The sequence below is a fragment of the Nocardia sp. NPDC052316 genome (genome assembly GCF_044547795.1).
Classification (GTDB): domain Bacteria; phylum Actinomycetota; class Actinomycetes; order Mycobacteriales; family Mycobacteriaceae; genus Nocardia.
Map to the genome: position 1 here is coordinate 691,626 of NZ_JBIUBB010000002.1, position 55,875 is coordinate 747,500.

At 67.8% G+C, this 55,875-nt stretch carries 54 protein-coding genes (2 of these 54 running past the window's edge); 31 read left to right on the forward strand and 23 right to left on the reverse strand.

The annotated features are described in order from the left end of the window. Positions 1-591, forward strand: partial view of a TetR/AcrR family transcriptional regulator gene (locus ACIHA7_RS09875; RefSeq protein ID WP_397287606.1) — the 3' portion only. 24 nt of this gene lie to the left of the window's left edge; only the last 591 of its 615 coding nucleotides appear in the window; its start codon lies off the left edge, out of view; its stop codon occupies positions 589-591. Between the two features lie 31 nt (positions 592-622). Here ACIHA7_RS09875 and ACIHA7_RS09880 read toward each other — a convergent pair whose 3' ends face one another. Together ACIHA7_RS09880 and ACIHA7_RS09885 are read right to left on the reverse strand one after the other, a co-directional pair. Further along, positions 623-1,510 (reverse strand): helix-turn-helix domain-containing protein, encoded by an 888-nt coding sequence (locus ACIHA7_RS09880; RefSeq protein ID WP_397288707.1) that lies wholly within the window; start codon positions 1,508-1,510, stop codon positions 623-625. A gap of 181 nt (positions 1,511-1,691) precedes the next feature. Then, a complete protein-coding gene (locus ACIHA7_RS09885) occupies positions 1,692-2,033 on the reverse strand; it encodes a putative quinol monooxygenase (RefSeq protein WP_397287608.1) in 342 nt (113 codons plus the stop codon). A 63-nt stretch (positions 2,034-2,096) separates the two neighbouring features. Here ACIHA7_RS09885 and ACIHA7_RS09890 point away from each other — a divergent pair, with 63 nt between their 5' ends. Together ACIHA7_RS09890 and ACIHA7_RS09895 are read left to right on the forward strand one after the other, a co-directional pair. After that, positions 2,097-2,435, forward strand: coding sequence for an ArsR/SmtB family transcription factor (locus tag ACIHA7_RS09890; RefSeq protein WP_397287610.1), 339 nt, complete (start codon positions 2,097-2,099; stop codon positions 2,433-2,435). Between the two features lie 192 nt (positions 2,436-2,627). Further along, positions 2,628-3,467: a S1/P1 nuclease gene (locus ACIHA7_RS09895; RefSeq protein ID WP_397287612.1), complete on the forward strand. Its 840-nt coding sequence runs from the start codon at positions 2,628-2,630 to the stop codon at positions 3,465-3,467. A gap of 60 nt (positions 3,468-3,527) precedes the next feature. On the opposite strand, the gene ACIHA7_RS09900 is transcribed toward ACIHA7_RS09895, so the two are convergent. From ACIHA7_RS09900 to ACIHA7_RS09910, 3 genes are all read right to left on the reverse strand, one after another. Further along, complete coding sequence (locus ACIHA7_RS09900) at positions 3,528-5,066, reverse strand: M1 family metallopeptidase (protein WP_397287614.1); 1,539 nt, start codon at positions 5,064-5,066, stop codon at positions 3,528-3,530. A gap of 324 nt (positions 5,067-5,390) precedes the next feature. Beyond that, the gene (locus tag ACIHA7_RS09905) at positions 5,391-5,930 is read right to left on the reverse strand and encodes a hypothetical protein (RefSeq protein ID WP_397287616.1); all 540 of its coding nucleotides are present in this window, start codon (positions 5,928-5,930) and stop codon (positions 5,391-5,393) included. Between the two features lie 170 nt (positions 5,931-6,100). After that, positions 6,101-7,024 (reverse strand): DUF1206 domain-containing protein, encoded by a 924-nt coding sequence (locus ACIHA7_RS09910; protein ID WP_397287618.1) that lies wholly within the window; start codon positions 7,022-7,024, stop codon positions 6,101-6,103. A 467-nt stretch (positions 7,025-7,491) separates the two neighbouring features. On the opposite strand from ACIHA7_RS09910, the gene ACIHA7_RS09915 reads away from it, so the two are divergent. From ACIHA7_RS09915 to ACIHA7_RS09930, 4 genes are all read left to right on the forward strand, one after another. Next, positions 7,492-8,769, forward strand: coding sequence for a dicarboxylate/amino acid:cation symporter (locus ACIHA7_RS09915; protein ID WP_397287620.1), 1,278 nt, complete (start codon positions 7,492-7,494; stop codon positions 8,767-8,769). Between the two features lie 51 nt (positions 8,770-8,820). Then, positions 8,821-8,973 carry a hypothetical protein gene (locus ACIHA7_RS09920; protein ID WP_186818197.1) on the forward strand — a complete coding sequence of 51 codons (153 nt, stop codon included), beginning with the start codon at positions 8,821-8,823 and terminating at the stop codon, positions 8,971-8,973. Positions 8,974-9,105: 132 nt separating this feature from the next. Then, positions 9,106-9,321: a hypothetical protein gene (locus tag ACIHA7_RS09925; RefSeq protein ID WP_397287622.1), complete on the forward strand. Its 216-nt coding sequence runs from the start codon at positions 9,106-9,108 to the stop codon at positions 9,319-9,321. 163 nt (positions 9,322-9,484) lie between these two features. Then, complete coding sequence (locus ACIHA7_RS09930) at positions 9,485-11,152, forward strand: heme peroxidase family protein (protein WP_397287624.1); 1,668 nt, start codon at positions 9,485-9,487, stop codon at positions 11,150-11,152. Here ACIHA7_RS09930 and ACIHA7_RS09935 read toward each other — a convergent pair. Further along, on the reverse strand, positions 11,133-12,377 hold the full coding sequence (locus ACIHA7_RS09935) for a CdaR family transcriptional regulator (RefSeq protein ID WP_107656799.1): 1,245 nt from the start codon (positions 12,375-12,377) through the stop codon (positions 11,133-11,135). The two genes, ACIHA7_RS09930 and ACIHA7_RS09935, sit on opposite strands and share 20 nt — an antisense overlap. Before the next feature lie 198 nt (positions 12,378-12,575). Between ACIHA7_RS09935 and ACIHA7_RS09940 the strand changes: the two genes are divergently transcribed. Both ACIHA7_RS09940 and ACIHA7_RS09945 read left to right on the forward strand, forming a co-directional pair. Next, on the forward strand, positions 12,576-13,232 hold the full coding sequence (locus ACIHA7_RS09940; protein WP_397287626.1) for an SRPBCC family protein: 657 nt from the start codon (positions 12,576-12,578) through the stop codon (positions 13,230-13,232). Continuing rightward, the gene (locus ACIHA7_RS09945) at positions 13,232-13,630 is read left to right on the forward strand and encodes an ArsR/SmtB family transcription factor (protein ID WP_397287628.1); all 399 of its coding nucleotides are present in this window, start codon (positions 13,232-13,234) and stop codon (positions 13,628-13,630) included. The genes ACIHA7_RS09940 and ACIHA7_RS09945 overlap by 1 nt, the downstream gene beginning before the upstream one ends. Here the strand turns inward: ACIHA7_RS09945 and ACIHA7_RS09950 are convergent, their stop codons facing one another. Then, a complete protein-coding gene (locus ACIHA7_RS09950; protein WP_397287630.1) occupies positions 13,631-15,550 on the reverse strand; it encodes an ABC transporter ATP-binding protein in 1,920 nt (639 codons plus the stop codon). Between the two features lie 427 nt (positions 15,551-15,977). Here ACIHA7_RS09950 and ACIHA7_RS09955 point away from each other — a divergent pair, with 427 nt between their 5' ends. The 6 genes from ACIHA7_RS09955 to ACIHA7_RS09980 all read left to right on the forward strand — a co-directional run bounded on the left by ACIHA7_RS09955 (position 15,978) and on the right by ACIHA7_RS09980 (position 23,129). Beyond that, complete coding sequence (locus ACIHA7_RS09955; protein WP_397287632.1) at positions 15,978-16,139, forward strand: hypothetical protein; 162 nt, start codon at positions 15,978-15,980, stop codon at positions 16,137-16,139. A gap of 12 nt (positions 16,140-16,151) precedes the next feature. After that, complete coding sequence (locus ACIHA7_RS09960) at positions 16,152-16,337, forward strand: hypothetical protein (protein WP_397287634.1); 186 nt, start codon at positions 16,152-16,154, stop codon at positions 16,335-16,337. A gap of 8 nt (positions 16,338-16,345) precedes the next feature. Continuing rightward, positions 16,346-17,638 (forward strand): lanthionine synthetase C family protein, encoded by a 1,293-nt coding sequence (locus ACIHA7_RS09965; protein WP_397287636.1) that lies wholly within the window; start codon positions 16,346-16,348, stop codon positions 17,636-17,638. A 15-nt stretch (positions 17,639-17,653) separates the two neighbouring features. After that, positions 17,654-20,770, forward strand: coding sequence for a lantibiotic dehydratase (locus tag ACIHA7_RS09970; protein ID WP_397287638.1), 3,117 nt, complete (start codon positions 17,654-17,656; stop codon positions 20,768-20,770). Positions 20,771-20,861: 91 nt separating this feature from the next. Further along, positions 20,862-22,094 (forward strand): MFS transporter, encoded by a 1,233-nt coding sequence (locus ACIHA7_RS09975; protein WP_397287640.1) that lies wholly within the window; start codon positions 20,862-20,864, stop codon positions 22,092-22,094. Positions 22,095-22,160: 66 nt separating this feature from the next. Continuing rightward, a complete protein-coding gene (locus ACIHA7_RS09980) occupies positions 22,161-23,129 on the forward strand; it encodes an endonuclease/exonuclease/phosphatase family protein (protein ID WP_397287642.1) in 969 nt (322 codons plus the stop codon). Here ACIHA7_RS09980 and ACIHA7_RS09985 read toward each other — a convergent pair. Then, the gene (locus ACIHA7_RS09985) at positions 23,099-24,094 is read right to left on the reverse strand and encodes an EamA family transporter (protein WP_397287644.1); all 996 of its coding nucleotides are present in this window, start codon (positions 24,092-24,094) and stop codon (positions 23,099-23,101) included. The two genes, ACIHA7_RS09980 and ACIHA7_RS09985, sit on opposite strands and share 31 nt — an antisense overlap. Before the next feature lie 38 nt (positions 24,095-24,132). Between ACIHA7_RS09985 and ACIHA7_RS09990 the strand changes: the two genes are divergently transcribed. Beyond that, positions 24,133-24,663: a CGNR zinc finger domain-containing protein gene (locus ACIHA7_RS09990; protein ID WP_397287646.1), complete on the forward strand. Its 531-nt coding sequence runs from the start codon at positions 24,133-24,135 to the stop codon at positions 24,661-24,663. Between the two features lie 190 nt (positions 24,664-24,853). Next, complete coding sequence (locus ACIHA7_RS09995; RefSeq protein WP_397287647.1) at positions 24,854-26,065, forward strand: diguanylate cyclase domain-containing protein; 1,212 nt, start codon at positions 24,854-24,856, stop codon at positions 26,063-26,065. A gap of 13 nt (positions 26,066-26,078) precedes the next feature. Here ACIHA7_RS09995 and ACIHA7_RS10000 read toward each other — a convergent pair whose 3' ends face one another. Then, complete coding sequence (locus ACIHA7_RS10000; protein ID WP_397287648.1) at positions 26,079-26,684, reverse strand: TetR/AcrR family transcriptional regulator; 606 nt, start codon at positions 26,682-26,684, stop codon at positions 26,079-26,081. A gap of 52 nt (positions 26,685-26,736) precedes the next feature. On the opposite strand from ACIHA7_RS10000, the gene ACIHA7_RS10005 reads away from it, so the two are divergent. The 3 genes from ACIHA7_RS10005 (at position 26,737) to ACIHA7_RS10015 (ending at position 29,609) form a co-directional block, all read left to right on the forward strand. Next, complete coding sequence (locus ACIHA7_RS10005; protein WP_397287650.1) at positions 26,737-28,182, forward strand: M14 family zinc carboxypeptidase; 1,446 nt, start codon at positions 26,737-26,739, stop codon at positions 28,180-28,182. A gap of 93 nt (positions 28,183-28,275) precedes the next feature. Further along, positions 28,276-28,575 carry an ArsR/SmtB family transcription factor gene (locus tag ACIHA7_RS10010; protein WP_397287652.1) on the forward strand — a complete coding sequence of 100 codons (300 nt, stop codon included), beginning with the start codon at positions 28,276-28,278 and terminating at the stop codon, positions 28,573-28,575. A 20-nt stretch (positions 28,576-28,595) separates the two neighbouring features. Then, a complete protein-coding gene (locus ACIHA7_RS10015; protein WP_397287654.1) occupies positions 28,596-29,609 on the forward strand; it encodes an LLM class flavin-dependent oxidoreductase in 1,014 nt (337 codons plus the stop codon). Positions 29,610-29,740: 131 nt separating this feature from the next. Here ACIHA7_RS10015 and ACIHA7_RS10020 read toward each other — a convergent pair whose 3' ends face one another. From ACIHA7_RS10020 to ACIHA7_RS10035, 4 genes are all read right to left on the reverse strand, one after another. Next, on the reverse strand, positions 29,741-30,271 hold the full coding sequence (locus ACIHA7_RS10020; protein ID WP_397287656.1) for a hypothetical protein: 531 nt from the start codon (positions 30,269-30,271) through the stop codon (positions 29,741-29,743). Between the two features lie 641 nt (positions 30,272-30,912). Beyond that, positions 30,913-31,698: a DUF4239 domain-containing protein gene (locus ACIHA7_RS10025; protein WP_397287658.1), complete on the reverse strand. Its 786-nt coding sequence runs from the start codon at positions 31,696-31,698 to the stop codon at positions 30,913-30,915. Between the two features lie 262 nt (positions 31,699-31,960). Beyond that, entirely contained in the window at positions 31,961-32,734 is a 774-nt protein-coding gene (locus ACIHA7_RS10030; RefSeq protein WP_397287660.1) for a PP2C family protein-serine/threonine phosphatase, read from the reverse strand. Between the two features lie 112 nt (positions 32,735-32,846). Continuing rightward, positions 32,847-33,341, reverse strand: coding sequence for an Lrp/AsnC family transcriptional regulator (locus ACIHA7_RS10035; RefSeq protein WP_397287662.1), 495 nt, complete (start codon positions 33,339-33,341; stop codon positions 32,847-32,849). 70 nt (positions 33,342-33,411) lie between these two features. On the opposite strand from ACIHA7_RS10035, the gene ACIHA7_RS10040 reads away from it, so the two are divergent. The 4 genes from ACIHA7_RS10040 (at position 33,412) to ACIHA7_RS10055 (ending at position 37,353) form a co-directional block, all read left to right on the forward strand. Next, complete coding sequence (locus ACIHA7_RS10040; protein ID WP_397287664.1) at positions 33,412-34,575, forward strand: MalY/PatB family protein; 1,164 nt, start codon at positions 33,412-33,414, stop codon at positions 34,573-34,575. 54 nt (positions 34,576-34,629) lie between these two features. Further along, positions 34,630-35,271 carry a LysE family translocator gene (locus ACIHA7_RS10045; protein ID WP_397287666.1) on the forward strand — a complete coding sequence of 214 codons (642 nt, stop codon included), beginning with the start codon at positions 34,630-34,632 and terminating at the stop codon, positions 35,269-35,271. 161 nt (positions 35,272-35,432) lie between these two features. Next, the gene (locus ACIHA7_RS10050) at positions 35,433-36,794 is read left to right on the forward strand and encodes a M20/M25/M40 family metallo-hydrolase (protein ID WP_397287668.1); all 1,362 of its coding nucleotides are present in this window, start codon (positions 35,433-35,435) and stop codon (positions 36,792-36,794) included. Between the two features lie 16 nt (positions 36,795-36,810). Continuing rightward, a complete protein-coding gene (locus tag ACIHA7_RS10055; protein ID WP_397287670.1) occupies positions 36,811-37,353 on the forward strand; it encodes a YbhB/YbcL family Raf kinase inhibitor-like protein in 543 nt (180 codons plus the stop codon). A 65-nt stretch (positions 37,354-37,418) separates the two neighbouring features. Here ACIHA7_RS10055 and ACIHA7_RS10060 read toward each other — a convergent pair whose 3' ends face one another. From ACIHA7_RS10060 to ACIHA7_RS10070, 3 genes are all read right to left on the reverse strand, one after another. Then, positions 37,419-39,248: an AMP-dependent synthetase/ligase gene (locus ACIHA7_RS10060; protein ID WP_397287672.1), complete on the reverse strand. Its 1,830-nt coding sequence runs from the start codon at positions 39,246-39,248 to the stop codon at positions 37,419-37,421. A gap of 201 nt (positions 39,249-39,449) precedes the next feature. Then, entirely contained in the window at positions 39,450-40,382 is a 933-nt protein-coding gene (locus ACIHA7_RS10065) for a GTP cyclohydrolase II (protein ID WP_397287674.1), read from the reverse strand. 364 nt (positions 40,383-40,746) lie between these two features. Next, complete coding sequence (locus ACIHA7_RS10070) at positions 40,747-42,252, reverse strand: carbohydrate kinase family protein (protein ID WP_397287676.1); 1,506 nt, start codon at positions 42,250-42,252, stop codon at positions 40,747-40,749. Between the two features lie 661 nt (positions 42,253-42,913). Between ACIHA7_RS10070 and ACIHA7_RS10075 the strand changes: the two genes are divergently transcribed. Beyond that, positions 42,914-43,249: a hypothetical protein gene (locus ACIHA7_RS10075; RefSeq protein WP_397287678.1), complete on the forward strand. Its 336-nt coding sequence runs from the start codon at positions 42,914-42,916 to the stop codon at positions 43,247-43,249. 465 nt (positions 43,250-43,714) lie between these two features. Beyond that, positions 43,715-44,083 carry a hypothetical protein gene (locus tag ACIHA7_RS10080; RefSeq protein WP_397287680.1) on the forward strand — a complete coding sequence of 123 codons (369 nt, stop codon included), beginning with the start codon at positions 43,715-43,717 and terminating at the stop codon, positions 44,081-44,083. A 159-nt stretch (positions 44,084-44,242) separates the two neighbouring features. Here the strand turns inward: ACIHA7_RS10080 and ACIHA7_RS10085 are convergent, their stop codons facing one another. The 3 genes from ACIHA7_RS10085 to ACIHA7_RS10095 are packed head-to-tail and all read right to left on the reverse strand — an operon-like array spanning position 44,243 to position 46,600. Further along, positions 44,243-45,319, reverse strand: coding sequence for a quinone-dependent dihydroorotate dehydrogenase (locus ACIHA7_RS10085; protein WP_397287682.1), 1,077 nt, complete (start codon positions 45,317-45,319; stop codon positions 44,243-44,245). Between the two features lie 4 nt (positions 45,320-45,323). Then, complete coding sequence (locus ACIHA7_RS10090; RefSeq protein ID WP_228540747.1) at positions 45,324-45,611, reverse strand: DUF5703 family protein; 288 nt, start codon at positions 45,609-45,611, stop codon at positions 45,324-45,326. Further along, positions 45,611-46,600, reverse strand: coding sequence for a YncE family protein (locus ACIHA7_RS10095; RefSeq protein ID WP_397287684.1), 990 nt, complete (start codon positions 46,598-46,600; stop codon positions 45,611-45,613). Before ACIHA7_RS10095 ends, ACIHA7_RS10090 begins: the two co-directional genes overlap by 1 nt. A 285-nt stretch (positions 46,601-46,885) precedes the next feature. Between ACIHA7_RS10095 and ACIHA7_RS10100 the strand changes: the two genes are divergently transcribed. Genes ACIHA7_RS10100 through ACIHA7_RS10115 form a run of 4 tightly spaced genes read left to right on the forward strand, consistent with a single transcriptional unit; the run spans position 46,886 to position 50,298 of the window. Beyond that, on the forward strand, positions 46,886-47,242 hold the full coding sequence (locus tag ACIHA7_RS10100) for a hypothetical protein (protein WP_397287686.1): 357 nt from the start codon (positions 46,886-46,888) through the stop codon (positions 47,240-47,242). Further along, on the forward strand, positions 47,243-47,782 hold the full coding sequence (locus tag ACIHA7_RS10105) for a hypothetical protein (RefSeq protein WP_397287688.1): 540 nt from the start codon (positions 47,243-47,245) through the stop codon (positions 47,780-47,782). Positions 47,783-47,793: 11 nt separating this feature from the next. Continuing rightward, positions 47,794-49,926: an MMPL family transporter gene (locus ACIHA7_RS10110; protein ID WP_397287690.1), complete on the forward strand. Its 2,133-nt coding sequence runs from the start codon at positions 47,794-47,796 to the stop codon at positions 49,924-49,926. Between the two features lie 12 nt (positions 49,927-49,938). Next, positions 49,939-50,298 (forward strand): YrdB family protein, encoded by a 360-nt coding sequence (locus ACIHA7_RS10115; protein WP_397287692.1) that lies wholly within the window; start codon positions 49,939-49,941, stop codon positions 50,296-50,298. 339 nt (positions 50,299-50,637) lie between these two features. Here the strand turns inward: ACIHA7_RS10115 and ACIHA7_RS10120 are convergent, their stop codons facing one another. From ACIHA7_RS10120 to ACIHA7_RS10135, 4 genes are all read right to left on the reverse strand, one after another. Next, a complete protein-coding gene (locus ACIHA7_RS10120) occupies positions 50,638-51,486 on the reverse strand; it encodes a heme ABC transporter ATP-binding protein (RefSeq protein WP_397287694.1) in 849 nt (282 codons plus the stop codon). Positions 51,487-51,523: 37 nt separating this feature from the next. Continuing rightward, positions 51,524-52,630, reverse strand: coding sequence for a FecCD family ABC transporter permease (locus ACIHA7_RS10125; protein ID WP_397287696.1), 1,107 nt, complete (start codon positions 52,628-52,630; stop codon positions 51,524-51,526). After that, the gene (locus tag ACIHA7_RS10130) at positions 52,627-53,691 is read right to left on the reverse strand and encodes a hemin ABC transporter substrate-binding protein (RefSeq protein WP_397287698.1); all 1,065 of its coding nucleotides are present in this window, start codon (positions 53,689-53,691) and stop codon (positions 52,627-52,629) included. The genes ACIHA7_RS10125 and ACIHA7_RS10130 overlap by 4 nt, the downstream gene beginning before the upstream one ends. 117 nt (positions 53,692-53,808) lie before the next feature. Continuing rightward, positions 53,809-54,780: an aldo/keto reductase gene (locus tag ACIHA7_RS10135; protein WP_397287700.1), complete on the reverse strand. Its 972-nt coding sequence runs from the start codon at positions 54,778-54,780 to the stop codon at positions 53,809-53,811. A 332-nt stretch (positions 54,781-55,112) separates the two neighbouring features. Between ACIHA7_RS10135 and ACIHA7_RS10140 the strand changes: the two genes are divergently transcribed. Further along, positions 55,113-55,875, forward strand: the 5' portion of a protein-coding gene (locus ACIHA7_RS10140) for an undecaprenyl-diphosphate phosphatase (RefSeq protein ID WP_397288709.1). The gene runs 164 nt beyond the window's last position; the window shows 763 of its 927 coding nt (coding positions 1-763); the start codon lies at positions 55,113-55,115; its stop codon lies off the right edge, out of view.

The following is a 55,875-nucleotide window of genomic DNA, read 5'->3' on the forward strand; positions in this document are numbered from 1 at the left end:
GAATCGGGCCTGCTCGACGCCGCTACCGAGCTGTTCTGGTCACAGGGTTTCGACGAGACGTCCGTCGAAGACATCTCCCGCGCGACCGGCGTCGGCAACGGCAGTGTCTACGCCGCCTACGGCAACAAGCAGGGCTTGTTCCTCGCCGCGTTCGAACGCTACTGCGAGCGGCGCGCCCGGTTCGTGCGCGAGGTCGTCGGCTCGGCCCCCGGCTCCGCGCGGGCCGCGGTGCGTGCCCTGTTCCAGGCGATCATCGAAGACTGTGCCGCGCAGCCGAATCGGCGCGGGTGTCTGATGATCAACAGCATCGCCCAGCTGAGCGGCCGGATCCCCGAGGTCGCCGCCATCGGCGCCAAGACCACCGCCGCGATGGAGCAGGGCGTCGCCGAACGGCTCTCTCCCGCAATGCGCCTCGGTGACGGCGAGGTGGACGACGCCGCGCTGTCGGCGCACAGTGCGAACATCATCGTCGTGGCGCAGGGCCTGATTCAGTTGAGTCGCTTGGGGACTCCGCGGGCACGCCTGAGGGAAATCGCCGATGTCTCCAGCGACGCATTGCCATCGGCGTGGGCCGATCGGGAAGCCAGCTGATCTATCGCACCTAGGTCCCGCGTGCCCGGGGCTACAGCTCAGCGGCGGCGGCCAGCAGCAGCTCCCGCGACCGTTGCGGCGTTTCGGCTTGCACCGCGAGTTGATCCATCACCTCACGGTAGAGGTGCAGATCCTCCCGGCGATCCAGATAGAGCGCACTGGTCAGCTGCTCGAGGTAGACGATGTCGGGCAGCTCGCTCTCGGCGAAGCGCAGCATGGTGAACGAGCTGCCCGCCGCCGCATGGCCGCCGGCGTGGTACGGCAGCACCTGGACGGTCACCTTGCGGCTTTCCGACATCGCCACCAAGTGTTCGATCTGTTCGCGCAGCACTCGTTTGCCGCCGATCGGGCGGTGCAGCACGGCCTCGTCCAGCACCGCCCACAGCGCGGGCCCGTGCTCGCTGCGCAGAATCTCCTGGCGCTTCCTGCGTAACTCCACGCGCCGGGCGGCCTCGCCGTTCTGGTGGCTGCCCGCGATGACGGCGTGGGTGTAGTCCTCGGTCTGCAACAAACCCGGAACCAGCTGGCCCTCAAAGGTTCTGATCGTCTGCGCGGCGCCTTCCAGTCCGAGATAGGTCTCGAACCAGGACGGCAGCAGGTCGTTGTAGCGATGCCACCAGCCCGGCTCGTTGGCCTTGCGCGCCAGGTCGAGGAACATCTCGCGCTGGTCTTCCTCGGTGACGCCGTAGAGGGTCAGCAGATCGAGGATGTCGCGGTCCTTGTATCCGGTCCGGCCAAGCTCGAGTCGGCTGATCTTGGCATGCGAGCCACGGATGTGCTCGCCCGCGGCTTCGCGGGTGATGCCACACCCCTCGCGCAACTTGCGCAGCTGTCCACCGACCGCGATGCGGAGCGCCGTTGGGCCGCGCTCCGCGACCCGCGAGTCGATACCCTTGATCCGGACCGGTTCCGCGACCATGACCTCTACTCCGATTCTCGAATCCATCGGCGAAATCCACGCACGGCTTCGTGACGGACTGCACCGCGCCACCCCTGATGGTATCGCCCTGGAACGTACTTTCAACCGAACTTGCAGCTGCCTGTGCAGATGGGTTGCAGGTCGGGTGACCAGCCGCCGCGAATCGTCCCGGGGTGGCGGCTCAGGCGTCGATCGGCCGGGGGTACGCGCTGCGCATCGACAGCCACCTGATGTCGAGGTCTTGCTCGAGGTAGTCCATGCGGTGCTCCCAGAACTCCTTCATGTGCGGCAGCTCGAGATGGCGATCGAGATCCGCCTTGGACCGCCACACCTCGTAGAAGACGAAGCTGCCCGGGTCGTCGGTGTCCTCGTGGAAGTGATACTCGAGCGCGCCCGCTTCGGCGCGGGTCGGCGCGACGAACGACAGTAGCAGCTCGCGCAACTCCGCTGCGCGTTCGGGTTTGGGGCGGGCGAACCCGACGAGTGCGAAGGGGACAGCCGGGGTAGGTACGATCTCAGTCATACCTATGGACCATAGAGTGACGGGAGGTACGATGCAATTCGTACCTGACGCGAGAGGTGAGCGGTGCCCGACCACGACGACCAGCCCAGCCCGGCCGAGATGGACCTCGGCGCGATCTTCGCCGCCCTCGCCGACCGGCACCGCCGCGCCGTCGTCCTGGCCCTGCTCGCCGAGCCGGACGGGACCGAGCGCCACTGCAGCTCGTTCGAGCTGCCGGTGTCCAAAGCCACACTCACCCACCACTTCCGGACGCTGCGCCAAGCGGGGCTGATCCGGCAGGTCAATCGGGGTAACAGCAATATGGCCCAGTTGCGGCGGGTCGAACTCGAGCAGCGTTTCCCTGGGTTGATGGAGCTGCTGCGTGCCGAAGTAACGGCTGATCGCGCTGCTGGCACCGCCTAGGCTGTCCGGTTCTGCGGTAGGAGACAGCGGTTGGCCGCGAAGTGTTGGCCCGGAGTTGGTGCGGCGGATACGTCCCGTCGCGGACACTCGAATCGGTAAGCGAGTCAACAGGACTCGGTTCATGGTGCGCAGCGGCGCGGGTGCGCGCCGGGCAGGGTGAACTGCCCGAGGCTACTCGGAAGGATTCGTGTGATGTTCGGTAGAGCAGCGGTGGCGAGCGCGTGTGCGCTGGCCGCGATCTTGCTATCGGTGCCACCCGCCGCCAACGCCTGGGGCGTGCAGGGGCACAACACCACCGGGGCGATCGCCGACCTGCGGTTGACCGCGACGGCGCGGGCGGAGGTCACGCGCCTGCTCGCGGGCGAGCCCGAGCCCACCCTCGCGGGCGTGGCCAACTGGGCCGACGAGGTGCGCGCCAACGATCCCGAGCTCGGGAAGCTCTCGGCGCCGTGGCATTACGTCAACATCGGCGAGAACGGCTGCGTCTACGACCCGGCGGTGAACGGCAACAACGGCCAGAACGTCATCGAGGCATTGCGCAGGCAGACCGCCACCCTCGCCGACCGGAGCCGTCCCGTCGCCGACCGCGGCCAGGCGCTGAAGTTCATCGTCCATTTCGTCGGCGATATCCACCAGCCGATGCACGCGGGATACGCCCGCGACCGCGGCGGAAACGAGGTCAAGGTGCAGTATCTCGGCCACAGCACCAATCTGCACTCGGTGTGGGACAGCCGGATGCTCGACACCCGGCACGCGAGCGACGCCGAAGAGCTGCAGCGACTGCTGGCGCTGCCTGCTCCCGATCTGCCGCCGACGCAACCGGATACCGACCCGATCCGCTGGGCGGAGGACAGCTGCCGGGTCCTGGAAACCCCCGGCGTCTATCCGGCCTCGTCCACCATCGGCGACGAGTACACCCGCCAATTCCTGCCGATCGCCGAGACTCGCCTGCGCCGTGCGGGGGAGTTGCTGGGACGTCTGGTCAACGCGGTGCTCGACCCACTGGCGGGCACGGGCTCGGCGGCAGGCTAGCCGATGCACGACTGAGCCGGGCCCGTGTCTGCACGAGCCCGGCTCTTTCTTTGCGGTCGATTACTGCTTCTCGGTCACGACTGCGAAGAGATCGTCATAGACCTTCGGCTTGGCCGGGGGCGGCGTGGCCGAACGCGGTGCCCGCTTCGAGTTGGCGTCGAAGGTCGCGTCGGTCGGCTTGTACGCGGGCTTGCCCTTGTCGGTCAGCCAGGTCTTGAACAACGCGTTCGTGCTGCGGCCGGTGACGGCGTTCGCCAGGTCGATGAAGTCCGAGACCTTGGCATTGCTGTACTGGTACTTGGTCAGCCACTCGCGGACCAACCGGAAGAAGACCTCGTCGTTGTTGATCGCGCTGCGCAGGGCCTGAATGGCCAACGCACCACGGCTGTACAACTCCGCGGGCAGCACATTGGCCGGCCCCGGATCGGTCAGTACGACATTCCAATCGATCCTGGTCGACGTGGCGTAGGCGTAGTCGGCGATCTCCGCCGCGGTGCCGGTGCCGTTCTTCTCCGACCACAGGTACTCCATGTAGCTGGCCCAGCCTTCGTTCAGCCAGCCGTCCTTCCAGGTGGCGACGGAGATCGAGTCGCCGAACCACTGATGGGCCATCTCGTGCACGACAACCGAATCATTCTTGCCGCGCCGGAAGAATCCGTCGGTGTAGGTGGGCATCGTCTGGGTTTCCAGCGCGAAGCCACCCATCTTCGCGTCCACCAGGCCGCCGGTGGACTCGAACGGGTACGGCGTGAGCGCGCTGGCAAGCCAGTCGGTGATCTCCGGTGTCCGCTCGATGCTCGCCTTGGCGTTGGCGCGGATCGTCGGGTTCAGGTCGGTCGCGTACGCGGTGAGGTTCGGCCTGGCCGGGGTGCCGCTGTTCTGGCCGCCGCGCTCGTACTTGCCCACCGCGAGGAAGGTGGCGTAGGTCATCTGCGGGTGCTTGCTGAGCCAGTTGTGCCGCTTCCAGCCCGGAATGTTCTGGGTGACACTGGTTTCCACGCCGTTGGAGAACACGTCCATGTCGGCTGGTGCGAGCACCGACACCGCGTAGGTCGCCTTGTCGGTGGGGTGGTCGTTGCTCGGATACCACCACTCGGCCGAGAACGGCTCGTTGGAAATCAGTGCGCCGTTGGCATTCTCGACCCAGTTGCGGGCACCGGCCTGATTCTGTACGCGCGACGGGATGTCGTTGTACGCGACGACAGTGGTGAACTCGGTGCCGGTCGGCAGGTTCACCGGCACGGTCACGGCGAGTTTGTCCTTGCCGAGATTGTATTTGGCTGGCTTGTTCTCGACGAGCACCGACTGGGTCTGCAAGAGGAAATCGAAACCGATAGCGGTGCCGGCTTTCAAGTCCTGCTTGGCTTTCGCGGTGATCGTTGTCGTCCCGGACAATCGGCCCGAGGACGGCTCGAACTTCAGGTCGATACTGTAATTGGAGACATCGTATGCGGCACTGCCGATATTAGGGAAAACGGGGTCGCCGATTCCGGGCACTGTCGCCGCGGATGCGGTTCCCGCGCTGGCCGCGAGCGCGGCCACCACCAGCAGCGGAACCGCTCTGGCCGAGGCAGTATGCACCAAGGGATAACGTCTCATAAAGCGAACTCCAATGTGTCGGGCACGAGGATTGTTTCGAGCAAACGCCGATATCCCTCCGCGTCCTCGGCCGGGGCATTTCGCTACACAGCGAAGCACATCGGAGTGGCCATCACCACCCGCTGATCAACTGGGGAATTCGAGGAGAAGTGCGTCGAATCCGTAATGGCGCAGAAGATTCTGAGCATTATGACTAGTTGTCGAGGCGATACCTCTTTCCCATTGAGCAACGGAGTCGAGGCATGGCGCAGCATCAAGTGTCGACAATGGGTTACGGTCCCGGTGACCGGCGCGGAAACTGGTGCCGCGCCGGTCGTTCCGCGCTCAGGCGAAGCTGACCTGAGCGGTGACGGCGAGGGTCGACAGGCCGTTGGTGCGGCACCCCTGGTTCGGTTGCGCGCTGCGCGGAGCCACCGTGATCGCGTCACCGTTCAACTGGCCGGCGGTCACGTTGGCGCTGAACGCGAATCCGGTGAACGGGTCCGGGCTGATCCGCCAGTCGAGGGCGCTGTCGCCCCCCGAGACCCAGGCGATCGTGCCATTTCCCTTGGCGGTGACCAGCAACCCGCACGGATTGAAACCGCCTGCGGTGGCCGTCGCATCGCCTGCGGCGGTCAGCTTGCCGGACCGGAGCGCGGTGTACTTGCCGTTGCGGGACGTGCAGTTGGTGAGGTCGCCGGTGATCGACACTTTCGCGCTGCCGCCGGCCCGCAACGGCGGTTCGAGGGTGAGATTCAAAGTCGCCGAGCAACTCAGGTCGCCGTCGGCGGCCTGCGCGGGTGCCGCCGGCAGCATGGCGAGCGCCGCCGCGAGCGGCGCTGCCGCGGCCAGCATGGACATGGTTCGGATGCGTCGTCGTACCATTTTCGTACTCCTACTACTGTGCTGTTGGCACGCTGTTCTGGGGACGATCCAGCCGCCCCGATGCAATCCGCTGCACCGAGGGCAGATTCACGATACGATCCCCGCCGCCCCGGCACCCGAAACCGACTGCGCCCCAATGCCTGACGTGCGGCAACGCGCAACTGGGGAGATCAGACCGGTACACCGCCGTAGGTCCTGCGGTATTTGGCCTCCAGGAAGGACAGCACGCCGAACGCGATCAGGCCCAGCGAGATCAGGATGAGAAGCCATGGGCCGAAGGGCTTTCCGACGAAATCGCGCAGCACCGCGTCGATACCCTTGGCCGCGGCCGGATCGTAGTTCAGGGCGGCCACCACGGCGGCGAGGCCGATGCTGACGACGATCGCGCCGCGCGCGAGGTAGCCGATGCGGCCCAGCCAGATCGCCGCCTCGCGCGAACCCCGCGTCATCCAGCCCATGCGCAGGTCGTCCACGAACTCGAGGGTCAGGCCGCGGGCCGTCTGCCAGATGCCGAAGGCGATGACGGCGAGGCCGATCAGCAGCACGACCACCGTTCCGCCGTCCCAGCTCAGGATGCGCGCGGTCAGATCGCGGGCGATGGCGTCGCTCGGCTTGGGCGTGCGTCCGTGCACCACGTAGCGGAAGGTGCCCAAAAAGGCCAGGGCGTAGACGATTCCGGAGATCACGGCGTAGAAGCGGTGTCCGCCGGAGTAGGTCCGGCGGGCGCCGGCCACCTGAGTTATCCGCCAGATGACCAGGGCGGCGAAACCGAACACCAGGATCCACAGCAGCAGATAGCCGAAGGGTTTGGCCGCGATCGCGGCGAGCGCCCCGCCCCCGTCCGGCTCGTGCTCGGCCGTACCGATCGCCAGCATGAAGCCGATGAGACCGATGGTGATGTAGGCGATGCCGCGCGCGATGAACCCGAAGCGTGCCGCCGTTTCCAACCCGCCCGAACTCGTGGATCGGCTGCGCCGCCAGTTGCCGGAACGCCGGCCCCAGTTGGATCGGCCCCACCCGGACCGCCTGCCGCTGCGCACCGTGCCGACCCGATCGCGGCGCCGATATCTGTTCGCACTTCGGAAGAAGCTCATGGTTACCTCATTTCTTCACCGCCCGTAATGCCCACTTCGTCACGATTGACACGGTGCACGAGATTTCTTCGGGAGCCGAGATATGCTGCGGCCCGCCCGGAGTCGGCGTGCCTGGTCGAACGGGGTTGGTGCGCAATGAAGTCCGGGGGTCGACTGGCGGCGCGACAGCTCGACTGGGGAAGGTGGCGCGTCGTTCGAGCGGCCCTGGTCGGAACCGATTGTGACGCAGGACATAAGGCGTCGGACCGACCGGAGGGAAAATTGGTCGGACGAATCGCTTACCGTTTAGGGCGTTATGAACTTTTTCGCGACAGTCGTGCACCTGGTCGCCAGGTTGCATGTGGATCTGGGCCGGTTGGCCGCGCAGCTGTGTCGCTGACGCGTGCGCACACCTCTCCAGATCCCCTGATTTGTCTTGGATGGTTCTCTTGTCTTCACCTAGTTCGCGCAGCCGTACCCTCAACCCGGTGCGCTGGTCGTTCGGCGTCCAGATCCTGCTCGGCCTGCTGGTCGGTATCGCCGCGGGCTTCCTCGCCCGCGCGACCGGCTCCGCCTGGCTCACCAGCACGCTCACCCAGGTCGGCAGCGTCTTCGTGCAGCTGCTCAAGCTCGCGGTGCCGCCGCTGGTGTTCACCGCGGTGCTGGTGAGCGTGGCCGGATTGCGGCACGTCACCAATGCCGCCCGGCTCGCCGGTCGCACCCTGCTGTGGTTCCTCGGGACGGCGCTGATCGCGGTTGCGGTCGGCATCGTGCTCGGCCTGGTCACCAACCCCGGTCGCGGCGTCGACCTGTCGCTGGTCGGTGCGAAGGAGCCCACCTCGAGGGGCGGCTGGACCGACTTCCTCACCGGCATCATCCCGACGAACGTCGTCGGCGCGTTCACCAACGGCAATGTGCTGCAACTGGTCTTCCTCGGTGCGGTGCTCGGGTTCGCCGCGCTGAAACTCGGCGACGCCGCCAAACCCTTTCTGACACTGGCCGAGTCGGTGCTGGAGCTGGTGCAGAAGGCGCTGTGGTGGGTGATCCGGCTCGCGCCGATCGGCACCGCGGGGCTGATCGGTAAGGCCATCGCCAGCTACGGCTGGGACCTGCTGCGACCGCTGGCCACGTTCACGGTCGCGGTGTACGCGGGCTGCCTCATCGTGCTCGTCGTGGTCTACCCGATCCTGCTGCGTACCGTCGGCGGGGTCAGCCCGGTTCGGTTCTACGCCAAGGCTTGGCCCGCACTGGAATTGGCGTTCGTGTCCCGTTCGTCGATCGGCACCATGCCGCTGACCCAGCGGATGGTCACCGAACGGCTCGGTGTGCCCAACGAATACGCGTCGTTCGCGGTGCCGTTCGGCGCGACCACGAAGATGGACGGTTGCGCGGCGGTGTACCCGGCGCTGGCGGCGATCTTCGTCGCACAGCTCACCGGGACGCAGCTCGACCTGCGCGACTACCTGCTGATCGCCTTCGTCTCGGTGGTCGGTTCGGCGGCGACCGCCGGCCTCACCGGCGCCATCGTGATGCTCACCCTTACGCTGTCCACGCTCGGCCTGCCGCTGGCCGGCGCGGGCTTGCTGCTGGCGATCGACCCGATCCTGGACATGATCCGGACCGCGACGAACGTGGCCGGGCAGATGGTGGTGCCGGTGCTGGTGGCGAAGCGGGAGGGCATTCTCGATCACGAGGTCTTCGATCAGCCGTCGACATCGTTGACCGCTCCCGCGCCGAAACCGGAGCCCGTGCCCGCGGCGGCTTGATTGAACGTAGTCGCGGCGGGTAGTTCGCAGCGACGACGAAAGGGGTCTCTCATGACACGTGCGAAAGATACCGACGACGAGCGCGACGAGCCGAAGGGTGGCCGTCCGGGGCCGAGCGACGAGGGCGGCGAGGGTGGAATGGCGACCCGCGAGGTCGCTCCGGACCTGGCCACTCCGGACGACACTCAGGAACCACCCGACTGATCGGTGCGCTTTTACCGGACTGCCCCAACAATTGACGGCTGAGCCAGGAATGGCCGCTCGGATAACATTGGGGCAGTCCGGGACTCTTGTTCCGGTATTCGATCTAGTTCGGTCTCCGGGGGTGATCCATTCATGCGTAGGACGGTGTATCGAATCGGGGTCGGTGCGGTCGTCGTCGCGTCGTTGTTCGGTGGCGCGATGCCGGCCTCGGCCGACGCCGGTCCGGCCGCGGCGCAGGTCGGCGGTAATCCGACGACCTGGTCGGCGGAGTGCGCGGCGGGCCTGCTCGCCGGGCTCGTCGCGGCGCTGACCACCGGTTCTTCGGCGGCGGTCGGCTGCCCTAGCTGACCGTGCCACCAGCTCGGAGGCAAGCGCACTCGACCGGTCGGCACGACCGGTCGACGCTCGGGGGAGCGCGCTGCTCAGCACTGCATAAATAAAGAAAAACGGGGGGCGGCTGTCATGCGGACATTCGTCCGAAATCATTTTTCGAACCATTCGGAGGGTTCGCATGAAACAGCACGGTATCGACAGCTTCTTCGTGGTGGGCGAAGGAGTGCTCGAATTCGACTGGCAGGGACGCCCGGTCACCCGGCAGCCGTTGACCATCGAGGAATTGCGCAGGTTCCGCTTCTCTCGGCTCGGACCCGTCGGCGCGCCGACCGACGAGCCGACCAGGGCGGCGTTGGCCGCCGCGATCACCGCGCGGGTGCCCCAACCGGATTCGGCTGATCCGCCGATCCCCGCCGGGTTCACCTACCTCGGGCAGTTCGTCGACCACGACCTCACCATGGACCGGACCTCGGCCCAGCTCGGCGAGGACGTGACCGTCGACGAGTTGATGCAGGGGCGTTCGCCCGCACTGGATTTGGACTCCGTGTACGGCCGAGGACCCACGGACCCGAACGATCGGGTCTGCTACACCGGGGACGGCGTAACACTGAAGGTCGGCACCACCTCCCCGGCGGACTTCCCCGACGAGCGGGTGAAAGTCGAGCTGCCGGGCTTCGACCTGCCGCGCTTCGGCGGCGCGGGCGGGACGGCCGCGGACCGGCGGCGCCCGCTGATCCCGGACTCGCGCAACGACGAGAACCTCGCGGTCGCGCAGACGCACCTGGCGTTCATCCGCTTTCACAACCGGGTGGTCGAGGAGCTGGCGCTCAAGGGCCTGGCCAGGCGGCGGTTGTTCAGCGCGGCCCGTGAGCTGGTGGTCCGGCACTACCAGTGGATGCTGGTGCACGACTTCCTGCCGCGCATCGTCGACCCGGCGATCATCGCCGACGTGTTCCGGCAGGGCAGGCGGTTCTTCGAGGCACCGGCCGACGGTTACGCGGGACGCGGTCTGCGCCCGACCATGCCGATCGAGTTCTCCGTCGCGGCATATCGGATCGGCCACAGCATGATTCGCGACACCTACCAGTGGAATCGCGTGTTCAACAGCGCGGGTCCGGGTGAGATCGCCAGCCTGCTGCAGTTGTTCACGTTCAGCGGCGTCAGCGGTAATTTCCAAGCCGGCTCGCAGATTCCTGATCTGGACAACCCCAACTCGGGCACCGTGGATACCCTGCCGACCAACTGGATCGCGGATTTCCGCAGGCTTTTCGACTTCACCGAGGCGAACCGCCCCGACCTCGCGCCGCCCGCCGAGACCGGCGGCGGCAACGTGACGAAGCGGGTCGATACCCTGCTGGTGGACCCGCTGGTCAACCTGCCTGCGGGCACGTTCGGCGGGCGCGGCAGCACGGTCCCGAACATCCACCGCAACTTGGCATTTCGCAACCTCACCCGTGCGCACATGGTCCGTCTCGCCAGCGGGCAGCAGATGGCGGAGTTCTTCGGTGTCGAACCGCTCGGTGCCGAGCAGATCCTGCAGGGCAATCAGGGCGCCACACTCGACGGGCTCACCGACGAGCAGCGCGCCACCGTCCTCGCCGCTACGCCGCTGTGGTTCTACCTGTTGCGCGAGGCGGAGTTCCGTAACGGGCTGCTCGGGCCGGTCGGCGGCCGGATCGTGGCCGAGGTGTTCCACCGCGCCATCGAGGGCAGCCGAACCTCGATCGTGCGCGATCCGGCCTGGCGGCCCAAGTACGGGCCGGACTCGAATACCTTCCGGATGACCGACCTGCTGCTGTTCGCGTTCGAGGGAAAGGCCGACCTGCTCAACCCACTTGGCGACTAGCGGCGTCGGTGGGGTGGTACGAGCGCGCGATCAGCGCCGAGCGCAGATACCACAGCCCGGAGGGCTGCGACGGATCGAAGCCGGTGAGCTGACCGATGCGCTTGAGCCGGTAGTCGACGGTGTTGGTGTGCACGTGCAGGGCGCGGGCGGTGCGTTGACGATTGAGGTTGTTGGCGATGTGCAGCTGCAGCGTCTCCAGCAACTCGGTGTGCTCATCCAAGGGGGTCAGCACCGCGCCGAGGTATTCGCGGCCGGGCCCGGGTCGGGTGAGCTGGTATTCGAGCGCGAGCTCGTCGAATCGGTACAGCCCGGTGACGCAGTGCAGGCGATGCACCATGTCGAGCAGCTCGTGGGCTTGATCGACGGCGCCGGGAATCTGGTCGGGCACCGATTCGACCAGGGCGGCGGTGATGCCGACCTGCGCGGCCCTGGACAGCCCAGCGACGAGCTCGTCGAGTTCCTCGTCGCTGTGCTGCCCGGCGGGCAACAGGATGGTTCCGCCGTCGATGCTGAGCAGTGACAGGGCGCTGCCGCCGCAGCGGGCGGCCAGTTCGGCCTGGGTGCGGCGGAGCTTGCGGCGGGCGACGACCTGGGTGTCCAGCGCCGGGTTGTGCTCGTCGCGGTGGCGTGGAATCGACACGGCCAGTACCACATAGGACTCGGCGATGGCGACGCCGCACTCGCGCGCCATGGTCGAGGTCGGTCGCCCGCCGAGCAGCGCGGAGGTGAGCGTGTGCACCGCCGTGTGGTGCTCGCTGACGACGGCGCGCAGCTCCCGGAAGTAGGCGCGGGAGATGGCCGAGGTGAGCGTGTGCAGTATCTCGATGTTCGTTTTGGAGCTGTCGACGAAGGTGTCGAAGTCCTTGGCGGTCAGCTTCGAGACGACGAGGTCGACGCCCATCTTGAAGCCGGCATGAATGGCGTCGTGGATCGCGTCGATCGGGACACCCTCGCGCGCCCAACCGGCGGCGGCCTCCTCGAGCTTCTCCACCTTCTCCGGGATGTTCTGCCCGTCCAGCATGCTGGCGGCCAGTTCAAGGCACACGCGGGTGATGGTGGTGATGTCGCCGTAGATCGCCTCGCCGGGCAGCGTCCCGCAGGGCACGACGTTCTCCACGAAATGGCCGACCATCTGCCGGGACAGGGCTCTGACGTCGCGTAAGGGGGTGGACATCGGTTGCCCGGAGATCGTCAGATTCGGCCGTAGCGGACTGTCGATAGCCATGACAACTCCTTTGTCAGCAATAGCTATGTAGCTGGTTCACACTAACTACGCGGCTGTGGTCGGAGAAGGTTACCGGCGAACTTGTGAGAACACGCGGGCGCGACGTCGCGGGAGCTGTGATCGGTCACAGCAGGTGCGGGGTGGCATCCCCTCGACAGTGCCGCTAATATAAGTGAAAACTTATAGAAGGAGGACGCCATGCCCCTGCTCACCGACCCCGCCGGCATCGCCGGGCTGATGGTTCGTGAGGTCCGTAACGGCTCTCGGAACGGCACGCCGACCAAGATCGCTGTCGCGCGCCGCACCTACGCCACCGATCAAGACGACCTGTGGGACGCGCTGACCAGTGCCGAACGGTTGCCGCGCTGGTTCCTTCCGGTCAGTGGTGATCTGAAGGTCGGTGGCCATTACCAGCTGGAGGGCAATGCAGGGGGAGTGATCGAGGAGTGTGCGGCGCCGAGCCGGCTCGCCCTCACCTGGGAGATGGGCCCGCAGGTGTCCTGGGTGACGGTCGAACTCGCGCCTGGCGACGACGGCACCGTGCTGGAATTGGCGCATGAGGCACCGGTCGATCCCGAGTTCTGGGGCCAGTACGGTCCGGGCGCGGTTGGCGTCGGGTGGGATTTGGCGTTGATGGCACTCGGTCTGCATCTGTCGAGCGGGGCGCCGGTGGACCCGGCCGAGGGCCTGGCCTTTCCGACGACACCCGAGGGGATCACGTTCGTGCGGGCGGCAGGTTCGGACTGGGCGAACGCGGCCATCGAGGCAGGCGACGACCCGGCCGCCGCGCGCGAAGCCGCCGAGCGGACGATCACCTTCTACACCGTCGAGCCCGAGGACAACGCGCAGTCCTGATGACCGCTGCTCCCGAGAAAATCTTCGAGGCGCTCGGCGACCCGGTGCGCCGCTACATCCTCGAGCTCGTCGCCACCGGCGAACAGCCGGCGGGCACGGTTGTCGCTGCCGTGCAAGGGTTTACCCGGATCTCCCAGCCCGGCGTCTCGCAGCATCTCAAGGTGCTGCGCGATGCCGGGCTGGTGCGTGTCCGTTCGGAAGGCACGCGCCGGGTCTACGCGCTGGATGCCGCCGGGATCGAGGCGGCCCAGTTGTGGCTGTCCGCTCTCGCGGATCCGCTGGCGCAGTTCGCCCAGCCGCTCGACGCCCTCGCCACCGAGGTCGCCCGCGGCCGGCGTGCCCGTCGTGCGGCCGAACCCGGCCGAGACGTCACGGAACGGGATGCTCGCCAGGCCTGATCAGATGCTCGGCTCGAGCTGGTAGGCGGCGGCTTGCAGGCCGAACAGCTGAGCGTAGGTGCCGTCCTGTGCCATGAGTTCGGCGTGAGTGCCTGCTTCCACGATCCGGCCGTGGTCCAGCACGATGATGCGGTCGGCATGCCGAATGTTGGCCAGCCGGTGGGTGATCAGGATGGTGGTGCGGTTCGACGCGCTGCGGCTGTTGCCCCGGCTGAGGTGTTGCAGGGACTGGAAGACGGCATGCTCGGCGCGGGCGTCCATGGCGGCGGTCGGTTCGTCGGCCACCAGGATTGGCGCGTCGCGGTACAGGCCGCGGGCCACGCTGATCCGCTGCCACTGGCCGCCGGACAGATCGCGGCCCTTGCTGAATCGCCGGGACAGTACCGTGTGCTCGCCGTAGGGCAGCTCGTCGATGACGACGTCCGCGCCCGATTCCCTTGCCGCCGCGGCGAGTACGAGGCCGCCGGGGTCGTCGCGCTCGATCCGGCCGATGCGGATGTTGTCCCGCGCGGTCATCGGCCAGCGGGCCGGATCTTGCATGACCATCGAGACCTGCCGGTAGATCGACTCCTCGTCGACGGTGGCGAGATCGACCCCGTCCCAGCGGATTTGTCCTCGTGTCGGCAGGTACAGGCCGGTGATGAGCTTGGCCATCGTGGTCTTGCCCGAGCCGTTCTCGCCGACCAGCGCGATGATCTGACCGCGACGGATGGTCAGGTCGATCTCGTGTAGCGCGGGCTCGCTCTGGCCTGGATAGGTGAAAGACGCTGCACGTAACGTGATTTCGTCCGGATCAGCGGGTGCCGCGAGCTCAGCCGGTGGCCGGGTGCGCCGCTCGGTCTGGTCGAGCAGGTTGTCGTAGAACTCGAGGTAGAGGATGTTCTCGTATAGGCTGTTGACCCCGATCATGGTCTGCGACAACGCCGCTGTCGCCATCCGCATCGCGACGACGGCGGTGCCCGCCATGGCCAGCGGCAGCTCGCCGAGGTAGAGCAGCAGGCCGAGCGCGCCGAAGGCGATGCCGGTGCCGATCCCGGCGATGGCGCGCCCCACCAGACGCACCCGCGCCCTGGCCAACTCGACCCGGCTGGTCTCCTCGGTGATCTGCGTGCTGATCCGCCGATACTCGGTGAGCAGCGCCGGGCCCGCGGTACACGCGCGTAGTTCGGCAGCGGTGTCCCGGTCGGACAGCAGATCGCTGGCGATGGCCGTCCGCAGATGGCTGGTCATGATGCGGATATAGGACTGGTAGGACAGCTTCGCGGCTCGAGCCGACGCCCACATGTCGGGGATGACGGCCAACAGCACCAGCGGCGCGAGCAACGGATGCAGCACCGCCGCCGTGCCCACCGCGGCGCACACGTGAATGAGCGAACCGGCCACGCCGGTGATCGCGTCGACGCAGTGGGCGATGCTGCCCATGCCGCGGTGCAAGCCCTGACGGATCAGGTCGGCGTACTCGCTGTCTTCGAAGGCGACCAGCTCCACCTTGGCGATCGCGGTGTGCGCCTTGTCCCGTGCTCGCTGCTCGACCCGGGGCTTGAGCAGCGCTTCGGCGGTGGCGGAGGCGCTTTCGAGCAGGGCGCGCGCCGCGAGGGCGGCCACCACCGAGCCGACCGCGGGCAAGGCCGCGACCACGCGCTGCGCGGTCGGTCCCTGCGCGAGCAGCATGGTCAGCACGTCGGCGGTGGCCAGCAGGCCGGCCGCTGTCGCGAAGCCGCCTGCTATTGCCAGGAGCGCGGTGAGCAGCGTCAGGCGTCGGGAGGCCTGCCACGCCAGGCCGGTCACCACTCGCGCGCCCGCGGGTAGCGCCCGTAATGTCCGCCAGAGCCCGGCCTCGGCGACCCGATGGTCCACCGTCATCCAGGTGGGCGTGCTCATCTCGTCGATGCCGACGAGAGGTGGCGCTTCTGTGGCCATCGGTTCCCCTCCTGTGCCTGCTGGCGTACGCCCTACAGACTCGTGCGCACGGGATCAGTTGCGCCGGATCGCTGCCTCGCCGACATAGCCTCTGCCACAGATGTATTCGCGTGAGTACCAGTACGGTTGTGTCGTCGGCGGGTCGACTGCCGTCGAAAGCCGTTCTGTGCGAGACGGTGTGCTCAGTCTGATGTCCAGGTCGAATTCGTCGAGTGTCATCGTTGCTCCCGCTGCCCGGCGCACGGTCGCGCCACCGGTCAAGGTTCACGGCATGGCATGCCCGGCCGACAGAGACCGCGATCCCGAAACTTCGGGAAAACGTCCCGGTGCGATGCGGAAACTTCCTCTAGTACCCCGGACCGGCCGTGCCGCACGGTGGGAGTCGTATCCATGCGGCGACGAACGAGCCGATGGGGAAAGGAAGAAGATGACCATTCCGGTAGACGAATTCGATCTCGATATTCGTCTCGGCGCGGTGCGGGCGGAGGTCCCGATCGGCCCGATGGTGCTGCGAACCAACGAGTCCGTCTGCCCCACCGATGACTGTAGTAGCTACCCGATGTGCAAGACCACCGAACGGACTTGCTGAAAGAAGGATGAAATGTCCGCACCTGTTGATGATTTCGACCTCGACATCCGAATCGGCGCGGCGAGCAGGCCGCTCGATCCCGCCATGGCGGCGAGGACCTCGGATTTCGAGACGTGCAACGACTCGCACTGCGCGACCTGCGGGTCGGCGTGTAACACCGAGCATCCGCCGCGCTGCACCAAGTACTGCACGGTATAGGCGGCGACATGGTTGCTCCGGTAGTCGACCGAGGCCTGCGGCCGTGGCGCAGTGTGTTGCCCACCGAGTCGGCTTCGCCTGCGATCGCGGTGGCGGTGCGGGTGGGGGAACGGCTGCGCGACGCGGCATCGGCGCAGCGGCCGAACGACGCGGGGCGTGCCGTGTTGTTCGGGCAGTTGGATCGAGTGCTGCCGGAGGACGAGTGGGCGGCTTGCTCGCATGCTTGCCTGGCCGCCGCCGCCCGCACCGTCGAGCAGGCCGAGCACGGATACCTCGGCCTGTTCGGCGGGCTGTGCGAGGTGGCGTTCGCCGCTGAAGCCCTGTCCCGCAACGGGACCCGATATCAGCGTCTGCTCGACGGCCTGGACGAGGTCATCGCCGGGTCGGCGGCGGGGCTCGGTGCGGCCGTGGCGCGCACACCGGCCGGACTACCGTTCGCGGCGTTCGACGTCGTCGCCGGTTTGGCGGGTACCGGTGCCTACCTGCTGTGCCGCAGGCAGGAACCGCGAGCGCGCACCGCGTTGCATGCTGTGCTGACCGGGCTGGTCGCGGTGTGTGGTGAGCAGGACGGACTGCCCAACTGGCACACACGGTTCGAGGCGATGATTCCGAATACGCCGATGTCGCGCTCCTATCCGACGGGTGTGCTCAACTGCGGGCTCGCACATGGGATTCCCGGACCGCTGGCGGTGCTCGCCCTCGCCGAGTCGGCGGGCGTTTCGGTGGCCGGACAGCGGGAAGCGATCGCGCGGGTGGCGCGCTGGCTGGTCGCACACCGATGCGACGACGAGTGGGGACCGAATTGGCCCACCGGCGTAGCGCTGCCGGACGCGACCGGGTCTACGCCACCCCCGCACGGACCGACCCACAACGCCTGGTGCTACGGAAGCCCGGGAGTGGCGCGGGCACTGTGGCTGGCCGGGATCGCGCTGGGGGACAACGCATTGACCGAGACCGCGGTGGCGACCATGGCCGCCGTGTTCCGCCGCCCGGCCGCCGATCGGCGCATCGACGCCTCCGCCGGACTGTGCCACGGGGTGGCCGGATTGCTGCAGATCACCCTGCGATTCGCACACGACACCGGCGACGCCGTATTCACCACCGCCGCCGCCGCGCTGACCTCCCAGCTGTTGGCGATGTTCGAGCCGGAGCGCCGGTACGGCTACTCCGCGCTGGCCGAGAGTGGCTCGGCTACCGACGATCCCAGCCTGCTCGATGGTGCGGCGGGGGTGGCGCTCGCTCTGCTCGCCGCGGCGACAGATGTCGCGCCGTCGTGGGATCGCACGTTGCTGCTGGCCTGAGGAAAGGAGACGGCGGTGCATCGGTATCGCCCGTTGGAATGGCTGGTGGTGCGTGCGCCGCTGTTGGCCATCGAGGAGTATCTGGCGCTCGACGCGACGGCGGACTGGCCGACCGAGACCGCGCCGGGCACCCTCGTGCCCGCCGATCCCCGCGTCCAGCGGGCACTGGCGGTGGGTGGCGGGGACCTGATGCGCGCCTTGGAGCGGCCGGTCGCCGACGCTCGAGCCCGCAGCAGACTGGCGGGCAAACTGCAGCGATATCTGATCAGAATGTCGAGCAGGCCGACACCGTTCGGGTTGTTCGCGGGCGTCGGCCTGGCGCACTGGGGCGAGCGGACCGACCTCGCGATCGCCGACGCGCCCGCGGCCGTGCGCACCAGGCCGGACATGGGCTGGCTGCTCGACTTCGTGCACACGCTGGAACAGCGCGCGGAAATCCGTTCGCGGCTGCGGGTTTTCACCAATCCGGCCGCCTTCTTTCAGGCCGATCGAGTGTTCCTGAGTGAGCGCACACCGATCGGCGACGCCGCAGAACCCGGCCGGGCGATGTCGTTGCGGGCCACCGCGCCGGTGCGGCGCGCACTGGAGCGTGCGCGAATTCCGTTGCCCTACAGTGACTTGGCCGACGAGCTGACCGTCGCGCTCGGTGCGACGACCGAGCAGGTGACGCGACTGCTCGATCAGCTGTGCGAGCAGACCCTGTTGCTGACCGACCTGCGGCCACCGCTCACCGTCGCCGACCCGGCCCGATATGTGGTGCGCCGCCTGGCCGGCATCCCAGCGGCCGGCGCTGACGTCGCGGCCGTCGGCGACCTGCTCGACCAGCTCGCGGCATGGGACGAGCTGGACCACGATCAAGCAGCGGCCGAGTATCCGAAATTGGTGGCGCAGGCCCAGACGGTGCACGCGGTGCCGACGCCCAAAGGCCCGTTCCAGACCGACCTCGGCTTACCGCTGACCGGCGGGCTCGGCCGCGCCGTCGCCGCCGAAGCCGCGCATGCCGCGGAGTTGATGCTCCGGCTCACCTCGTGGCCGACCGGCCTGGCACATCTGGATCGCTACCGCGACTCGTTCATCGAACGCTACGGGTCCGAGCGCGAGGTGGGGCTGCTGGAGCTGCTCGACCCCGAGATCGGGCTCGGCCCGCCCGGTCAGTTCGACAACACCACGGCGGACGACAGCCGACGGCAGCTGCGTCAGCGCACGCTCACCGACTTGGCGCTCGATGCCATCCGGGACGGTACACAGGTGGTGGAGCTCGACGCGGCGACCATCGGCAAGCTGGAGCTGCAGTCGGCGGATATTGCGAAAGCGCCCACCTCGCTGGATATTTCGTTGTTCGTCGTGGCCGCGTCGCCCGCGGCCGTCGACGCGGGTGAGTTCCAGGTGGTGGTCGGGCCCAACATGGGGGCGGCTGCGGCAGGGCGAGTGCTCGGTCGCTTCGCCGACCTGCTCGGGCCGCAAGCCGATGCCGCACTACGATCCGCGGCAGCCGCGGAGGCGGACTGCCGACCGGGACGGTTACCGGTCGAGATCACCTATCTGCCGCGACCGAGTCGGTTGGCGAATGTGGCCATCCGGCCGCTGGCGCGCGAGTGGGAGTTGGCCTTCGACACCACGCCCGGAGCGCGGGCCGACCGGGTGGTTCCCCTGTCCGAACTGGTCGTCGGACTGCAAGGGAACCGATTCGTGGTGCGCTGGCCGCGGACCGGGCAGGAGATCGTCGCCTGTGCGGGGCACATGCTCAACGCGCAGCTGGCTCCCGCGGTCGTGCGCTTCCTGGACGAGATCAACCGCAACGGCCGCGCTATGCCGACGACCTTCGACTGGGGGACAGCGGCCGGATTTCCTTTTCTGCCAAGGGTTCAGGTAGGCCGGGTGGTGTTGGCGCCGGCCCGGTGGCGAGTGAACGCCGACGAACTGGCCACCGACTCCGCAGTTTTCGCCGTCACCTTCGCGGCCTGGCGGCGGCGTTGGCAGCCGCCACGGCACATCTTTCTGGCCATGGCGGACCACCGTCTGCTGCTCGATCTCGACTCGCCCGCACAGGTCGAGCAGATTCGGTTGGAAGCCCGCCGAATGCCCGGTGGCAGGCTGTCTTTGGACGAAGCGTTGCCCGCGCCGGATCAGGCGTGGCTGCCCGGGCCCGACGGGCATTACGTCAGCGAGATCGTGGTGCCCGTCGTGCTCGACGCCGTCGAGGCGGCTGCCGAGCCGGTTCTACGGCGCGCCAACACTATTCGGCCGACGGTTACCGATCGCCTGCACCCACCGGGCAGCGACTGGCTGTTCGCCAAGCTCTACCACGTGCCGACCTTCGAGGAGGACCTGCTCGCGGATCAGCTCCGCACGTTCTGCGCCGAGACGGTGGCGGAGGGGGCGGCCGACAGCTGGTTCTTCCTTCGCTACGCCGACCCGGACCCCCACCTGCGGATCCGCTGGCACGGCGACCCCGATCGGCTGGCCGACCGGCTGGCGCCCGCCCTCCTGCGGTGGGGAAATGGCCTGGTGGCCGATGGTTACTGCCGCCGGGTGTGCCTGGACACCTACGACCAGGAGGTGGAGCGTTACGGCGGCCCGGCCGGGCTGGCGGTCGCCGAGGCGGTGTTCGCCGCCGACAGTGTCGCCGTGCTGGACCTGCTGCACCTGATCGACCGGCGAACGGTCGAACTGGACCGCACGCTGCTCGGCATGTACACGGTGCACGATCTGGCCGCCGCGCTCGGCCTGGACGCGGCCGAGCAGGCGGATTTCTACCGGCTCGGTGTGCTCGATCGCCGCGCCACCTCAGCGGAGTATCGCGCTCAGCAGTCGGCCCTGCGGGCGCTGCTCGGTGATCCGCACTGGCTGTCGACCCAGCCGGGTGGGGACGCGATCGCCGAAATACTCGCTCGGCGTCGAATCCTGTTACGCGAGTGCGCGGCACGGTTCGACGTACTCGCCGAGCGCGGTGCACTATGTCGTTCACGCCAGGAGCTCATCCGCAGTTTCGTGCACATGCACTGCAACCGGTTGCTCGGTTGCGGGCACCCGCCCGAACAGCAAGTCCTCGGGCTCCTGTGGCGAACCAGCGAGAGCCTGCGCCACGCACCGCTGCACAAGAAGGCAGGTCAGCGCAGTCCCGCTGAATAATGTTGCGGCTCTGCGGCTTACAGGGGTACTCGCCGCCGTTCCGAGGTAGCGTGATGGCAGTCACAACTGCATAACAGAATCGGACGCTGCTATGAAGAAGTTGCTGTCGTGGCCGGCCATGCTCTGCTGGCTGACCGTGCTGCTGGAGGGGTATGACCTCGTCGTGCTCGGGGCCGTCATTCCCACCCTCATCGATCAACATCACCTCGGATTCACCGCTGCCAGCGCGACTTTCGCCGCGACGATGTCGCTGGTGGGCGTGGCCATCGGGGCTACCGGGTCAGGACCGGTGACCGATCGCTACGGGCGCCGGTGTATGCTGCTCGGCTCGATCGCGTTGTTCTCGCTGTTCACCGCGGTGATACCGCTGGCCGGATCGGTAGGTGTGTTCGCGACGTTCCGGTTGATCGCCGGGATCGGGCTCGGTGCGTGTATGCCGACCGCGCTGACCTTGATGGCCGAGCACATGCCCGCGGCCCGCCGGGCCTTCGCGAGCACCGTCACCATGACCGGATATCACGTGGGCGCGGTGTTCGCCGCGCTGCTCGCGCTCCAGCTCGTGCCGCGCTGGGAGCCGCTGTTCTACCTGGGCGGGGTGGCGGGGTTTGTGTTGCTGCCGGTGATCTGGGCGAAACTGCCGGAGTCCGAGGCCTTCCTCGCGGCCAAGGACGCGCCGACTCAGGTGCGGCCCGCGATGTTGCTGAAGCCGTTGTATCTGCGTGCGACGCTGGGGGTTTGGGTCGGATCGTTCATGGGCCTGCTGCTCGTCTACGGTTTGAACACCTGGCTGCCGAAGCTGATGCGTGATGCCGGATACAACATGTCCACCTCGTTGACGATGCTGTTGATGTTGAACATCGGTGCGGTGATCGGCCTGCTCACGGCTGGAACGCTCGCCGATCGGCGCGGCATCAAACCGACGGTGCTGATGTGGTTCGGTGCGGCGGCAATTTTCCTGGCCCTGCTGAGCATCAAGATTTCCAGCACCGTGCTGCTCAACGGGCTGGTGCTGATCACGGGCATCTTCGTCTTCTCAGCCCAGGTGCTCATCTACGCCTACGTGACCCAGGCTTATCCGGCCGAGATTCGGGCCACCGCGCTCGGGCTCGCTTCCGGTGTCGGACGCCTCGGCGCGATCTTCGGGCCGACCATCACCGGCTGGCTCATCGTCCTCGGCTCCGCGAACCCTTGGGGCTTCTACCTTTTCGCCGCGGTCGCCGGGATCGGGCTGCTCGCCATGGCCGCTGTCCCGCGTACCTCCGTCGATGGCCTCGGCCCCATCGAACCCATCGAACAGGCCCGTTTGGGAGAACGCATGGTGTGACAGCACGGTACATCGACGGTCTCGGCAATTGGCCCGAGGTGATGAGCTCGTGTTTGGCTGTCCGGTGTGAAGTCGAAGATGGTTCGGGTCGGTGTCCACCTGCTCGCCTGGAGTGCCACGCTGGCCGGGCTCGCCGGGATCGGACTGCACTTCAGCCGCTCGGGGTTCGAATTGCTGGTGTTGGCGGCTTCGGCCGCGCCCTACCTGATGGCGTGCGCGCTCCTCGGTGCCGTGGCGTTCGCCGCCACGCGGTATTGGATCGGTGCGGCGGTGGCTGCCCTGGTGGTAGCAGGCGCGCTGTGGACGCAGGCTCCGCTCTATGTCGGTGGCTCGGGTGACGCGGGCGAGCACAGCGTGTCGGCGATGCAGGCCAATCTGCTGTTCGACGGGGCGGATCCACGGGCGCTGGTGGACGAGGTGCGGGCACGGAACATCACGGTGCTCACGGTCAACGAACTCACCCCTGTGGCGGTCGATGACCTAGGCCGGGCCGGGCTGGATCAGTTGCTGCCGCACCGGTATCTGTCACCGGGACGGACCGCGACCGGGACCGGAATCTGGAGCAGCTACCCGCTGACGAACACCGTCGAGTACGACGGATTCGTGCTGAACCAGCTCTCGGCCACGGCCACCATTCCGGGCGTCGGCCCGGTCTCGGTCTTCGCCTTCCATCCGGTGCCGCCGGTCTACGGCACGCGGGTGTGGGCCGATGAGCTGTCCCGGCTGCGCGAGATTCTCGAGCGGGCGCCGGCGAACCGGCCCGCCATCGTCGGCGGGGACTTCAACGCGACCTTCGACCACGCGCAGTTCCGCTCGATGTTGTCCGGACGGTTCGGCGACGCCGCGGAGCAAGCAGGTGCAGGCCACTTGGCCACCTACCCGACCGACAAACGCTTCCCGCCGCTGGTCGGCATCGACCACATCCTGGTTGCCGGGGGTCAGGCGGCCACGGTGGCGACCGTCGGCCTGCCCGGCGCGGACCATCGCGCCCTGGTCGCGCGGCTTCACCTGCGCGCAGCGTCGTCGAGCACCTGACCCTCGGGACCGAACTCGGCGACCGGTGCGGCGGTGGCGCTCAGTTCGCCACGCCGGACGACCACCACCCCGACCAGAATCAGTGCGCCGCCGAGCAGTTGGATGAGCCGCGGTGCCTCACCGAGCAGCGCCCAGGCGAAGACCAACGCGGCGAGCACCTCGAAGAGGGCAACGAACGAGGCGAGGCGGGAGCCGAGCAGGCGGGTCGCGGCGATGCCGGAGACGTAGGCGAGCGCGGCGGTCACCGTGCCGAGCGCGAGGACCGGCGGCCACCAGGCGACGGTGAAGCTCTGGAACACCACAGGATTCGTGGTCGCGTGCAACGGGACGATGCCCAGCGCGCCCGCGGCCAGCAGGCCGAGTCCGCCGATGAGGAGTCCGCCCGCGGCGAGCACGGTGCCCGGCAGCGTGCCGTCGCCCTGCGCGGAGAGCACGAAGTAGCCCGCCGCGCCGACCATGGCGGCCAGTGCCCACGCGAGGCCGACCCAGCTGGTGGTCATGCCGGAGCGCAGGTCGATCACCAGGAACAACCCGGTGATCCCGAGTGCGGCCCCGGCCACCGTCGCGGCGCCGGGGCGTTGGCGGTGCCGCAGCCACAGCCAGCCGACCACGGCGATCGGGGCGGTGTATTCGATGAGCAGCGCCACCCCGACCTCCATCTGCGCGACGGCATTGAAGTACGCGAGCTGGGTACCCGCGACGGCTACCAGGCCGTATGCGGTGATCAGAAAGGCGTTGCGGCGCAACAGGTGCCATTCGCGGTGCAGCTGCGCCAGCGCGATCGGCACCAGGACCGCGGCGGCCACCAGCACCCGGATCGCCACCACCGAGGCGGCGCTCCAGCCCGCGTTCATCAAACCGCGAGCCAGCGGGCCGGAGAGTCCGAACGACGAGGCGGACAGCACCGCGAGGATCAGTCCGGATTTCAGCCGTTGAGCGGCCATGTCATGAGTCATCGTAGCCATGGGTAATGACGGTAAGAGAGTGCATGTAATATGTCAACATGACTTTTGCTCATGACACCGAGGCGGCGCTGATGGCCGCGGTGGAGCTGGTGAACTCGGCGGAGGAACCGGACACGCTGACCGAAATCGAGCAGCTCGCAGAGTTTTTCGTCAAACACACCTACACCGGCGTGCACGCGGGCGACGCGGCGGAGCTCGCGCAGGTGCGGGCACTGCGCGCGCCGCTGCGCCGGATGCTCACCAGCGATCGCGATACCGCGACCCGGCTGGTGAACGAAACGCTGGCCGAGCACCGAGCCGTGCCGCAGCTCGTCCGGCACGGCGATGTCGACTATCACATCCACGCGGTGCCTTCGGCGGCGCCGCTGCCGGTCCGGATCGCGGTCGAGACCGCGATGGCGATGATCGATCTCATCCGCTCCGACGAGCTCAGTCGACTCTCGGTCTGTGCGGACAGCACGTGCGAGGGGCTCGTGCTCGACCTGTCCCGCAACCGCTCGCGCCGCTACTGCAGCACCACCTGCGGAAACCGGAATGCCGTCGCGGCCTACCGTGCGCGCAAGAAATAACGCGCGAGAATCGACCGTCAGGATAGGCCGGTCGTCTCGAAATCGGTAGTGTGCCGATCTCACATTGCACGATTTGCTGGACCGTCTTAATGTCGGTTAGCACGCCAAGCTGGATGACCAGGGGGATCCCGGGCTGATGCTCGGGTCCGTAGTCGACCAAAGGCGGTATTCATTGACCGGCGATCGATCGATGTTTCGAACATGGTGGCGGGACCCGGTCGATTACCGTGCCCTGGTCGACACCTTCGAATCGCACGGCGCACTCGGTCGATTCAAGTTCATGCTCGGCGCGGGTGGGCTGGTCATGCTGTTGATCGCCGTGCTCGCATCGGTGGCGCAGGGCGATGTCGCCGGGTGGGTCGGGCAGGTACAGGGCGGCGTCGAGGCGACCGTCGCGGGGGCATGGACTTTGCGATGGTGGTTTCTGCCGTGGCCGCGTGAGCGCGAATCGCTCGCCTGGATCGTGCTTTTCGATATCGACACCACTGCCAACGATTTGCTGGTGCACGATCGCGTCGTCGGGGTATTGGGCGTCGTATTGCTGACGGCGATGGGCGCGTACGTGACCGTATTCCATGGCCCGCGCATTCTCGCGCTGCATATCGGTTGGACGCTGTTGACGAGTGTGGTGCTTGCGGCACTGATGGTGAACGGGACGCTGGCCGCCGCCGGGCATGCGGACGGCGGACACCGGAAAGAAGATCTCGCCCTCGGCCTCGCGGTCATCCTCGTGATGCTCGTTGTGGTCGGCGTGATGCTGCCGTTCGTGCAGTTCTGCCACTGGCTGCTGCGGGCCGACGCGCTGTCCGACCCGCTGACCGGACTGCTGAACCGGCGCGGGCTCGACGCACACCTCTCGGCGCACCTGGTGCACTGCCGCCGCGGGTCCGCCTACGTCGCGACGCTGGACATGGACCGGTTCAAAGCCGTCAACGACACCTTCGGTCACCCGTTCGGCGACGAGGTACTGACGCGGACCGCGCAACGACTGCGTCAGGTGGTGGCGGCCGATGCGCTGCTCGCCCGTACCGGCGGCGAGGAGTTCGTCGTCGTCGGTTGCTTGCGCGAGGATGCGGCCGCGCTCGGCGAGCGGCTGCGCCGGGCGATCGAGACGATGCCCGACCTGCCGGTGCGGATCACCGCGAGTGTCGGTGTCGCGATCCTCGGCGATGCGCAGCGGGGCGATCCCTACACCGCCAGCACCTTTCGCCGGCTGCTGCGGAGCTCCGATTCGGCGATGTATCGGGCGAAGCGGCGGGGTGGCAACGCGGTGGCGATCGCCGGCCGGGACGAGTCGCCGAGCAGACCGCGGCGCAAGGCCGCCGGGGTGCCCGAGATCCTCCCGGTGACGTCGTGTGACGACGTCGGCGTGTCCAGCGAAACGATGAGACCGCCTGTCTAGGAAGGCGTTCCGGTCAGTCGATGAGTGCCACGAGCGCGATCAGGGACTCGGTCACATACTCGCGGTCGACCTCGGTGGGCGCGACGATCGCGTGCTGCGCGAACCCGGTCATCAGCGCATGCACCGCGGGCGCGAGTCGGGCGACGTGTGCGGCGGTCGTTCTCGGGCCGTCTATTCGGTCGATCGGATGATCGATGAGCAGGTCCGTCACCAGGTCGAGATTGGTGGGTACCTGCTCGTCCACGTCTGACATCAACTGCGGGTCGCGCAGGGTGGCGGCCAAGGCTTCCAGTTCGAACGCGAAGTACTCGCGGGCGCGGTTCTCCGCCGCCGCGTCGAGGACCGTGGCCGCGTAGCCGCGCAGCACATCGGCGAGGGGCAGGTCGGGCTCGGTCAGTGGACGGAAGGTGTCGTGATACTCCGCGACTATCCGATGGATCGCGGCGAAGAGCAACGCTTGTTTGCTGCCGAAGATCGAGTAGATCGCACCCGTGGTCAAGCCTGCGCGGTCGGCGATATCGCCGAGCCGGGCGGACTGGTAGCCGTGGGCGGCGATCTCGGTGATCGCCGCCGTGATCAGGGCCGCTCGGTTGTTCTCCCGGATCTCTGCACGTCGCATGGGCTGATGATAATCTCATTATTGAAATAATCAGATTATCGAAAGAGTTGCAATGATAGAACTGGCGCGACGAAAGATGTTCGCCCTGGTAGCAGGGCTGGGCGCGGCGGTAGCGGCGGCCGGTTGTGGACGTGGCGCGGAGGATCAGGTGCGGGTTGTCGACGAGGTGGCGCGGATCGTCGGGCCGGTCGAACGGATCGCGGCGTTTCCGACGGTGGACGAGCTCTACGGGTTCGTAGACGAGCTGGCCGCCGCACACCCGGGCATGGTCGCCGTCGAGGAGATCGGGCGTTCGCGCGGCGGCGATCCGATCCGCGAGGTTCGGGTCGGCTCGGGGGAGCGGCACCTGATCGTGTTCGGCAACCCGCACCCGAACGAGCCGATCGGCATGGCGACAATCCGGCATCTGCTCGGCAGGCTGGCCCGTGGCGAAGCGGATACACTCGGTGCCACCTGGCATTTCGTGCCATGCGTTGATCCGGACGGGACGCGGCTCAATGAAGAATGGTTCGCCGGACCGTTCACCCGGACCGCTGTGGCGCGTGGGTACTACCGCCCCGCGGGCTCCGAGCAGCCGGAGTGGTGTTTCCCGATCACGTGGCGCGGGAGGGATGTCGGCGTGCCGATGCCGGAGACGCGGGCGCTGATGACGCTGATCGATCGAACGCGCCCCGCGCTGATCGCGTCGCTGCACAATGCCGACTTCGGTGGCGGCTTCTTCTACTGCTCGGGCGGGGACGCCGACTACTGGTCGGTGCTGGCAGGGTTGCTGGACGATGCGCAGGTGCCGCGGCATCAGGGAGAGCCGGACGCGCCTGGTGGCGCACGGTGGGCCGAGGGCGTTTTCGAACTGCCGACGTTCGCGAAGATGGCCGAGGCCTTACTGGCGGTCGGCGTCGATCCGGTGGCGGCGGTCGGCGGCGGAGGTAGTCGGGACTATGCGGCGCCCTACGGGACAGCGGTGCTGGTGAGTGAATTGCCGCTCTGGGTGGATCCGCGGATCGCCGACCGGCGGCCGAGTGAACGGTCATGGGGCAGCGTAATGCGCGCCACCGCAACGGCTTACCGTGATCTGGCCGCGCTGGTGACCGGAGTGCTCGATCGGTTGGGTGATCGATCGATCGGGCGCAGTCCGTTCGAACGTGCGCTGCGAAATGTGGCCGGAGCACTCCAGGAGATGGCCGCGGACAAGGACGCGGCCGCCGAGCAGGACCGCCTCGCGACCCTGGGCGAGATCTTCATCGAGGAGTACGTGTGGGTCGCGGCGCAGCGTCTGCGCACCACGGGGATGCTGCTCCGATTGCTCGACGAGGAGACTCGGCGCGACCCGTCGCTGGCCGCCGAAAAAGCCCGTGTCAGTGCGGTATTCGACAGTTGGAGCGCCGACATCGAGCGTAATGCCCCGGGGGAGGCGGTACCGCTGGAACGGTTGGTCGCGATTCAAGCGGGTGCCATCGTCACCGCCGCCACCAGGTTGCGCGACGGACTCTCGGTCTGACTCGAACGGTAGGGCCGGGTGAGTGAGCAGCGTCATGGTGCCGGGTGTGGGCGGGCGGCGTAAGTTCGTTAATTAGCGAAATACCGAAGGGTGGTGAGTGTGCTCGACGAGTGCAAGGCGCTGGCCAACGAGACGCGGTTGCGCGTGCTGGAGTGGCTCAAGGAGCCGGACGTGCATTTTCCGCAGCGCGCGGACGAGACGGCTGAGCTGGGCGTCTGTGTCGGGCTTATTCAGCAGAAGGCGGGGACGTCGGCCTCGACCATGTCGGCGCACCTGGCGATCCTGCAGCGCGCCGGGTTCCTGAGCGCGACGCGACGCGGGCAGTGGATCTACTACCGCCGCGACGACGCCCGCATCCGCGCCTTCACCGAACAACTGCACCGCGTTCTCTGACCTACGAAAGGCAACCTCCTATGTCGACTGCTCTGTCCATCCTCGACCTGGCGTCGATCGCGCCCGGCCAGTCCGCGCGCGACAGTTTCGACAACAGCGTCGCCTTGGCGCGGGCGGCCGAACGGAGCGGCTATCGGCGCGTCTGGTACGCCGAACACCACAACATGGGCTCGATCGCGTCCAGTGCCACGAGCGTGCTCATCGGATACATCGCCGCGCACACCGACACCATCCGGCTCGGCTCCGGCGGCATCATGCTGCCCAACCACTCGCCGCTGGTGATCGCGGAACAGTTCGGCACGCTGGAGACGCTGTTCCCCGGACGCATCGACCTCGGGCTCGGCCGCGCACCAGGCAGTGATCAGAAGACCATGTACGCGCTGCGGCGCAACCCGTCCTCGGCGGACTCGTTCCCGCAGGATGTGCTCGAACTACAGGGTTACCTGACGGGCCGGTCGCGGGTGCCCGGCGTGCAGGCGGTGCCGCGGGCCGAAGGGGTTGTGCCGCTCTACATCCTGGGCTCCTCGCTGTTCGGTGCGCAGCTCGCCGCGCAGCTCGGCCTGCCGTACGCCTTCGCTTCGCACTTCGCGCCGGACGCGTTGCATCAGGCGGTCGCCGTCTACCGGGACAGCTTCCGGCCGTCGGAGCAGCTGGCCGATCCGTACGTGATGGCCGGCGTCAATGTGTTCGCCGCGGACGACACCGACGACGCGGTGGCGCAGAAGATGATCGCCTACCGCGCCAGGGCCCGGATGATGATCAAGCGAGGCGCCGCGGACGTGCGCTACACCGACGAGGAGATCGACGCGTTCCTCGCCTCGCCCAACGGCCGCCAGCTCGCCTCGATGACCCAGTACACCGCCGTGGGCACACCCGACGAAGTCCGCTCGTACCTCGATGATTTCGCCGCCTCGATCGCGGCCGACGAGCTGATCCTCACCCACCAGGCCACCCGGATCGAGGACCGGGTTCGCTCGGTCGAGTTGACCGGTGCCGCAATGCTCGCGGCGACGCCTGAGCGGATCGTCGGCTGATCCTGCGTGCAACATCCACGTCCGCGAACGAAGGGACGTGCGGGTACTCCCTGTCCTGCACGCTGTCCGGCAATAAGACCCGGTAGCCGACTGAATGGGTTGGGTCCCGTTGTGGCCCAACCCATTCGACCCTACTGGCGCTGTCGCTTGCGGGCGGCTTCGGCGGAGCCCTGGATGGCGACGAGCACGAGCACGACGAGGAACACCACGATCTCGAGGGTGTTCCAGCCGAACATGTCCGACGTCGGGGCGGCCTCGGCGATCGCGGCAGGTGGTGTTGCCGCGACGGGCGATCGTTGTGCTGCGGTCGCCGCATCGGGGGTCGCCACGGGGGCGGCGACGGGCAGCACAAAGGGGGGATTCGGGATCGAGATCGGGGGAGGGATGAGTAGCGGCAGGGAAGGTGTGGGCGGGGGCGTGACGGTGGACAGCGTGAGCAGGCAGGTCAACACCGCGCTGCCCGCCATCGCACTGCCGACGACCGCGCTGCCGAGTGCGGATCCGCTCGAGCCGGAGGCTGGCGGGAGCAGTGCGGACCCGGCCGAACCGACCGCCCACCAGGGTGGGGCCAGGATTCCCGGCCCGATCAGGCCGGAGCCCGCGGCGGATCCGAGGAACAACAAGGCGGCGCCCGCCGCGCTACCGACGCAGGCGGTGAGCATGCTGCCGGTATCGACGCCGAGGGCGGCGTTTCCGGCTGCGGCAGGTGTGGTCGCATCCGCGTCGTCCGTGGGGTCGGCGGCGCCGCTGATGCGAAGAAGGCCGGCGGCGGGGGGAGGCGGTGGAGGTTCGAGTGCGAGTGGACCCCCGTCGGCGGCGGTCCCGATCGAGACGCCTTGCAGGGCAGCGCTTCCGGTTGAGGTATCTGCCGGGGCGGAGCTCCCGTTGGAAGCATCTGCGGGGGCCGCGGGTCCGGCTGTGTTGTCTGCCGGAGTCGAGGGTCCGGCAGCGTTGCCTGCCGGAGCTGAGCTTCCGTCGGAGTTGCCTGCCGGGGCTGAGCTTCCGGTGGGGATGTCTGGTTGGATTGTGCCGCCCGCCTGGGTGTCTGCCGCCGGCGGGCTTGCGTTCGGGGCGTCTGCTGGTGCGGCACCACCGACGGGTATGCCAGGCTGAGCGCCGCTGCCTTGCTGCGCCGACCATTCCGCGGTCACGTCGGACGCGGGCGGTGGGGCCGGGATGTCGTCGGCGGCGGACCGGCCACCGAACAGCAATGCCGCGGGCACGAAAGCGCTCACCACAACGAAACCTCGCGCGCCTCTTGTTATTCGAGGCGCAACGCCCGCTGTCCGCAACTGTGGACCGCTCATTCGGCGGTGGTGATCGGGCTGTCGCTGCTGGGCTCGTACTGCGACTGGGCGTAGCGGAACGCGTCCGTCGGTACGCCGAGCACGCCGGAGAACGGTCGCTCCAGGTCGTGGATGGCCAGCAGTGCCGAGCCGATGATGACGCCGAGCAGCGCGGTCATCGCCACGCTGCGCCGGGTGACGAGCATGCCGGTCAGTACCGGGTTCAGCAGCACCAGCACCGCGCCGAAACACAGTGCGATGTAGAGGAATTGGGGGAGGTTGCGGACCACGTCGATGGCGCGATCGTGGCGGGCCTGGGTGACGCGGTCGATGCCGGTCAGTGCCCGGGTGCGCGCCTCGACGACGGTCGGATCCTCCGACTGTACGGCGATGACGGCGGCGCGCAGCGAGTTGAGCGTCTTTTCGGTGTCGGGGCTGAGCCTGCGCTCACGCTCCATGAGCGGCCACTCCTCGGTGAGCACCTGATCGGTGTAGGCGATGACCTTGTCGTGGATCCGGTCCCGGTCTGGGGCGGGCAGCGCGTGGATGGCGAGGTGGGTATCGACCAGGCCCTTCGACTCGGTGATCGTGTGGTTGTAGGCGTTCTGGTTCTGGTTCCAGCAGGCCACGAAGACGAAGGCGAGCACCGCGGTGAAGATGGTCTTCGCCAGATCCAGCGCGAGGTGACTGGACGACTCGTCGCTGTTCTGTCGCCATGATTTCGGACGTATCCGATCCCCGACAACCAATACCGCCACCGCGATCATCGCGGCACAGAGAGCGACGAGCAATTCCTGAGCCATCCCACTCCACTTTCCCGGGCAAGTTCGGTACAACAGATTTCCGAGTGCATGGTTGAGCGGCCGAGGCGACCCCGGCATGGGCATAGTAGAACAGCAACCGTCGAAGATTAGCCCTGGTAGACCGCCACGAGTTGGCGAAGTTACCGAAGTGTGATCATCGGGCTATTGTATGAGCGAATTAACAGCAAATAGATGTACGTCGGCGCGACATTTCGAGGAATAGGCCACTTTCCAGGCATCTACAGGCAGAATGAGCCGGCCGTTACTCGGTGTCGCCGATGGCTCGTTCGAGGAAGGGGCCGCATTCGGCGACGAGGGCGGTGGTGTTGTCGGTGCCACCGGCGCGAAGGGCGTTGTCTACCAATGTTTCCGCGGCGTGGGCAGCGGACTCCTGTTCGGCGAGTATCGCTTTGATCGCGGCCATGTCGAGGCGCTTGTGCACACCATCGGTACTCAGCAGCAGCCTGCCGGTACTGGAGCCGGTGCTCGCGTGTCCGATGTCCGCGGGCCGGACGGTGCGAACCGACGTGAGGACCACGTGATCCAGTCGCGGCGCGGGACCGTAACCGCGGGCGCGCCAGAATTCGCCGACGGTGTGATCGGTGGTGATCTGATGCAGCACCCGTCCGTTCCAGCGATAGGCGCGGCAGTCACCGACCCAGGCGACCTCGCACGGGCCGTCCGGTTGCCCCGCGGACGGCAGCACGGCGATGACAAGGACGCTGTCGGCTTCCGATTGGGGGAACTGGCGCAGTAGTTCGTGTTGGGCGGCGAGGATTCCGGCGAACGCGCCGGTGCGTGCGCCGACGTGCGCGGCGACCTCCGCCGCGGTGCGCGCCGCCCGGGCGGCCCGCAGATGATCACCGACACCGTCGGCGACGACGAACGCCGTCTTCCCGGTGGCCGGATCGATCACGGCGGCCGCGGCGTCGGCGTTGAGCGTGCGGGAACCGCGCCTGCTCAACGACTCCCACGTGGTGCCGGTGAGTCGGACAGCTTCGGGGTCGGGGCCGTCCGTGAGAGGTGCCGAGCACATGCCTGACCTCCTCGCACTGCACCCTTGCCGCGTGCCGCTCGGCACTCTTCCAGTAAAGCGCGCGAACCCGTGCGGTCGGCAACAGTTTGCCGTGCAGTTCCTGTGAAGCCCATTACAGTTCGGTCTCTTGCCGCGACGCCGACAACGGCACGGCGAGTTGGGCTTTGACCCTCTCGTAGGTCGGCAACGTCTCGTAGCGGTGCACGGATTTGTCCCCGACGAACAGCTCATTCGAGATCCGCCGGTAGGCGGCGAGATCCTCGGTGACCATGACGACGACGTAATCCCACTGGCCCACAACGGAATAGCACTGCTGCACGGCCGGTTCGGCGAGCATGCGCTCGCAGAACGCGAGGTAGTGGTCGGCGTCGTCTTCGGCCAGTTCGACGAGCACGACGGTGGTCAAACCCATACCCACCGCGCGTGGATCGATCACGGCGACCTGTGCGGTGATCACCCCGCCGGTGCGCAGCCGGGTGAGCCTGCGCTGGACCGCGCTGGGGGAGAGGCCGACTCGTTCACCGAGCTCGTGCAGCGGTCGCGTCGCATCCACCTGCACCAGCTCGAGCAGTCGATGATCGATATCGTCCAGCGGCAGCACACTCACGCAATAAATTTGCGTGGGAGCGCGAAAATTGTCAATCGCGTCCGGCGGCGTTCCTTCTAGGGTTCAGCGCATGGAAGAGATTGTCGATATCGATGTGCTGCGGCAGCGGGCGGGAATCAAATGGACGCGCGCCGGGGCGGATGTGCTGCCCGCGTGGATCGCCGACATGGACTTCGCGGTGCCGGATCCGGTGCGTGCGGCGCTGCGGCAGGCGGCGGACGGCGACCTCGGTTACCCCGCGTGGGACGAACGCCCCGATCGAAATCCGTTGCAGGAAGCCTTCGCTGACCGTATGCGTGAGCGCCACGACTTCCGGATCGACCCGGACGAGGTGTACGTCTTCACCGAGCTCATCCAGGTGCTGCAGATCGTGCTGCAACTCATGACGCGGCCCGGCGATGCGATCGCCGTGCACACCCCCGCGTACCCGCCGTTCCTGCAAACCATCGAGCTCATGGGACGACGTCTGGTGCCCATCCCGATGGTCGAGCGGGCGGACGGCTGGACCTTCGATCTCGACCGGATGTCCGAGGATATCCGTAGCAACGATTGCCGTGCCTTGATCCTGGTGAACCCGAACAACCCGACGGGTCACGTCTTCGATCGCGGCGAGCTCACGGCCATCGCGGAGATGGCCGACCGCAACGATCTTCTGGTGATCGCCGACGAGATCCACTCCGAGCTCGTGCACGAGCAGCACCGGCACACTCCGTTCGCCTCGCTCGGACCGGAAATCGCCGCGCGCACAGTCACACTCAACTCCGCGAGCAAAGCCTTCAACCTGGCCGGACTGCGCTGCTGCGTCGCCCACGTCGGCGACGGCCGGGTCCGCGCCGCCTTGGACGCGCAGCCACCGCAGCTGTATGGGCAGGTGAGCGCGCTCAGCGTGCTGGCGACCTGCGTCGCGTGGCGCGACGGTGCCGCATGGCTGGACGCGACGCGACAGCTGCTCACCGCCAACCGCGACCTCGTCGCCGACACGCTGCGACCGGAGATCCGTTTCCATCGCCCCGACGCAGGCTACCTGGCTTGGCTCGACTGCCGCGCGCTCGAACTCGACCGAGACCCCGCGGACTTCTTCCTCGAACACGCGAAAGTCAAACTCCTGTCCGGCCCGGACTTCGGACCAGGCGGTGCGGGATTCGCGCGCCTGAACTTCGCGACTTATCGCCCCGTTCTCGTGGACATGCTCGGCCGCATGAACGACGCGGTGCACAAGCACGTCAATCGTTGACGGAAGGCGAACGGGCACAAGGTGATCGCGCAACTCGACAGATGGGATAGCTGAGTGAGTGTAGGGACCGCGCTGGTGTCGTTCGCGGTCGTCGCGGGGTTCCTGACACTGGTGCCCGGCCTGGACACCGCCCTCGTGCTGCGCGCCGCGATCGTCCGCGGCACGCGCACCGCGTTCGCTACCGCACTGGGGGTCGGTAGCGGACTACTGGTGTGGGGCATCGCGACGACGTGCGGGCTGTCGGTGTTGCTGACCACCTCGCAATGGGCGTACACGGTGCTGCGCATCGCCGGTGCGCTTTATCTGATCTGGCTCGGCGTCACCAGCCTGGTCGCGCTGCTGCGCTCCGGCGACATCGGTGCCGGCCAACTCGACGACCGCGCGGTCGCGAACGGCAGCGTGCCGCGGGCCTGGGCACGCGGCGCGACATCCAACCTGCTCAACCCGAAGGTGGGCGTGTTCTACATCGCGATGCTGCCGCAGTTCATCCCGCCGCACGCGCCGCACCTGCTGATGGGCACCGCGCTCACCCTGATCCACTTCGTCGAGGGGGTGCTGTGGTCCACGGTGCTGATCTGCGGCGTCCGGTTCACCAAGACGTGGCTCGATCGGCCCTCGGTCAAGCGCGGGATGGAAGGCCTCACCGGCTCGGTACTGGTCGCCCTCGGGCTGAAGCTGGCGCTCGACACCCCCTGATCCGTTACCCCGGTGCGAGTTACGGCGTTGTGATCACCGTGATGCTGACCCCTGCGGCCGGGCCGATCGGCACCGTACGCTGTGTCGCCCGGCCCCGCCTGGGTACGCCGCGGTGGGAGGGATGGGAAACAGCAGCCCGGACAGGTGGTAGGAAAGGGTACGTGTCCACAACTGTCGAAGGATCGGTCCCCAACAGCGACTCTCGCGCGGTCGATGAGGTGGTAGACCTGGTCAGCGCGCTGATCCGGTTCGATACCTCGAACACCGGTGACCTGGCCACCACTAAGGGCGAGCGCGAATGCGCGCAATGGGTGGCTGAGCAACTGCACCAGGCCGGATATACGACCGAGTATGTGGAGTCGGGCGCGCCGGGGCGCGGGAACGTGTTCGCGCGGCTGCCCGGCGCGGACTCCAGTCGGGGTGCGCTGATGATGCACGGGCACCTGGATGTGGTGCCCGCCGAGGCGGCCGACTGGAGCGTGCACCCGTTCTCCGGCGCGGTGCGCGACGGCTACGTGTGGGGCCGCGGGGCCATCGACATGAAGGACATGGTCGGGATGATGCTGGCGATCGCCCGCCAGTTCAAGCTCGAGGGCACGGTGCCGCCGCGCGATATCGTGTTCGCCTTCCTGGCCGATGAGGAGAACGGCGGCAAGTGGGGCTCGCAGTGGCTGGTGGACAACCGGCCCGACCTGTTCGAGGGGGTCACCGAGGCCGTCGGAGAGGTCGGCGGGTTCTCGCTGACCGTGCCGCGCCCGGACGGCACCGAACGCAGGCTGTATCTGGTGGAGACGGCCGAGAAGGGCCTCGGCTGGATGCGGTTGCGCGCCAAGGCCCGTGCGGGGCACGGCTCGTTCCTGCACGAGGACAATGCGGTCACCATTCTGGCCGCCGCGGTCGCGCGGCTGGGCAAACACACGTTCCCCGTGGTGATGTCGGATTCGGTGAGCGAGTTCCTGGCCGCCGTCGCCGAGGAGACCGGCCTGCAGTTCGATCCGGAAAGCCCGGACATCGAGGGCCAGCTGGCGAAGCTGGGCACCATCTCCCGCATTATCGGTGCGACGCTGCGTGATACGGCGAACCCCACCATGCTGCAGGCCGGGTACAAGGCCAATGTGATCCCGCAGACCGCCGAGGCCGTCGTCGACTGCCGGGTGGTGCCGGGCAGGCAGGCGGCCTTCGAGCGGGAGGTGGACGAGCTGATCGGCCCGGACGTCGAACGGGAGTGGATCACCAAACTCGACTCCTACGAAACAACATTCGACGGCCACCTGGTGGACGCGATGAACGACGCGATCCTCGCCAACGACCCGCAGGGCCGTACCGTGCCCTACATGCTCTCGGGTGGCACCGACGCGAAGGCGTTCGCCCGCTTGGGCATTCGCTGCTTCGGCTTCGCGCCGCTGCAGCTGCCGCCGGAACTGGACTTCACCGCGCTGTTCCACGGCGTCGACGAACGAGTTCCGGTGGAGGCGCTCGAATTCGGTACCCGGGTGCTGGAACACTTTTTGCTGAACAGCTGACGAAAGGAACAACCCCGTGCCCGATTATTCCTACAATCCCTACGCCGCGCTCCCGCAGCTGCCGTCGTTCACGCTGACCTCCGACGACGTCACCGACGGTCAGCCGCTCGGCAACGATCAGGTCAGCGGCGTCTTCGGCGCGGGCGGCAAGGACCTCTCGCCGCAGCTGTCCTGGTCCGGATTCCCCGAGGAGACAAAGAGTTTCGCGGTCACCGTGTACGACCCGGACGCGCCGACCGCCGCGGGGTTCTGGCACTGGGCGGTGGCCGACATTCCGGTCGGCGTCACCTCGCTGCCGACCGGCGCGGGCAGCGGCGAGGAGGGCGGCGCGCTGCCGACCGGGGCGATCACGCTGCGCAACGACGGCGGGTTCGCCGGATTCGTCGGCGCGGGACCGCCGCCCGGACACGGGTACCACCGCTACTTCATCGTCGTGCACGCGGTGGACGTGGAGAGCCTCGGCCTCGACGAGTCCGCCACGCCCGCCTACCTCGGCTTCAACCTGTTCTCGCACGCCATCGCGCGCGCGACGATCGTGGGCACCTACGAGCAGAAGTAGTCGCCGGACGACTGTGGCCCTGAGCGAAATGCTCAGGGCCACAGCCGTTATCAGGGCTTCCTCGGCTACTTGACGTTGATGACCCTGTCCGAGGGCTCCTTCGCGTAGAGCGCCTCGATCTCGGCGGCGTACTTGGCGGCGATCGGCGAGCGCTTGAGCGACATCTTCGGGGTCAGCTCGTCACCACCCGGCTCCCAGATCGCGCCGATAATGGTGAACCGCTTGATCTGCTCGACCCGGGAGAGCTTCACGTTGCCCGCCTGCACCGCGGCCAGCACCTCGTCGACGATCTCCTTGCGGGTCGCCAGCGTCGCCACGTCGGCGTCGGTGGCGTCGAACTCCTTGGCGCGCAAGGCCGCGACGTCCGGATCGAGCACGATCAGCGCGGCGATGTACGGCTTGGCGTCACCGACCGCGACAACCTGGCCGACCAGCGAGGAGACAGCCTTCACCGCGTTCTCGACATTGCTCGGCGCGATGTTCTTGCCCGCCTCGTTGATGATCAGTTCCTTCTTGCGATCCACGATGCGCAGATAGCCGTCGGGGTCGAGGGTGCCGACGTCGCCGGTGTGCAGCCAGCCGTCGTCGTCGATCGCCGCCGCCGTCTGCTCCGGCATGTTGCGGTAGCCGCGGGTCACGATGGGTCCGCGCACCAGGACCTCACCGTCGGTGTCCAGTCGCAGCTCCAGACCGTCGACCGGGCGGCCGACCGAGCCGGGGCGCGGCTTGTCCTTCTCGGTGAAGGTGCCGACGCCCGTGGTCTCGGACATGCCCCACACCTCGCTCATCGGGAAGCCGAGGCCGATGAAGTATTCGAGCGTCTCCGGTGGGATCGGCGCGGCGCCGGAGGCGGGCACGTTCAGCGCGTCCAGGCCCATGGCGTGGCGCAGCTTCGACAGCACCACCGCCTCGGCGACCTTGTGCTGCACCGCCAGGACGGGGCCGCGACCGCGACCCGCGAGATCGGCTCGGGCCGCGGCCTTTCCGGTCTCGATGGCCCAGTTGGCGAGCGCCTTCTTCACCCCGCTCGGTTCGGCGGCGAGCTTGCCCTCGATCCCCACCTTGATCTTCTGCCACACCCGAGGCACGCCGAAGAAGGTGGTCGGGCGGGCGTCGGGCAGGGCGGCGGCGACCTCGCGTGGATCGGGCACGGTGGTCACCTGGACGCCGGTGATCAGGTTGATGGCGTGGCAGGAGATGCGGTCGGCGACGTGCGCGGCGGGCAGATACGACACCGAGCGGTCGTCCAGGCCGACCGGCAGCGGGCCGTTGACCAAGGCGATGATCTGCGCGATCACGTTGCGGTGGGAGACCTCGACGCCCTTGGACGGGCCGGTGGTGCCCGAGGTGTAGATCAGGGTGGCCAGATCATCCGGTTTCACCGCCCGCCAGGCCGCGTCGAAATCGAAGTCGGCGGCGGGGTTCGCCTCCACCTCGGTGAGGGTGATCGTGCCTGCCGCCGGGCCGTCGACCAGGATGATGTGCGCGAGCTCGACGCCGGCACCCGTCACCTTGTCCAGGAAAACCTGCTCCGTCACGACCACTTTGTTCGCCGCATTGGTGAACAGGTGGGTGATCTGCTCGGACGAGCTGGTGTTGTAGATCGAGAACGGGGTGGCGCCCAGGTGCAGCGCCGCGGTGTCGACCAGGTTGAATTCGGGCCGGTTGGTCAGCATGATCCCGACGGTGTCGCCGGGCCCGACACCGAGCCCGGCCAGGCCTGCCGCGATGGAGCGCACCCGTTCGCCGTACTCACGCCAGGTGATCTGCTGTGTTCCGCCGACCGTCCGCAACGCCACCTGCTCGGGTCGCAACGTCCGGGTCTCCTGGAACGCCTCCGGAACCGTGTAGACCGTTTTGCCCGATTTGTGCGCATAGCCGATGTCTGTCTTCATATCCCTGTTCCCGATATTCATGCCGTGAATCGCGCCTCGCGGCGTCCACACGCGGGCGATTCGAGACCCGATCCTGACATAATGAAATGACGCTTCTGTCAGTTTCTCACGGGTCGGCGCACCAGGAGTGGCGCGGCTCACTCATCGTAGCCAGATCGCCAGCGTAGTAGCTGGTAAATCCGCTAGATACCGGACATGCGCTCAGGCCACCCGCGGCGGCACCTGGCCGGCGAAGCCCTGCGCTCTGTCGGTGGCGGACCACCATCGCTTGATCCCCTGCCAGAGCCGTGCGCGGACGCCGCGCGTGCGCGGGGCGGCCGGACGATCGTCGTCCTCCCACACGGTCACCGTGTCGAAGTCCGTCTCGCGCAACGTGATCAGCGCCGCCCGTGCCGGCTCTGGGCGGGTGCGCCGACGAGGGTCCCAGCGGGTCGGCAGCTTCGGTGTGCGCCACCGCGGCGCCCGGAAGGCGTAGCCGACGAGCGGCATGCTTTGTGACTCCGGGTTCGGCGCTGCGGTCTCGGGCGCGGTCAGTTCTTCGGGGATCAGGTGGCCACGCTTGATCCGCTTGGCCTCCAGGTACTGCCGCACGTCGTCGTTGGGCGGTGAAATGAGCAGTGGCCGCACCTCCACTCGGATACCGACGTACCGCAGCGGCCGGATCTTCTCCGGGTTGTTGGTGAGCAAGCGCACCGACTCGAGGTCCAGGCGCAGCAGTGCCACGATGGCGAGCAGGTAATCCCGGCTGTCGGGCTTCAGGTCGAGCGCCTGATAGGCGGAGAAGGTGTCGACGCCGGTGTGTTCCTGGACATTTTTGCCGCGGGCTTTGGCGACCAGTCCGGCGCCGCGCCCTTCTTGCTCGAGATAGATCAGGACGCCGCTGCCCTCGGCCTGGATCAGGTCCAGCGATCGGTCGAGCTGTGCGGCGCAGTCGCAGTCCTCGGACCCCAGCACGTCGCCGTAGACGCAGCGGGAATGGATCCGGACCAGGCAGCCATCTGCGATGTCACCGGCGACCAGGACGAAGCCGTATTCGGCCCCGCCGGGTAGGTCATCGACGCGAACCTTCAGCTGGTGGCCCTTGCGGGTCAGGCGATGGACGGTGTCGGTGCGAAACTGCGATCCCGTGGTCAAGGTGTCTCCAAGTGTCTGTCGGGCGACTTCTCGGATGTCGTGGCGCGGAGGGGATTGTGCGACTGCGGCATGGGCACATCAACGGTGCCGGAGGTACGTTCCAGATCGATTCTTACTCCGATTCGATCGAGTCCGCCGCACATTTCAACGGTCCGAACCGCGACGTTCCAAGCGACCGGGTGGCGTCCGTTATGTGCGCTTCGGCGCGACATCGGTTGGCCCGTAGGACTTCTGATGAACGCGGCGAAGTTACCGAGTGGCAAGCCCATCGACGCCTGATGTGTTCTAGATCACATCTGGATTACCAGGTATGCGCGTCTGATCGCCCGAGCTGCGGGACCGCAAGGGGCGGTTGAGGATTGAATCAGCGCTTGTCCAGCAATTCGGTACGGTGCTGCCCTTCGGTGATTCGGAGGATGCGATCGATCTCGTCCACAAGCTCGTCGTCGCGGTGCAGCAGGAACCCGGATCGAGCCGCCACCATGGCCGCTGTCGCCCAGACGAAGTCCGCCTCGGTGGCTGGCAGGTTCGAGGTGGCGAGGCGGTAAGCCAGGGCGGCGGAGAACACGGCGCGCACGGCGGGACTGTCCTCCAGTTCCACCTGGAATCGCGGGACGTGCACCTCCACCGTGTCGGAGTGCACGGTGGCCTGGAAATTCTCGATCACGCACACCGAGCGGGAGCCGAGCAGTCGAAGTTGCGTGATCGCCTCGTCGACGCTGAGCCGGTTGGTCTGCTGCGCGATGCGTTCGAGTTCGGCCGGGGAACCCACGAGATAGTCGATGACGCTGAGGAACTGGTGTAAGCGCGCCGGAGCCTCCTCCGGCGGTGCCGGGTGCAGCACGACCACCGGGCGATCGGGCAGCGTCCGAACGATCTCCAGCAGCAGCTCGACGATGCTGCCGGGTTGCTCGAAGGTCAGCAGTACCACGCGGGTGGCGGCCAGCGTCGCGCGCGCCGCGGCGGCGTTCAGGTCGTCCTCGCCGAGCCGGATCGCGTCGGTCTTACTCACCAAGCTGGTGACACCGTCGTTTGTCACGAGGACACAGACGACCGGCGTCGGCGTGTTCGGCACGATCCGTACCAGTTCGGTATCGACGTGCTCCGACCGCAGATACTCGAGGATGCGGCGGCCCTCCACGTCGTCGCCGACCGCCGCGATCAACCGGACGTCCAGGCCGAGACGCGCGGCAGCCACCGCGCGATACAGTCCTTTGCCACCCGGTCGGAACTCGTGCCTCGCGCGCGTCGAGGTGTGTGCGGTGGGGGACAACGGTATGTGGTCGGCTCGAAACACCAGATCCATGACCGCGTCGCCGATCACCGTGATCACGGGACCTGCTGTGTGACGGTCGATTCGAGCTCCGTGGCACGCCGTCGGTTCGGGTGTGCGGACCACCCCGGCCGCGAGTGCCTTGGCGAGCTCGGTGAAGGCGTGTCGCTCCGGGGTGGTGCGCAGCGAGCGTTCGGTCGGGGGCGGCGGCACGTTGTCCGCCCCGACTGCCGCGTGCAGGGCCTGCCACTGCTCGACGAGGTAGCTGCGGCGTTTGCCGAGCTCGTTGTCGTAGAGCTGCTCGACATCCAGTTCGTGCGCGGACGCAGTGTCGAGGAGGCGAAGAGTCAACTCCGCGTCGACGATGATCCGGTCGGTGGCGGGCAACTGCTGCGCCAGTTCTCGGACAACCGAGATCAAGGCCTCCGGCACGTCGCCGCCGAGTTGGCGGTGGCGGCGCTGCACCGCAGGCAGGGCGAAGAGCGTGCCTGCGTCGATCACGGTGGTTCGCAACCGTTTCGGAGTCAGTCCCTGGTGTTTGGACAGTTGCTGGAGTGCGCTGCGCACGGCGACGATATCCGACTCATGGACGGCCATCGTGGGCCTCCTCCGTCTCGGTCCTCAGCTCCCGGCCGCAGGCGAACCGCTGGTAACCAACGGTACGTACGGCTGCAATTACCGTCAATTGCCGATCAACGCGAGCACTTGCCGAGTTCTCCGGACAAGTGCGGCTTGCTGCGCAAGCTGGTTGCGCCAAGTGTTGGGCCGCAGCATGTTTGGTCCGAAGAATGCGCACTTCGAAACTGTTGGACGACCACTGGCATGTCAATCGCCCCTTACGTAATGTCAATTGACGTCCGATATCGGCAACTGCCACACTGAATGTGGTGATCAGTCGCCGCACCAGCTGACTGGGAGGTCCCTGGTGATGAAAGTGATTCTGTTGATTCGGCACACTCGCCGACGTAGCCGGTGCCAGCCCGGGAGCGGCGCGACGGAGCTGGAGCCGAATTCTCCGCTCCGCTAGGCGGGCCGCCTCGTCGGCCTGAATCCGGCGACCGGTCGCTTGCCCGAATCCATCAGGGCGGCCGGATTCGGTGCGGTCATTGTCTCGCGGCGACCGCGACGAGCAATGCGCACAAGCAGACTCGATGACCAGCAGTGTCACCCCGAATGGACGCTGCGTACGGCGGGCGCGGAGTCCGCATGACAACCGAGCAGGCCCGGCAGCGCTGGGCCGAAGAACTCGGAGGCAGGCATGATCATTCAGACGGCGAATTGGATCGGCAGCACCGTGACCCCGGAGTCGGCGTACCGCGCTGTGGCGGAGCAGGACTCATGGCGCCTGAGCTGGCTGCCGGATCGTGCGCTCACGCCGGCCCAAGCGCGGGCGGGCATGGAGCTCGACGAACTTCTCAGCGATCCGGCTGCGGTGCACGATCGGCGGGTACAGGCCAGGGTCGCCGCGTGCGCCGATCATCTCGGCATCCTCCGCGAGCACGCGGTGATCTTGCTGGCCAAGCGCATGGCGGCCCGGATCCGTCGTGATCAAGCTGCGCCGCACGACCATTCGGGCGTGTTGTGGCATCGGTGAGATCACCGACCGGTCCCGGCGGGTGGTGGGCGCAATAAGCCGCGACGGCAACCATTCTGGAATGCGGTGGAGGCATCTTCGAGACCCACTCTCCATAGCCTTGAAGCCGGTCGTCATCCCCTGCCGTTCATGATAGGAGGTTTAGCGAGCCGACGGACCGTCAACTATCGATGGACATAGGCGATTGACCATTGAGAACGGCAAGTGCCACACTGAAATTGGCGATTCATCGCCCCGCCAGGTACGCGGGAGGGCCTGGTGGCGAGCGGGATTCTTCGAACACAGCACCTTCGGCCGAGATTCGACGCACCCCGAAAGCGGTCGTCAGGTCCCGGCGCGGTCTCCTCCACCTCCAGGAGCGAGGCCGTTCGGCACCACGCGGATCGTCGCGCGCCGACCAACGGGGGACCACCGTGCAGCACCCCAGTCTCCGACTGCACACCGGATGCACGACAGGAGGACGTCGTGACCATTGACGTGACGGCCTGGTCGATGACCAGCGACAGCACACCCGAATCCGCCCATCGGACAGCGGATTCGAGCACGGAGGTGTGGCGGCTCAGCTGGCTGCCGGACCGGCAATTGACCCGCGCGCAGGCACGGGCGGGCATGGAACTCGACGAACTGCTCGGCGACCCGAAGGCGGTGGACGATCCGGCGGCGATGGTCCGGCTGAACAACTACGCCAGCGCGCTCGGCGTCACGTTGACCGAGGCGGTGGTGCTGCTGGCTCGGCGAATGGCGGCGCGATTGGCACCGCTGGCGGAGCTGGCGCCGGCCGAGCGACCGCACCAGCACGGGCATGCCATCGATCCGCCGTTCGTTCGCGGCTAGCGGATCCGGGTAGCGGCTCGCGCATCCCGGGCAGAGCATCGACGCGCTGTCTCGCCGACAGTGCGTCGACCGAATGCTGCCGCGCCGACGTGGTGCCGCGCCGACGTGGTGCCGCGCCGACCGGTCGTCACTGCGGTCCCGCGTCGGCGGGCACCGAGCTCAGGCGTTGGCCGCGTACTCCGCGCCGATCGCCTCGGCGATGTTCTGATACCCGTTGTCGCGCAACCGTTGTGCGAGTCCACGGTGAATTTTGCGTGTCCAGAACGGGCCACCGTAGATGAACCCGGTGTAGCCCTGCAGCAGCGTGGCGCCCGCGCGAATGCGTTCCCACGCTTGGTCGGCGGTTTCGATCCCGCCGACGGAGATGAGCACGAGCCGGTCGCCCACGCGGCGGTAGAGGCGGCGCAGCACGTCGAGCGAGCGGTCGGCGACGGGCGCGCCGGAGAGTCCGCCCGCGCCCATGGCGGCGACCTCGTCGGCGGGGGTGCGCAGGCCGTCGCGGCGGATGGTGGTGTTGGTGGCGACAATGCCGGCCAGGCCGAGTTCCACGGCCAGGTCGGCGACGGCGTCGATGTCCTCGTCGGACAGGTCGGGGGCGATCTTCACCAGGACCGGTACCTGGACGCTGTCGAGCACGGCCTGCAGCAGCGGACGCAGCGACTCCACTGCCTGCAGGTCGCGCAGTCCAGGAGTATTGGGGGAACTGACATTGACGACGACGAAGTCGGCGAGCGGGCCGAGCAGCGCCGCGCTGATCGCGTAATCGTCTGCGGCGTCGGCGGGTTCGACGATTTTGGTCTTGCCGATGTTCGCGCCGATGGGCACGGCACCGCGGCGGCGGCGCAGGTGCTCGGCGGCGGCCGCGGCACCGAAGTTGTTGAAGCCCATGCGGTTGATCAACGCGTGGTCGGCGGGCAGCCGGAACAGTCGGGGCGCGGGATTGCCAGGCTGTGCCTGCGCGGTGACGGTGCCGATCTCGGCGAAGCCGAAACCCAATGGCGCCCAAGCGTCTACACCGTCGGCGTTCTTGTCGAAACCGGCGGCAAGGCCGACCGGCGCCGCGAAATCGATACCGAACGCGGTGTTGCGCAGGATCGGATCGTCGGTGGCGAAGACCGTCGTCATCAGCCAGCGGGTCGGCGCGAAGCGCGCGGCCAGGCGCATGACGCCGAAGACCAAGTGGTGGATGCGTTCCGGCGGAACCAGGAACATCAGGCGTAATAACAGGGCGTACATCAGCTCACATTCCCGGTTCCGGCTGGGGTAGTGCGGTTTTTCGGCGGCGCAGCAGCACCCGGCGGCTACCGTCGGTATAGGCCCGCACGCGGGACAGTTCCCAGCCGCCGAACTCGGCCTGGATGGCCAGCCGCATGGACGCGGTCACCCTGGTTACCTCGGGTGGCAGCCGCAGCGGCACGTATTCGTAGTCGTCGCTGGTGGTTTCCCAGCCTGCGGGCAGCGCGCTGCGGCGCGCTCGCTGCTCGCGTGGTGAAGCGGGTTCGTCGTCCGCGCGCGTTGCCCGAGTCATCATTGGCCTCTCTTCCGATCGTCCGCGCGGATCCGCTGCAGACCGCCGTCGGCCGCGGACCCTACGAACATGTCACCGGTGCGCTGATCGATGGTCACCGAGTTCGGTTGCCGCACCGTGGGGTAACGGCCGACCTCTGTCGGAATACCTGTCGACAGATCGAATCCGACGACTTCGTTGCTCTGCGTGCACGTCACCCACACGGTGTCGGACCGCTGATCGTAGGCAAGCGCGTAAGGCGAAGAGTTTACCGGGAACCGCTGGCGCAGGAGCAGAGGTCCGGCGCTGAAGACCAATAGTTCGCCGCCGTCGGTGTCGGTGACGATGATCCGGCCGAACCGGTCGACGATCATGTTGGTCGCGCCGTCGCCCGCGCGCAGGGCCAAGCCGAGGTTCTTCTTGCCCAGTTCGATCTCGGTGACCGAGGTTTGGCGGCGGTCGAGCACGGCCACGTGATCCGCGGTGAGGGCGAGCGCGTCGGCGGAGGCGAGGCCGTCGACGGTCCGGACGAGCTTGCCTTCGGGGTCGAGGGTGCCGACCTTGCCGTCCGCGGTGCCGACGAGCAGGGTGCCGTCGTCGCGGCGCTGCACCGACCTGGCGTCGCCGTCCACCGGGAGTTCGGTGAGGGTGGCGGCGGCGACGTCGACGCGGATGATCCGATCGGGCGCGGGGATCAGCAGTTCGCCTGGTTTGCCCTGGGCGAGAGCTGCCCCGTGCGCGGGCAGTGACAGGGTGCGCGGTGTGCTGGTGAGCGTCGCCGGGTCGAAGAGGGCGAGGGTGCTGCTCGTTTCGCCGGACTCCAGCGCGGCGAGCTGACCGGTTCCTGCTTCTACGAGCAGCGCACCGACGGGCTCGGCGAGTCCGACGACGTCACCTGCCGGACGCGCTGTTGCGGCGGGTGACACCGCGGCGACGGCGGGATCCCTGGTGGGCAGGTTGTCACTGTTCGAGCCGGCGGAGCATCCGGCCAGCAGTGCGAGTGTCGTCACACCGACGAGTGCGGTGGCGACGCGAGCGACGCCCGGGCGTGTCGCGGATCGAACGCCGCGGTTCCGGTCCCGGAGGGTAATCACAGAGGTGTCCGCGAACGCCGCCAATCCACACCAGCCGCGAGGGCGCATTCACCGAACTCCTTCTACCGACGATTCATCGCAACTCCTCCATCTGACCATGATGGCGCACCATCGCGGCGTACCGGGGTGGCGGCGGGGGGAGAATGTTGGTGACGCGGGTTACGGTTGAGCTGAAACAGTGTCCAAATCAGGGAGATCCGGTTGATAGCCGACCATACGTCTGGATTTGCCATCGATGACGTAACCGTTGGTCCGTTCGCGCATGGGTTCGGGACCACCGGCGACGGCCGGCCGTACGCGTTCCGCACGGTCCGGTCCACGTTGACGCTGGAGATCTACCGGTCCGACCTCGTCAGCGCGGTGCCTGGTCCGGAGGATGTCGTCGCGGTCGCCGAGGCCAGGGTCACCGATATCGACCTCGACGACGAACGCAGCGTCGTCGCGCTGGTCCGCGACATGATCCCCGACGCGGTGCCCGTGGACGCGGTTCCGGACCGCGACGTGACCACCGTGCGCGCGTTGCTGGGACGCATCAGTTCCGTAATTGATGGTATGTAGATGGTGATGCCATACACATATCTCGCCCGCACCGCGCTGACCGCGACCGGCCTCCTGCTGGTGGCCGCCGTTGCGGCATGCAGCACCGGACCGGACGAGGCGGCCGTCGACGCCGCGCGTTCGTCGGCCAACGCGTCGTTGTCCGCGTCCATCACCACCTCCTCCATCGCCGCGCACCCGCCGCTGCCGACGGCCGCCCAGCTGGACGCGCAGATCAAGCGCGCGCTGGACCCCGGGCTGCCGGACAGCGAGCGCACCGACCTCATCGAGGACGGCGACGCGTTCAAGACCGCGATCCCCGACATGTACAAGGCGCTGCAGGACAACCCGCGCGCCGTCTACGGCGTCACCGATCCGGTGTTCGACAACCACGACGGCACGCTCACCGCGACGATGCGCCTGGACAAGGACGGCAGCGGCACCGCGGTGCGCACCACCGTGGTGCATTTCGTGCTGCTCGACGGCAAGTGGAAGATCTCGCGGACCGACCTGTGCGGGATTCTGCGTTCCGCGGACTATCGCACGCCGGCCTGCGGCTGACCGTGTCGGATTTGCGGACTTCGCGCACTCGCGGCTCGCAGGACGATTCGAAGCTGCACTCCGGGCTGCTCGGCTGGGGCAGGTTCGTCTACCGCCACCGGTTTCTCGTGCTCGGCGTGTTCGCGCTGGCGGTGCTGGCCTCCGGCTGGTTCGGGCGCGATCTCACCGACCGATTGACGCAGGAGGGCTGGTTCGACGAGTCGAGCGAGTCGGTGGCGGCCTCCAAGATCGCCGACGCGACGTTCGGGCGCGACACCGACAGTGACCTCATCCTGCTCTACACCGCGCCGGCGGGGACCACCGTCGACGATCCGGCCGTGCGGTCCGCGGTGACGGGTGCGCTGAGTGGGTTGCTGGCGAGGTTCCCCGACAACATCCTGAAGATCGACAGCTATTGGGACAGTCCGTTCGCGGCGAACGCCACCGATGCCACGCGCACGCACGCGTTCGCCAGCGTCGGGCTGCGGGGCGAGGGCACGGCCACCGTCGAGAACTACACCGCGATCAAGGACCACCTCGGTGCCGGGCAGGCGGGCGGCGGGCCCGGCGGCACCACGGTGCAGCTGGCCGGTTTGCAGCCGGTGCTGGCGGGCCTGAACACCGGTATGCAGAACGACATTCACCGGGCGGAGATCATCGCGCTGCCGTTGGTGGCGATCCTGCTGTACTTCGTGTTCGGCGGGGTGATCGGCGCTTTGCTGCCGGTATTGATCGGCGGGATGACGATCATGGGCACGGCGGGCATCATGCGGACGCTCACCGGGGTCATCGATGTGAACGTATTCGCCAGCACCGTCATGACTTTGGTGAGTCTCGGGTTGGCGATCGACTATGGGTTGTTCACTGTCACGCGGTTCCGGGAGGAGCTGGCCGCGGGGCGCAGTGTGGAAGACGCCACGGCGCGCACGGTCGCGACGGCGGGGCGCACGGTGCTGTTCTCAGCGGCCATCATCGCGGTGAGTCTCGGCGCGCTGTTCATCTTTCCGAACGGGGTGCTGCGTTCGGTGCCCTACGGCGGTATCAGTTCGGTGCTGCTTGCCGCGCTGCTCTCGGTGACCGCGCTGCCCGCGGCGCTGAGCATCGCCGGGCGGCGGATCGATCTGCTCGGCTGGAAGCGGTTCTCCCGCAGCAAGACCGAGGCGCAGATCGACGCGGGGTTCTTCTCGCGGCTCGCGCAGTGGTCGATGCGGCGGCCGTTGGCGGTGGCGGTGCCGATCGTGCTCGCGCTGCTCGCGCTGAGTATTCCCTTCCGCAACATCGAGTTCGGTGGGATCAGTGAGAAATATCTCGGGGCCGAGAATCCGGCCAGGGTGGCGCAGGAGCGGTTCGACGAGCTGTTCCCGAGTTTCCGCACCGAACCACTGAAACTTGTTGTGCTGGGGGCGAACCCGCAGCAGCTCAGCGATATCCGCTTCGAGGCGAGTCAGATCCCCGGGCTTACTGGGCGATTCGAGCCGTCGGTGGCGACCAAGGACGGCATCAATGTGCTGCAGGCGGGGCTGGCGGACAAGCAGGATTCCGACCGGGTGATCTCCGCGCTGCGGGCGATTCCGGAGCCGCCCGGCGTGGACGTCATGGTGGCCGGGGTGCCCGCGTTGGAACGCGACAGCATCAACGGGCTGCTGGAAGGGTTGCCGCTGCTGGTGGCGATTCTCGCGATAGCGGCGCTGACGTTGATGTATGTGGCGTTTCGGTCGATCGTGTTGGCGGTCAAGGCAGTCGCGATGAGCGCGTTGAGTCTGGTGTCGACGTTGGGGGTGCTCACCTGGGTGTTCGTCGAGGGACACGGAGCGGAGTTCTTCCACTTCACGCCGGGGCCGTTGATGTTCGCGGTGCTCGCGTTGATCGTGACCGTCGTGTTCGGATTGTCCACCGACTATGAGGTTTTCCTGCTGTCCCGGGTGGCGGAGGCGCGGGCCGGTGGTGCCGAACCGGCCGAGGCGATTCGCTATGGCATTGCTCACACCGGCGGGGTGATCACCTCCGCCGCAGCCATTCTCATCGTCGTCACCGGTGCGTTCGGGTTCTCCGATCTGGTGCTGATGAAGTACATCGCCTATGGGATGATCGCCGCCCTGATCCTGGATGCCACGGTCATCCGGATGCTGCTGACACCCGCGGTGCTGAAACTGATCTGGCGCTGAGGGAGTCGAGTGATGTCCGGGCTCAAGGGCGCCAACCTGGTCGCCATGTTCCTGCTGGAGCTGGGAGTTGTTGCCGCAGCGGCGGTCTGGGGCTTTACCATGCCCGGCAGCGTGCTGGTCCGCGTGGTCACCGGCCTCATGGCTCCCACCCTGTTCATCCTCATGTGGGCGATGTTCGGCGCAGGCCAGAATCGCCGCTTTCCCCTCACCGGGCGGTGGCGCCTCGCCCTCGAAGTGATCTGGTTCGGGGGTGGTGCACTGGCCTGGGCGAGTGCGACAAACCTGCTCGTCGGGGTTATCTTCTTCGTTCTCTGGGCAGTGAACGCTGTGCTGCGAGTCCGTCTGCAGGGCAATCTGATACCCGGCGGCTAACTGTTCCCTGCTGCCCATCTTGTTGTGGGGGATAGGCGCGGCAAACGTCAACGGGCCGCCCCGCCGTCGCGTTGCGCTCGGTGCTGGGTCGCTATCACCACCGAGACTCCCATGGACGTCTTCATGCCGCGTCGGCCGACTGTTGGTGTGGCGCCGGGTGGCGATGGCGACTGCCCAAGCGAGTGCGGCAGTGGCTGGGCAGAGATGGGATGTCGTCGCCTCGCAGGGAGGATCGCTCGCCGGACAGGTAGGGCTGGGTGGCTCGCTGGACGGCCCGGGCGGCTCACTCGCCGAGTGGTTGAGTACTGGCGTGGCTTGCCGGACGGTGACGCCGGGGAGTCAGCGGCGGACGGGGAGGACCAGTTGGGCGCCGGTGACGGGGTGGTTCAGGACCTCTACGGGGTGTTGGTAGACGCGGGTCAGGAGGTCGGTGGTGAGGACTTGGCGGGGTGGTCCGTCGGCGGCGATGCGGCCGGATTCGAGGACTGCGACGCGGTCGGCGTAGGCGGCGGCGATGCCGAGGTCGTGCAGGACGACCACGACGGCGGTGCCTGTTTGAGCCCGGCTGGTGGCCAGGTGGAGCACGGCTTCCTGGTGGCCGAGGTCGAGGGCTGCGGTCGGTTCGTCGAGGAGCAGGGTTCCGGTGTCCTGGGCGAGAACGCGGGCCAGCGCGACACGGGCGCGCTCACCGCCGGAGAGGGTCGGAAAGGACCGGGCGGCAAGGTGTTCCACGTCGGCGGCGGCCATGGCGGCGGCGATCCGCTCGTCGTCGAGCTCGCGGCGCTCGGTGCGCAGCCACGGTGCGCGGCCCATCGCGACGACCTCGCGGGCGGTGAACGGGAAACCGACGGTATGCGTTTGGGGGAGCACCGCACGGCGACGCGCCATGTCCAGCGGCGACCAGTGCGTCAGCGCGTGCCCCGCTAGCTCGACCGTTCCCTCGCTCGGCGTCAACTCCCCGGCCAGTGCGGCGAGCAACGTCGATTTGCCCGCCCCGTTGGGCCCCACCAGCGCGACGACCTCACCCGCGACGACCTCGAAGTCCACCGCTTCGAGCACCCGCCGCTGCGCACTCTTGTCCCCCCGCCGGTCCACACTGACGCCCCGCGCCCGCAACGTGACCTCCCCCTTCTCCGGTGCAGGAGGCAATTCGTGTGTCCGCGCGAACACTTGGCGAACGCCACTCATGCGCCACCTCCGAACTGCCGGGGCGCCACAGCGCGCATCATGCCCACCCACCGGCGCGGGCCCGGGTACGACGCAGCAACCAGAAGAAGAACGGCCCCCCGATGAGAGACGTGAGCATCCCGAGCGGCAGGTCGGCGTTGCGGACCAGGGAGCGTGCTGCGACATCGGCGGCGAGCAGCACGACGGCACCGAGGATGGCGCTCAACGGAATCAGCACCCGGTGGGCGGGTCCGACGAGCATCCGAACCAGGTGCGGGACGATGAGGCCGACGAACAGCACGATGCCGGTGAACGCGACGCCCGCGGTGGCGAGGATGGCCACGACCAGAATGACGTTGCGGCGCAAGCGTTCCACGTCGACGCCGAGGTGGCGGGCGGCGGGTTCACCGAGCGCGAGCAGGTCCAGCCGTGGCGCGATGAGAACGGCGGCGGCGACGCCGGTCGCGGTGAGGGTGGCGACCACGGTGACCGAATCCCAGGTCGCGCCGTTGAGGGAACCCAACTGCCAGAACACGATCTGGTCGCGTGCCGCGGGGGTGGCGACGAACAGCAGGAACGCGATCAACCCGCCCGCGAAGGCGTTGATCGCGACACCCGTGAGCACGAGGGTGACCACCTCGGTGCGCCCGTTGGACCGGGCCAGCAGATACACCAGCAGCGTGGTGCCCAGCCCCGCGACGAACGCGGCCGCGGCCACCGACCAGGCCGCGACGAACGCGCCGCCGACCACGATCATGGTGCCCGCGCCGACGGCGGCACCGGCCGACACCCCGATAACACCGGGCTCGGCAAGCGGATTGGCGAACACACCCTGCAACAACCCACCCGCGGTGGCCAGCGCCGCGCCGACCAGCATGGCCATCAGCACCCTGGGGAACCGCACCTCCCAGAGCGTCACCTCACCGGCGGGATGCGCGGGCATCGGCCCCCAGTCCAACCCGATCCGGTGCAGCACACTGCCCGCGACCTCGGCGGGCGTGGTCGGAACCTGCCCGATCGCGGCCGAGGCCAGCGCGAGCACGATCAGTCCGAGGATCGCGACCGCGAAGACCAGCGCGGTGCGCGAACGTCCGCGCGACTTCGGTGCGGGCGGCGGGTCGGGGGTCACCTGCGGTGCGGTCCCGGTGGCGGCCGTATCGGTCATGCGGGCCGAGCGCCGTAGACGGCCTCGCTGAGGGCGGCGATCACCCGGCCGGTGTTGGGGCCGAAACTCAGCACGACCGAGTCGGACATGTCCACCACACGCTTGTTGCGCCCGGCGGGGGTCTGCGCGATGCCGGGCACCTTCTGCAAACCGTCAACGCCGCCAACGGATTTCAAGCCGTCCGACATCACCAGCAGCAGGTCGGGCGCCGCGGCGATCATCGCCTCGCTGGTGATGGTGACGAACGGCTCGGTCAGTGCGCCGCCCGCGTCCTTGGCGCCGAGCGCGGCGATGAGCGAGTCCGCGCCGGAACCGGGTCCGGCGAGCATGGTGATGGCGGCGCTGCGCAGGTAGAGGAACGCGATGGACAGTGGCGGATCCTGCTTGGGCACGGCGGCGGTGGCCGCGGCGATCTCGTCGCGGGTGCGCTGGCCGAGCGCCTTGCCGCGGTCGGGCACGCCGAGCGCGGCGGCGACGGCCTCGATCTGCGGGACCACACCATCCATGGTGCGCTCGGGATCGAAGAAGACGACCGTGACCCCGGCCGCGCGCAACTGCTCGCGCAGCGCGGGCGTGACCGAGACGGTGTCGGTCAGGAAGATCGAAGGACGTTGCGCCAGCAGGCCTTCCACGTTGAGCGAACCGTTGCCGCCCGCCACGTTGGGGACGTCATGGATGGCGGGAAAGGCGACGGTGCTGCGACCGATCAGCTTGGATCCCATACCGAGCGCGTAGACGATCTGCGAGAGGGTGCCGTAGCGATCGACGGCGACGATGCGACTGCTGTCGGTGACGGTGACCTCGGTCCCGTCGAACGAGCGCACGGTGACCGGCAGCGTCGGTGTCGGTACCGGCCCGATGGGCACCGGGTCGAGGCTGTTCAGCGTCGCGGTGGCCGGACCGCGCTGTCCGGTACTCGGCGCGGCGCTGTCGTTGCTGCACGCGGCCGAGGCCGCGACCATGGTCAGCGCGAGCACGGCGAGCACGCAGCGCGACCAGCCGGTTCGGACACCGGCGGTCCACCGCGTTCGGACGGACGGATTTCCGGACGTCACACTCATGTAGGTCAGCCTAAGACGTGCCGCGCGGCAGTACGCATCGGGTCGGCGCGGATCATCCCGTCGGGGCAGGTGCCTGCCGGGATCAGCGTGCTGTCGGCAACCGCGGTGCCGCACCTTTCACTCCGTACGCGCACTGACATCGTCCAGCGCGGCCGCGATGGCCCGCGGCAGCTCGAGGGTCTCGGCGGCGAGCACACCGGTGAGCTGCCCGATATCGCGGGCGCCGACGATCATGCTGGCGACGCCGGGCCGGTCCCGGATCCAGGCCAGCGCGACGGCCAAGGGTGAGGTACCCAAACCATCTGCGGCGGTGACCAAGGCGTCGACCACCCGGGTCGCGCGCTCGTCCAGACTGCTGCGGATATCGGCCGCGGTCGCCTCGTCCGCGCCGCGCGAATCCGCCGGAACCCCGTCGCGATATTTACCGGTGAGAATGCCGCCCGCGAGCGGCGCCGAGGCCACCACACCGACGCCGTGGTGCAGCGCGGCGGGCACGAAATCGGGCTCCGCGGCGCGGGCCAGCAGCGAGTACGGGGTCTGCGCGACGCTGATCGGGGCGATGGCGGCCAGGCTCGCCAGCTGCCAGGCGTTGAATCCGCGCACGCCCGCATAGCGCACCTTTCCGGACCGCACCGCGTGGTCGAGGGTGGCCGCGACCTCGTCGAGCGGGGTGCGCGGGTCCCACACCGCGACGTTCCAGATGTCGAGATGGTCGGTGCCGAACTCGAGCAGCGTCCGGTCGAGCTGGCGCAGCAGCGCGCGCCGGGAGGTGTCGATGGTGGTGCGGATGGTCGCGTCCGGCACGGCCGGTCCCGCGGGGGCGGGCGTGACGCGCGGCGCGATACCCGCGCAGCCACTGAGCACGAGATCGTCGCGAGAGACGAGATCGCCGAGCAACTCGGCCAGGATCCGTTGCGCGCCGCCACCGGCGTACGCGGGGGAGGTGTCGACGAGCGTGCCGCCCGCCTCGACGAACGCCACCAACTGCACCGATGCCTCGTCGGCATCCGTATGCGAACCCCAGGTATGGGTCGCAAGTCCTATCCGGGACACCCGTAGGCCGCTGCGGCCGACCGTCCGCTGTTCCATCACCGTGTCCGCGCAATCGTCACGGCGCCAAGCCTAGAGCGTGCGTGCGCGTCCGGACGCCTACCCGCACAGTGGCTCGCGCGTCGCGGGACGGGCGAACCCGCGGCGGCGATGCCTGGGCGGCAGGTCAGAGATGCCTGTGCACCCGCTCCGCGAGGGCGGTGCGGGCATGCCGCCGCGTCCGCGACACTGTACTGTCGCTGCGGGATTGCGGCGGTGCTCACTCGCGCGCGACCCATCTGATGACCAATTGCCCAGGCGGAACAGTTCTTTCGGGCAAGAACACATGGAGGCGGCATGAGACACCAGGAGAGTGCGTGACGGGCGAATCGATGACCTGGGTGCAGGCGCTCGTGCTCGGCCTGGTGCAGGGATTGACGGAGTTCTTGCCGATCTCGTCGTCGGCGCATCTGCGGATCGTGTCGGGGGTGTTCTTCGGCGACGACGCGGGCGCCTCGTTCACCGCCGTCACCCAGCTCGGCACCGAAGCCGCCGTGCTGGTGTATTTCGCCAAGGACATCTGGCGGATCCTGCAGGCCTGGTTCACCACCGTGCTGCGCAGGCTCACGGTGCGGGAAACGGTTCCGATCACCGATCAGGTCACCACGCGGCTGCCGGTGGTGACGGCGGGGCAGGCCGACCGCTACTTCGACGACGAGCGGCAGCGCGAGCTGGACTACCGGATCGGCTGGTATGTGATCATCGCCACCATCCCGATCGGTGTGCTCGGGTTCCTGTTCAAGGACGTGATCCGCACCGCGGCGCGCAACCTGTGGCTGATCTCGTTCATGCTCATCGCGTTCGCACTGGTGATCGCGGCGGCCGAGTATTACGGGCGCAAGGCGCGTCCGCTGGAGAAGCTCACCACTCGCGACGGGTTGGTGATGGGTTTCGCGCAGTGCCTGGCGTTGATCCCTGGTGTGTCGCGCTCGGGCGCCACGTCGTCGGCCGGTCTGTTCCTCGGGCTGACTCGTGAAGCGTCCGTGCGGTTCTCGTTCCTGCTGGCGATTCCCGCGGTGACCGCCTCGGGGCTGTTCAGCATTCCGGATGCCTTCAAACCCGCGGGCGAGGGGCTCAATGCGAGCGGAGCGCAGC

What these genes read in the sequence shown, in the direction of transcription:
- ACIHA7_RS10125 (WP_397287696.1), bottom strand. Translation starts at nt 52,630, where the DNA reads ATGACCGATACGGCCGCCACCGGGACCGCACCGCAGGTGACCCCCGAC.
- ACIHA7_RS09885 (WP_397287608.1), bottom strand. Translation starts at nt 2,033, where the DNA reads ATGACTGAGATCGTACCTACCCCGGCTGTCCCCTTCGCACTCGTCGGG.
- ACIHA7_RS10070 (WP_397287676.1), bottom strand. Translation starts at nt 42,252, where the DNA reads ATGGCCGTCCATGAGTCGGATATCGTCGCCGTGCGCAGCGCACTCCAG.
- ACIHA7_RS09975 (WP_397287640.1), top strand. Translation starts at nt 20,862, where the DNA reads ATGAAGAAGTTGCTGTCGTGGCCGGCCATGCTCTGCTGGCTGACCGTG.
- ACIHA7_RS10005 (WP_397287650.1), top strand. Translation starts at nt 26,737, where the DNA reads ATGATAGAACTGGCGCGACGAAAGATGTTCGCCCTGGTAGCAGGGCTG.
- ACIHA7_RS10105 (WP_397287688.1), top strand. Translation starts at nt 47,243, where the DNA reads ATGGTGATGCCATACACATATCTCGCCCGCACCGCGCTGACCGCGACC.
- ACIHA7_RS10090 (WP_228540747.1), bottom strand. Translation starts at nt 45,611, where the DNA reads ATGACTCGGGCAACGCGCGCGGACGACGAACCCGCTTCACCACGCGAG.
- ACIHA7_RS10115 (WP_397287692.1), top strand. Translation starts at nt 49,939, where the DNA reads ATGTCCGGGCTCAAGGGCGCCAACCTGGTCGCCATGTTCCTGCTGGAG.
- ACIHA7_RS10120 (WP_397287694.1), bottom strand. Translation starts at nt 51,486, where the DNA reads ATGAGTGGCGTTCGCCAAGTGTTCGCGCGGACACACGAATTGCCTCCT.
- ACIHA7_RS10130 (WP_397287698.1), bottom strand. Translation starts at nt 53,691, where the DNA reads ATGAGTGTGACGTCCGGAAATCCGTCCGTCCGAACGCGGTGGACCGCC.
- ACIHA7_RS09945 (WP_397287628.1), top strand. Translation starts at nt 13,232, where the DNA reads ATGACCGCTGCTCCCGAGAAAATCTTCGAGGCGCTCGGCGACCCGGTG.
- ACIHA7_RS09995 (WP_397287647.1), top strand. Translation starts at nt 24,854, where the DNA reads ATGTTTCGAACATGGTGGCGGGACCCGGTCGATTACCGTGCCCTGGTC.
- ACIHA7_RS09925 (WP_397287622.1), top strand. Translation starts at nt 9,106, where the DNA reads ATGCGTAGGACGGTGTATCGAATCGGGGTCGGTGCGGTCGTCGTCGCG.
- ACIHA7_RS09935 (WP_107656799.1), bottom strand. Translation starts at nt 12,377, where the DNA reads ATGGCTATCGACAGTCCGCTACGGCCGAATCTGACGATCTCCGGGCAA.
- ACIHA7_RS09965 (WP_397287636.1), top strand. Translation starts at nt 16,346, where the DNA reads ATGGTTGCTCCGGTAGTCGACCGAGGCCTGCGGCCGTGGCGCAGTGTG.
- ACIHA7_RS09990 (WP_397287646.1), top strand. Translation starts at nt 24,133, where the DNA reads ATGACTTTTGCTCATGACACCGAGGCGGCGCTGATGGCCGCGGTGGAG.
- ACIHA7_RS10085 (WP_397287682.1), bottom strand. Translation starts at nt 45,319, where the DNA reads ATGTACGCCCTGTTATTACGCCTGATGTTCCTGGTTCCGCCGGAACGC.
- ACIHA7_RS09900 (WP_397287614.1), bottom strand. Translation starts at nt 5,066, where the DNA reads ATGAGACGTTATCCCTTGGTGCATACTGCCTCGGCCAGAGCGGTTCCG.
- ACIHA7_RS09955 (WP_397287632.1), top strand. Translation starts at nt 15,978, where the DNA reads ATGACCATTCCGGTAGACGAATTCGATCTCGATATTCGTCTCGGCGCG.
- ACIHA7_RS09960 (WP_397287634.1), top strand. Translation starts at nt 16,152, where the DNA reads ATGTCCGCACCTGTTGATGATTTCGACCTCGACATCCGAATCGGCGCG.
- ACIHA7_RS10135 (WP_397287700.1), bottom strand. Translation starts at nt 54,780, where the DNA reads ATGGAACAGCGGACGGTCGGCCGCAGCGGCCTACGGGTGTCCCGGATA.
- ACIHA7_RS09910 (WP_397287618.1), bottom strand. Translation starts at nt 7,024, where the DNA reads ATGAGCTTCTTCCGAAGTGCGAACAGATATCGGCGCCGCGATCGGGTC.
- ACIHA7_RS09950 (WP_397287630.1), bottom strand. Translation starts at nt 15,550, where the DNA reads ATGGCCACAGAAGCGCCACCTCTCGTCGGCATCGACGAGATGAGCACG.
- ACIHA7_RS10000 (WP_397287648.1), bottom strand. Translation starts at nt 26,684, where the DNA reads ATGCGACGTGCAGAGATCCGGGAGAACAACCGAGCGGCCCTGATCACG.
- ACIHA7_RS09985 (WP_397287644.1), bottom strand. Translation starts at nt 24,094, where the DNA reads ATGGCTACGATGACTCATGACATGGCCGCTCAACGGCTGAAATCCGGA.
- ACIHA7_RS10040 (WP_397287664.1), top strand. Translation starts at nt 33,412, where the DNA reads ATGGAAGAGATTGTCGATATCGATGTGCTGCGGCAGCGGGCGGGAATC.
- ACIHA7_RS09895 (WP_397287612.1), top strand. Translation starts at nt 2,628, where the DNA reads ATGTTCGGTAGAGCAGCGGTGGCGAGCGCGTGTGCGCTGGCCGCGATC.
- ACIHA7_RS09940 (WP_397287626.1), top strand. Translation starts at nt 12,576, where the DNA reads ATGCCCCTGCTCACCGACCCCGCCGGCATCGCCGGGCTGATGGTTCGT.
- ACIHA7_RS09920 (WP_186818197.1), top strand. Translation starts at nt 8,821, where the DNA reads ATGACACGTGCGAAAGATACCGACGACGAGCGCGACGAGCCGAAGGGT.
- ACIHA7_RS10025 (WP_397287658.1), bottom strand. Translation starts at nt 31,698, where the DNA reads ATGGCTCAGGAATTGCTCGTCGCTCTCTGTGCCGCGATGATCGCGGTG.
- ACIHA7_RS10015 (WP_397287654.1), top strand. Translation starts at nt 28,596, where the DNA reads ATGTCGACTGCTCTGTCCATCCTCGACCTGGCGTCGATCGCGCCCGGC.
- ACIHA7_RS09930 (WP_397287624.1), top strand. Translation starts at nt 9,485, where the DNA reads ATGAAACAGCACGGTATCGACAGCTTCTTCGTGGTGGGCGAAGGAGTG.
- ACIHA7_RS10060 (WP_397287672.1), bottom strand. Translation starts at nt 39,248, where the DNA reads ATGAAGACAGACATCGGCTATGCGCACAAATCGGGCAAAACGGTCTAC.
- ACIHA7_RS10020 (WP_397287656.1), bottom strand. Translation starts at nt 30,271, where the DNA reads ATGCTCACCGCCTGCGTCGGTAGCGCGGCGGGCGCCGCCTTGTTGTTC.
- ACIHA7_RS09880 (WP_397288707.1), bottom strand. Translation starts at nt 1,510, where the DNA reads ATGGTCGCGGAACCGGTCCGGATCAAGGGTATCGACTCGCGGGTCGCG.
- ACIHA7_RS10075 (WP_397287678.1), top strand. Translation starts at nt 42,914, where the DNA reads ATGATCATTCAGACGGCGAATTGGATCGGCAGCACCGTGACCCCGGAG.
- ACIHA7_RS10030 (WP_397287660.1), bottom strand. Translation starts at nt 32,734, where the DNA reads ATGTGCTCGGCACCTCTCACGGACGGCCCCGACCCCGAAGCTGTCCGA.
- ACIHA7_RS09905 (WP_397287616.1), bottom strand. Translation starts at nt 5,930, where the DNA reads ATGGTACGACGACGCATCCGAACCATGTCCATGCTGGCCGCGGCAGCG.